This is a genomic window from Roseibium marinum (assembly GCF_002906165.1).
Lineage (GTDB): Bacteria > Pseudomonadota > Alphaproteobacteria > Rhizobiales > Stappiaceae > Roseibium > Roseibium marinum.
On the sequence record NZ_PPCN01000021.1, the window covers coordinates 1 to 57,671 of the forward strand.

General features: G+C 55.2%; 50 protein-coding genes and 5 pseudogenes (1 of these 55 running past the window's edge). 24 read left to right on the plus strand and 31 right to left on the minus strand.

The genetic code is table 11. From position 1 onward, the window contains the following. Positions 1–549 precede the first annotated feature (549 nt). The 3 genes from CLV41_RS26615 to CLV41_RS26625 form a co-directional block, all read right to left on the minus strand. Positions 550–1,416 (minus strand): DUF932 domain-containing protein, encoded by an 867-nt coding sequence (locus CLV41_RS26615; protein ID WP_103225537.1) that lies wholly within the window; start codon positions 1,414–1,416, stop codon positions 550–552. A 283-nt stretch (positions 1,417–1,699) separates the two neighbouring features. Beyond that, entirely contained in the window at positions 1,700–2,353 is a 654-nt protein-coding gene (locus CLV41_RS26620; RefSeq protein ID WP_103225538.1) for an SOS response-associated peptidase, read from the minus strand. A gap of 281 nt (positions 2,354–2,634) precedes the next feature. Next, positions 2,635–4,515: a ParB/RepB/Spo0J family partition protein gene (locus tag CLV41_RS26625; protein ID WP_170107336.1), complete on the minus strand. Its 1,881-nt coding sequence runs from the start codon at positions 4,513–4,515 to the stop codon at positions 2,635–2,637. Between the two features lie 620 nt (positions 4,516–5,135). Here CLV41_RS26625 and CLV41_RS26630 point away from each other — a divergent pair. From CLV41_RS26630 to CLV41_RS26640, 3 genes are all read left to right on the plus strand, one after another. Next, positions 5,136–5,585: a MucR family transcriptional regulator gene (locus CLV41_RS26630; protein WP_103225540.1), complete on the plus strand. Its 450-nt coding sequence runs from the start codon at positions 5,136–5,138 to the stop codon at positions 5,583–5,585. Positions 5,586–5,841: 256 nt separating this feature from the next. Beyond that, positions 5,842–6,297, plus strand: a complete 456-nt coding sequence (locus tag CLV41_RS26635; protein WP_103225541.1) for a nucleotidyltransferase domain-containing protein — start codon at positions 5,842–5,844, stop codon at positions 6,295–6,297. After that, on the plus strand, positions 6,297–6,668 hold the full coding sequence (locus tag CLV41_RS26640; protein ID WP_208987745.1) for a HepT-like ribonuclease domain-containing protein: 372 nt from the start codon (positions 6,297–6,299) through the stop codon (positions 6,666–6,668). Before CLV41_RS26635 ends, CLV41_RS26640 begins: the two co-directional genes overlap by 1 nt. 18 nt (positions 6,669–6,686) lie before the next feature. On the opposite strand, the gene CLV41_RS26645 is transcribed toward CLV41_RS26640, so the two are convergent. Beyond that, the gene (locus CLV41_RS26645; RefSeq protein ID WP_103225542.1) at positions 6,687–7,916 is read right to left on the minus strand and encodes a site-specific integrase; all 1,230 of its coding nucleotides are present in this window, start codon (positions 7,914–7,916) and stop codon (positions 6,687–6,689) included. Positions 7,917–8,090: 174 nt separating this feature from the next. On the opposite strand from CLV41_RS26645, the gene CLV41_RS26650 reads away from it, so the two are divergent. Further along, on the plus strand, positions 8,091–9,251 hold the full coding sequence (locus CLV41_RS26650) for an RHE_PE00001 family protein (RefSeq protein ID WP_208987746.1): 1,161 nt from the start codon (positions 8,091–8,093) through the stop codon (positions 9,249–9,251). A 77-nt stretch (positions 9,252–9,328) separates the two neighbouring features. On the opposite strand, the gene CLV41_RS26655 is transcribed toward CLV41_RS26650, so the two are convergent. Then, positions 9,329–9,571, minus strand: a complete 243-nt coding sequence (locus CLV41_RS26655; RefSeq protein WP_103225544.1) for a WGR domain-containing protein — start codon at positions 9,569–9,571, stop codon at positions 9,329–9,331. Positions 9,572–10,683: 1,112 nt separating this feature from the next. On the opposite strand from CLV41_RS26655, the gene CLV41_RS26665 reads away from it, so the two are divergent. The 9 genes from CLV41_RS26665 (at position 10,684) to CLV41_RS26705 (ending at position 21,831) form a co-directional block, all read left to right on the plus strand. Further along, positions 10,684–11,394, plus strand: a complete 711-nt coding sequence (locus CLV41_RS26665; RefSeq protein WP_103225546.1) for a hypothetical protein — start codon at positions 10,684–10,686, stop codon at positions 11,392–11,394. After that, a complete protein-coding gene (locus CLV41_RS26670) occupies positions 11,381–11,605 on the plus strand; it encodes a hypothetical protein (RefSeq protein WP_146048647.1) in 225 nt (74 codons plus the stop codon). The genes CLV41_RS26665 and CLV41_RS26670 overlap by 14 nt, the downstream gene beginning before the upstream one ends. Positions 11,606–12,021: 416 nt before the next feature. Beyond that, positions 12,022–13,221, plus strand: a complete 1,200-nt coding sequence (locus tag CLV41_RS26675; protein WP_235867274.1) for a radical SAM protein — start codon at positions 12,022–12,024, stop codon at positions 13,219–13,221. Beyond that, positions 13,212–14,249, plus strand: coding sequence for a radical SAM/SPASM domain-containing protein (locus CLV41_RS26680; protein WP_103225549.1), 1,038 nt, complete (start codon positions 13,212–13,214; stop codon positions 14,247–14,249). The genes CLV41_RS26675 and CLV41_RS26680 overlap by 10 nt, the downstream gene beginning before the upstream one ends. Further along, positions 14,249–15,145 (plus strand): phytanoyl-CoA dioxygenase family protein, encoded by an 897-nt coding sequence (locus CLV41_RS26685; protein ID WP_103225550.1) that lies wholly within the window; start codon positions 14,249–14,251, stop codon positions 15,143–15,145. Before CLV41_RS26680 ends, CLV41_RS26685 begins: the two co-directional genes overlap by 1 nt. Before the next feature lie 100 nt (positions 15,146–15,245). Then, positions 15,246–18,563, plus strand: coding sequence for an isoleucine--tRNA ligase (gene ileS / locus CLV41_RS26690; RefSeq protein WP_235867271.1), 3,318 nt, complete (start codon positions 15,246–15,248; stop codon positions 18,561–18,563). Between the two features lie 683 nt (positions 18,564–19,246). Further along, entirely contained in the window at positions 19,247–20,245 is a 999-nt protein-coding gene (locus CLV41_RS26695; RefSeq protein ID WP_103225551.1) for an ABC transporter ATP-binding protein, read from the plus strand. Continuing rightward, positions 20,236–21,030: an ABC transporter permease gene (locus CLV41_RS26700; protein ID WP_103225552.1), complete on the plus strand. Its 795-nt coding sequence runs from the start codon at positions 20,236–20,238 to the stop codon at positions 21,028–21,030. The genes CLV41_RS26695 and CLV41_RS26700 overlap by 10 nt, the downstream gene beginning before the upstream one ends. A gap of 3 nt (positions 21,031–21,033) precedes the next feature. Further along, positions 21,034–21,831 (plus strand): ABC transporter permease, encoded by a 798-nt coding sequence (locus CLV41_RS26705; protein ID WP_103225553.1) that lies wholly within the window; start codon positions 21,034–21,036, stop codon positions 21,829–21,831. Positions 21,832–22,191: 360 nt separating this feature from the next. Here CLV41_RS26705 and CLV41_RS28460 read toward each other — a convergent pair. After that, positions 22,192–22,431 (minus strand): annotated as a pseudogene (locus CLV41_RS28460) (IS110 family transposase); the annotation flags it as partial. 309 nt (positions 22,432–22,740) lie between these two features. Here CLV41_RS28460 and CLV41_RS26715 point away from each other — a divergent pair. Further along, positions 22,741–23,232: a VOC family protein gene (locus tag CLV41_RS26715; RefSeq protein ID WP_103225554.1), complete on the plus strand. Its 492-nt coding sequence runs from the start codon at positions 22,741–22,743 to the stop codon at positions 23,230–23,232. Between the two features lie 66 nt (positions 23,233–23,298). Here the strand turns inward: CLV41_RS26715 and CLV41_RS26720 are convergent, their stop codons facing one another. Together CLV41_RS26720 and CLV41_RS26725 are read right to left on the minus strand one after the other, a co-directional pair. After that, positions 23,299–24,735, minus strand: a complete 1,437-nt coding sequence (locus CLV41_RS26720; RefSeq protein ID WP_103225555.1) for a gluzincin family metallopeptidase — start codon at positions 24,733–24,735, stop codon at positions 23,299–23,301. A 35-nt stretch (positions 24,736–24,770) separates the two neighbouring features. Next, positions 24,771–25,916, minus strand: a complete 1,146-nt coding sequence (locus CLV41_RS26725) for a radical SAM/SPASM domain-containing protein (RefSeq protein ID WP_170107337.1) — start codon at positions 25,914–25,916, stop codon at positions 24,771–24,773. Between the two features lie 81 nt (positions 25,917–25,997). Between CLV41_RS26725 and CLV41_RS27900 the strand changes: the two genes are divergently transcribed. The 8 genes from CLV41_RS27900 (at position 25,998) to CLV41_RS26770 (ending at position 36,287) form a co-directional block, all read left to right on the plus strand. Continuing rightward, positions 25,998–26,708 (plus strand): hypothetical protein, encoded by a 711-nt coding sequence (locus tag CLV41_RS27900; protein WP_103225546.1) that lies wholly within the window; start codon positions 25,998–26,000, stop codon positions 26,706–26,708. Beyond that, entirely contained in the window at positions 26,695–26,919 is a 225-nt protein-coding gene (locus CLV41_RS26735) for a hypothetical protein (RefSeq protein WP_146048647.1), read from the plus strand. The genes CLV41_RS27900 and CLV41_RS26735 overlap by 14 nt, the downstream gene beginning before the upstream one ends. Before the next feature lie 24 nt (positions 26,920–26,943). Next, entirely contained in the window at positions 26,944–28,719 is a 1,776-nt protein-coding gene (locus CLV41_RS27665) for a hypothetical protein (RefSeq protein ID WP_146048648.1), read from the plus strand. Further along, positions 28,716–29,843, plus strand: coding sequence for a glycosyltransferase family 4 protein (locus tag CLV41_RS26745; protein ID WP_146048649.1), 1,128 nt, complete (start codon positions 28,716–28,718; stop codon positions 29,841–29,843). Before CLV41_RS27665 ends, CLV41_RS26745 begins: the two co-directional genes overlap by 4 nt. A gap of 181 nt (positions 29,844–30,024) precedes the next feature. After that, positions 30,025–31,437 (plus strand): hypothetical protein, encoded by a 1,413-nt coding sequence (locus CLV41_RS26750; RefSeq protein ID WP_146048650.1) that lies wholly within the window; start codon positions 30,025–30,027, stop codon positions 31,435–31,437. A gap of 893 nt (positions 31,438–32,330) precedes the next feature. Continuing rightward, a complete protein-coding gene (locus CLV41_RS26755) occupies positions 32,331–33,296 on the plus strand; it encodes an IS481 family transposase (RefSeq protein ID WP_103225561.1) in 966 nt (321 codons plus the stop codon). Positions 33,297–33,528: 232 nt separating this feature from the next. Continuing rightward, positions 33,529–35,064: a nucleotidyltransferase family protein gene (locus CLV41_RS27670; protein WP_146048651.1), complete on the plus strand. Its 1,536-nt coding sequence runs from the start codon at positions 33,529–33,531 to the stop codon at positions 35,062–35,064. Positions 35,065–35,312: 248 nt separating this feature from the next. After that, positions 35,313–36,287: a phosphotransferase gene (locus CLV41_RS26770; protein ID WP_103225564.1), complete on the plus strand. Its 975-nt coding sequence runs from the start codon at positions 35,313–35,315 to the stop codon at positions 36,285–36,287. 43 nt (positions 36,288–36,330) lie between these two features. On the opposite strand, the gene CLV41_RS26775 is transcribed toward CLV41_RS26770, so the two are convergent. After that, positions 36,331–36,714, minus strand: a complete 384-nt coding sequence (locus CLV41_RS26775; RefSeq protein ID WP_103225565.1) for a relaxase/mobilization nuclease domain-containing protein — start codon at positions 36,712–36,714, stop codon at positions 36,331–36,333. Between the two features lie 46 nt (positions 36,715–36,760). On the opposite strand from CLV41_RS26775, the pseudogene CLV41_RS26780 reads away from it, so the two are divergent. Next, positions 36,761–36,877: pseudogene (locus CLV41_RS26780) on the plus strand (transposase); the annotation flags it as partial. A gap of 236 nt (positions 36,878–37,113) precedes the next feature. Here CLV41_RS26780 and CLV41_RS26785 read toward each other — a convergent pair. Continuing rightward, a complete protein-coding gene (locus CLV41_RS26785) occupies positions 37,114–38,130 on the minus strand; it encodes an IS110 family RNA-guided transposase (protein ID WP_103225566.1) in 1,017 nt (338 codons plus the stop codon). A gap of 65 nt (positions 38,131–38,195) precedes the next feature. Here CLV41_RS26785 and CLV41_RS26790 point away from each other — a divergent pair. After that, positions 38,196–39,193 (plus strand): annotated as a pseudogene (locus CLV41_RS26790) (IS3 family transposase); the annotation flags it as partial. 10 nt (positions 39,194–39,203) lie between these two features. Here the strand turns inward: CLV41_RS26790 and CLV41_RS28425 are convergent. From CLV41_RS28425 to CLV41_RS26890, 21 genes and pseudogenes are all read right to left on the minus strand, one after another. After that, positions 39,204–39,425 carry a relaxase/mobilization nuclease domain-containing protein gene (locus CLV41_RS28425; RefSeq protein WP_103225595.1) on the minus strand — a complete coding sequence of 74 codons (222 nt, stop codon included), beginning with the start codon at positions 39,423–39,425 and terminating at the stop codon, positions 39,204–39,206. 28 nt (positions 39,426–39,453) lie between these two features. After that, complete coding sequence (locus CLV41_RS26800) at positions 39,454–39,786, minus strand: hypothetical protein (RefSeq protein WP_146048652.1); 333 nt, start codon at positions 39,784–39,786, stop codon at positions 39,454–39,456. Positions 39,787–40,175: 389 nt separating this feature from the next. Beyond that, positions 40,176–40,559, minus strand: a pseudogene (locus CLV41_RS26805) (IS6 family transposase); the annotation flags it as partial. A gap of 138 nt (positions 40,560–40,697) precedes the next feature. Then, a pseudogene (locus tag CLV41_RS26810) lies at positions 40,698–41,063 on the minus strand (CoA transferase); the annotation flags it as partial. A gap of 162 nt (positions 41,064–41,225) precedes the next feature. After that, positions 41,226–41,726, minus strand: a complete 501-nt coding sequence (locus CLV41_RS26815; protein ID WP_103225568.1) for an RES family NAD+ phosphorylase — start codon at positions 41,724–41,726, stop codon at positions 41,226–41,228. 2 nt (positions 41,727–41,728) lie between these two features. Beyond that, positions 41,729–42,079 (minus strand): antitoxin Xre/MbcA/ParS toxin-binding domain-containing protein, encoded by a 351-nt coding sequence (locus CLV41_RS26820; RefSeq protein WP_103225596.1) that lies wholly within the window; start codon positions 42,077–42,079, stop codon positions 41,729–41,731. 372 nt (positions 42,080–42,451) lie between these two features. After that, a complete protein-coding gene (gene traI, locus CLV41_RS26825) occupies positions 42,452–43,531 on the minus strand; it encodes a TraI/MobA(P) family conjugative relaxase (RefSeq protein ID WP_103225569.1) in 1,080 nt (359 codons plus the stop codon). Further along, complete coding sequence (locus CLV41_RS26830; protein WP_103225570.1) at positions 43,528–43,860, minus strand: hypothetical protein; 333 nt, start codon at positions 43,858–43,860, stop codon at positions 43,528–43,530. The genes traI and CLV41_RS26830 overlap by 4 nt, the downstream gene beginning before the upstream one ends. After that, positions 43,857–45,068: a DUF5710 domain-containing protein gene (locus tag CLV41_RS26835; RefSeq protein ID WP_103225571.1), complete on the minus strand. Its 1,212-nt coding sequence runs from the start codon at positions 45,066–45,068 to the stop codon at positions 43,857–43,859. The genes CLV41_RS26830 and CLV41_RS26835 overlap by 4 nt, the downstream gene beginning before the upstream one ends. A gap of 53 nt (positions 45,069–45,121) precedes the next feature. Then, positions 45,122–45,322 (minus strand): hypothetical protein, encoded by a 201-nt coding sequence (locus CLV41_RS26840; RefSeq protein WP_103225572.1) that lies wholly within the window; start codon positions 45,320–45,322, stop codon positions 45,122–45,124. Beyond that, the gene (locus CLV41_RS26845) at positions 45,319–47,163 is read right to left on the minus strand and encodes a type IV secretory system conjugative DNA transfer family protein (protein ID WP_103225573.1); all 1,845 of its coding nucleotides are present in this window, start codon (positions 47,161–47,163) and stop codon (positions 45,319–45,321) included. Before CLV41_RS26845 ends, CLV41_RS26840 begins: the two co-directional genes overlap by 4 nt. 6 nt (positions 47,164–47,169) lie before the next feature. Further along, complete coding sequence (locus CLV41_RS26850) at positions 47,170–48,126, minus strand: CpaF/VirB11 family protein (RefSeq protein WP_103225574.1); 957 nt, start codon at positions 48,124–48,126, stop codon at positions 47,170–47,172. Between the two features lie 82 nt (positions 48,127–48,208). Next, positions 48,209–50,689 carry a hypothetical protein gene (locus tag CLV41_RS26855; RefSeq protein WP_146048653.1) on the minus strand — a complete coding sequence of 827 codons (2,481 nt, stop codon included), beginning with the start codon at positions 50,687–50,689 and terminating at the stop codon, positions 48,209–48,211. Positions 50,690–50,699: 10 nt separating this feature from the next. After that, complete coding sequence (locus CLV41_RS26860; RefSeq protein WP_103225576.1) at positions 50,700–51,800, minus strand: TrbI/VirB10 family protein; 1,101 nt, start codon at positions 51,798–51,800, stop codon at positions 50,700–50,702. 2 nt (positions 51,801–51,802) lie between these two features. Beyond that, positions 51,803–52,153 carry a hypothetical protein gene (locus CLV41_RS26865; RefSeq protein ID WP_103225577.1) on the minus strand — a complete coding sequence of 117 codons (351 nt, stop codon included), beginning with the start codon at positions 52,151–52,153 and terminating at the stop codon, positions 51,803–51,805. Positions 52,154–52,155: 2 nt separating this feature from the next. Then, complete coding sequence (locus CLV41_RS26870; protein ID WP_103225578.1) at positions 52,156–53,139, minus strand: TrbG/VirB9 family P-type conjugative transfer protein; 984 nt, start codon at positions 53,137–53,139, stop codon at positions 52,156–52,158. Continuing rightward, positions 53,136–53,855 (minus strand): VirB8/TrbF family protein, encoded by a 720-nt coding sequence (locus tag CLV41_RS26875; protein ID WP_103225579.1) that lies wholly within the window; start codon positions 53,853–53,855, stop codon positions 53,136–53,138. Before CLV41_RS26875 ends, CLV41_RS26870 begins: the two co-directional genes overlap by 4 nt. Next, positions 53,855–54,022 (minus strand): hypothetical protein, encoded by a 168-nt coding sequence (locus tag CLV41_RS27905; protein WP_156510675.1) that lies wholly within the window; start codon positions 54,020–54,022, stop codon positions 53,855–53,857. Before CLV41_RS27905 ends, CLV41_RS26875 begins: the two co-directional genes overlap by 1 nt. 44 nt (positions 54,023–54,066) lie before the next feature. Further along, positions 54,067–55,095: a type IV secretion system protein gene (locus CLV41_RS26880; RefSeq protein ID WP_103225580.1), complete on the minus strand. Its 1,029-nt coding sequence runs from the start codon at positions 55,093–55,095 to the stop codon at positions 54,067–54,069. Positions 55,096–55,097: 2 nt separating this feature from the next. Beyond that, positions 55,098–55,919, minus strand: coding sequence for a hypothetical protein (locus CLV41_RS26885; RefSeq protein WP_103225581.1), 822 nt, complete (start codon positions 55,917–55,919; stop codon positions 55,098–55,100). Next, positions 55,901–57,671 carry the 3' portion of a VirB4 family type IV secretion system protein gene (locus CLV41_RS26890; protein ID WP_103225582.1) on the minus strand. It continues 581 nt past the right edge of the window, so the window shows 1,771 of its 2,352 coding nt (coding positions 582–2,352); its start codon lies beyond the right edge, outside the window; the stop codon is at positions 55,901–55,903. Before CLV41_RS26890 ends, CLV41_RS26885 begins: the two co-directional genes overlap by 19 nt.

Below are 57,671 nucleotides of genomic sequence, written 5' to 3' on the forward strand. Positions count from 1 at the left end.
CCTCGGCCCCATCATCGCCAGCATCTCCCAAATCAGTAAGGAGATTGAATCAGCGTTCAGAACTTAAAACAACAGGAGTTTTTCAACGGAATAGGGACGCGAAGCAGACATTGGTCACAAAACGCATAGACGGCTACTCAGGGGCAGAAGCCTACCGTCGAGTTTTGTCTACCTGTGAATGCCACCAGGCAATTTACTCATCTGCAAGCAGCCTCTCTCCCTCCTGCCCGTTTCGGCCTCTCTTGGGCCTGATCCGTGCCCAGGTCCCAGGAGATTTTCTCTGCTATGGAACTTGTCATTTGGACGATCAAAAACTTGCCAATTGGCAAGCTGTTTTTGGGACTCCCCGACCCGCCCCAAAACTTGCCAGTTGGCAAGTTTTGGGGCGGGTCGGGGAGTCCCTTATCAGGAGAAAAGCCCTGCTCTGGGCAACGCCCCTGCTGAGGATCAGCCCGGCCCGACAGGGCTGGACCGGTCCAGCAGCGCCGATCCTGAATTTCGAAGTGTGCAGACTGGCGGCAGGGATTTCTGCCGCCAGTGCTTCACGCGTTAGGCTGCGGCTTTCAAGCCTTTCAGTTCCGCCATCTTTTCAGAAAGCGTCCAAAGGGCCTTGTTCAGTTTCACGTCCTGATCGATCCCGTTGACCGCTCGTGAGCACGTGCGCCGGATGCGTCCGTTCTCGTCCCTGAATGCGGCTCTCAGACCTCCCCGCATGGCGTTTTCCTGAACGACGTTGAAAGTGGTCCAAAGGTCATTCTCCCGATCGCCCGTGCGGCGGGCGTTCAAAAGCTGGTTCGGCTGAATGCGGGTTGTGGTTTCCCCTTCGCTGTCTCCGAAGCGGGCAATGTGCGCAGCCTCCGCAAACACCTGCTTTTCGTCACAGTCGAGGATCAGACCGCTCCAATCGGCTGGCGCGGCAAGGGCCTTTTCCGCTTCCTTCAACACGCGGAACGTGCCGTCAATCACCTTGCGTCGCACGTCTCCGCTGTGGCGAACCTTCACGCTTTCGAGGGTAGAGGTCTGGGCGACAAGGGAATTTAGGCATCGGATGCGGAACAACCCGGCCATGATGTCGAAAGCGGACGTTCCGTCATTTGCGTTCTTGAGCAGGATTTCGCAAACGGTATCACCAACACAAAACTTGGCATCGTGGTCGAGGCGGCGAAGCCGGATCAGGTGCTTGGTGAAGTCCTTCTTGCTGGCATCGCGGGTACGGCCTTGCTTCACACCAACCGGCATGAACCCCTCGTCCATCAGGGCACGCAGGACCTCGATTGTCGGGATCGGCTGGAATCGTTCGGAGCGGCTCTCATGGGCTGAGACTGCAAAGATAGACGGAGCGTTGCGGCGCATTTCGTCTTCGCTGAGGGCGCGGGCGGAATCAAAGCGTGCGGTGCGGGCATATACTGAGTTCATTGGTTTGCTCCTGTTTCCTGAACTTGGCCGGGTTGGCTCGTTTCATTTTCCGCGTTGTCGGAAACGGGGGAGCCGGGTCAAGGACCATGTCAGGGGAGGGGGATCACCCGCGCGCACAAGGCGCAGCCGCGGAGCGTGGGGATACCCCTGTCATGGCCGCGCAGCGGTTCATCCTTGACCTGGCGGGGGCGGAGCCCCTTTTCAGCAAGCACGAGTCCGGCCCTGGCCGGTCAATATTCTGGGCGTAGGGGATCAGCCCGGCCCGTCAGGGCCGGTCCGCGTGTCAGTCGTTGCCATCCTGACGCGAGCCACGCGCAACAATATCGAGCGTGTCATCCGCAAGAGGTCGCTGAAGCTCTTTCGCTTCATCCCAGGGCCCGGACAGCCAGGTTTCAATTTCATCCTGTTCCGTCAAAATAACAGGCATGGCCTTCGGGTGGATCGCACCGACTTCCTTGTTTGGCTCGCACGTCAAAAACGCGAACAGGTCGGCGGTCACTTCGCCTTCCTTCACCTTTCGAACGCTGGTCCAGTTCGTCCAGATACCGGCAAAGACAGCAAGAGGGCGGTCTTCGTTGAAGGCGAACCAGACCGGTTCACGCGCCTTTGAATCAAACTCGGAAAAGGAATTGAACGGGACAACACAACGGTGGTCGATGCTGAGCCAGCGGCGCCAGTGCGGGCTTTTGGTGTTGCGAACGTTCGTCACGCCCTTGTCGGACGATTTGCCTTTCAGTGCAAACGCCGGTGAAGGCATCCCCCAACGTGCCAAAGTCAATTCCCGGTCATCACCGACATTGCGGACGATGGGAGCGGAATAATCCGGATAGATACCCGGCTGCGGTGCCAGATTGCCGATAGTGTCGGCAACTTTCATCGCTCGAGTGAAATCCAGCACAGCTTGCCGCGCCGAGGTGTGGGAGTAGAGGTTGCACATCAGACCACATTTCAACAGACAGCAAAAAATAACAAGGGATCAGCCCGGCCCCGCAGGACCGGTCCGCTCCCGTGACGAGCTGACCCGGTCTAGTGGAGGATATACTTGACCGGACCAGAATTAAGCCCTTCTCAAACTTCAGTCGGTTCCTTTGGCGGGGTCCGCAACCGGCCTCTGTCTGATCGAGAGGCAAGGGGCTCCGTTTTCGATGGTGGGGTTGCCCCGAAGGGGAAAGGCTGCCCTGCGGGAGCTTTCGCAGGGCAGCCCTTCAATGGGCAGCGTTATGCTGCCTCTTGAACGACTTCCTCGGACGCAGGAGCTTTGTCTGTGAACGTCATGATGTTCGGCACCCAACGCGTCCCGGCGACTTTTTCGGCTGCATAGGCTGCGGCTTCCTTTTTCTTCATCTTGAGGACGGGCGCGGCAGCTTCCTCGCCGCAGGCCTGCACAAGACTGTCATGGATGACATCGAGCTTGACGCGGGCAAAGTAGGTTTCGGCGGTCGGCTGGAAGTGATCGGCCATGTCGAGGTCGAGGGCCGCACCGATCCGGTTCCCGTGATCCACGCCCGCGCCGTTGAAGCCGTCGCCATGGCTGATAGAGTTGATTGCCTGGGCTACAAGAAAGGCCTGCAGCCGAAGCAATTCATCCTGCGAAACACCCATGCACCAGTCCCAAAGGTCAGCCGGATCAACCGGCAGAACCGATTTCCAGCTTTCGCGGACGCGTTCAATTGCATCGAGGTCAGCGCACTGGCCCGCGTCCTTGATGTGCGTTTCAAGGCAAGCGCTGTCGAGCGAGACCTCAACCGCCCCGTGGGTCCATGCTGCCCGGTGCTCGTACAGCGTCTTGATCGCCATGGAATGAACGCCAACAACAAGGGCAAGGTTAGGGTTCTGGGCAAGCTCAAGGCGGAGCGCTGCGGTCTTGCGAGCCGTCAACTCGGCGACCAGTGCTTTCGAATGATCCGACGCAGCCTTTTCATCTGACTCTGTGTCAGAGCAGGCTTGTGCTGCCACCTTCACATCCTTCGGATCGATCAAGCCGCGTTCAATGCGCAGATCTCCATGATAGCCAAGCGACAGGATCGCCCCGGCCTGTGCCTTCTGCTCGTCGCTGAACTCCGGTTTCCACGCGGCGCGGAAGTCCTCAAGAGCGTTTTCCGCTGCTTCGAAGGCGAGCCGGTCGTCTTCGTCTCCGGACTGGTCGTAGACATCGCCAGTCGTCTCAACCGCGTTTTCTAGCGTTTCAAGGTGCTTCTGTTCCTCGTCGGACAGATCGCGGGCCATGGGATAGACCCGGCCGTATTTCTGCATTTCCGTGTAGTCGATTTCTGGCTGGTAGCGGCACCACTTCCAGCCTTCGCCAGCAATTTCAAGGGTGAGCGCGTCGATCTTCTCGGCCACGAGTTTATCGATCAACGCCGCGTCCTCGGCATATCCGCCATCTGTATTAAAGAGGTCACAGATCACCGTGCCGCCCGCTTCGCGGACAGCATCAAGGCCGCCAAGGAACTTGATGCGTTTGTCGGACTCAGGGATTTTGCCATCGGTCAACGCCTGACGAATATCGCGGCTGCTGCGATAATACGGCGACAGATTATCCCAAGCCCGTTCCTGAGCTTCATGGTCATCGCTGACGGTGAACGCCTGCAGCTGCGCCAGTTCCATTTCCCCCTTTTCGAACATCTCGAACAGGCGAGGGGAGACGCGGGCGAGCTTGAGGCGCTTCGTCACGACAAGTTCGCTTGCGCCAAAGCGGGTTGCGATTTCGCTGACCGTCTTGCCATCGTCGGCCATCTGTTTGAAAGCGCGGAACTCGTCTGCCGGGGACATGCCTTCGCGCATGATGTTTTCGGCAAGGCTGATTTCGGTTGCGTCAGCCTCGTCGCTGAGAACGCATGTCACCTTGACGGATGCGGGCATTCTTTTGTTGGAAATCAGGTGCTCAATTGCCCGGAACCGCCGCCCGCCTGCGGTCACAAGGTAGGTTCCCTTTTTCTCGCCTTCGCGAACGACAAGGTTCTGCAGAATGCCAACTGAGGCGATGCTTTCAGCAAGCTCAACGATGCCTGCCTGCGCGTAGGTCTTGCGCACGTTCTTCGGATCGAGCGCCAGCTTGGAGAAAGAAATTTCAAGGCGGTTTGTGTCGGTCTTGGTCATTTGGTTTGCTCCTGTTTCCATGAAACTCACCACCGCGGCTCGTTTCATTTTCCGCGTCGTCGGAAACGGGGGAGGGCGGTCAGGGACCGGAAAGGCGGAGGGGTGTCCCCGTGCGCACAAGGCGAGAGCCGCGGAGCATGGGGAGGCCGCTTTTGCGGCCGCGTAGCGGTTCATCCTTGACCGGCCGGGGGCGGAGCCCCTTCAACAAGCCAATGACTGGCGCAGCCAGGCGGATATCTGCAAAGCAGATCCAGCGCGAACGATCGTTCCCCGAATGGGCCGAGACTAAGGCGGTTTTGGCCGATGGGCTCTCTCGCCGAAGGAAGGCTCTTCGAGACTTCTGCCGGCATTAGAAAGTCCCGGCAGAAATCGTCTTTGGCTCGGTGGAGGCCGCTCTGCGGCCGGAAGAGAGCGTGGTCCGGTAGGACGCGGCCTCCTCTGCATCAAGATTTTGAGACCTGAAGCTCACACGACGCACTTGGAAGATAAAATCGAACTATAATCTCTATTTTTGTCACATTGCACAAATAATGAATTGGCTGTAAGGCGCCTCAGCACCTTCCTTCCAGAATAACTATTCTCGCCTTTCCTAAAGAGAAGGCCAGCGCATAGGGAAAATAATGACCAATACACCAGAGAACGACATCGCTCCGGATGCAGCCTTCATTGAACTCACAAGCGATATCGTTTCGGCCTATGTGGCCAACAACACGGTTGCCGCTCCCGATTTGGCGGGTCTGATAGCGTCCGTGCATAATTCGCTGGTCTCGACCGCGCAGAAGGCCCAGGAGCCCGAAGTTGTCGAACTCGTACCCGCGGTGCCGATCAAGAAATCCGTCGGAGACGATTTCATTGTCTGCCTGGAAGACGGCAAGAAATTCAAATCGCTGAAACGGCATCTTCGGACCCACTACGACCTGACGCCAGAAGACTACCGGGCCAAATGGAACCTTCCGGCAGACTATCCGATGGTCGCCCCCAACTATGCTGCAGCTCGCTCTGAACTCGCCAAGAAAATGGGCCTCGGGCAGCAGAGGGCCAAACAGACGCGAAAGACCGCCAAAAAGTAAGCCAGCCCAGTGGGCATTCCAATCGGCTGAAATTGCTGCAAGCAACGCCATACCCCCACAACGATTTCTTTGTGGGATAGCATTTGAACAGCGGCGCAGAAGCGCATCCTTTCCAGCAAGAAACCGGAACAAGGATCCTCGCCCGTCAGCCGGATTGCTGACGGCGATCCGCAAAATGCAGTCACGGATGCTGCTGGCCTTCTCGCACTGATTGGTGTATTGTGTATTTGTGCACAAATCAGCAAGTGATCAAACCATGCCGGACCCAGAAACCGCCTATCTGTCTGCCCGCGTTCCTGCGCCTCTGAAAAACCGCTTCAAATCTCTGGCTGCACGCCGCGGATTGAAAGTGCAGGACCTGCTCAACCAACTTGTGGCCGACTTTGTAGCAGAAGAAGACAGGCAAGCCCCCGTCGCGACCGATGTCGTGCGTCGCCTTCGTCGACACCAGACCGCGATGGCTGAAAAGGGGCTGCAGCATCTTTATCTGTTCGGCTCAGTCGCGCGGGGCGATGCCCGTCCCGATAGCGACATAGATCTGGCCTACGAGTTGCGGCCAGGCGCAAAGCTGTCGCTCTTTGAAATAGGGAGGATAGAAGGTCTGATCCGCGAGGCGCTGGAACGGGACACGAAGATTGACCTGGTCCCCCGAACAAGCCTGCGTGACCATGTTGCGGAAACGGCGTCACTGGATGAGATCCAGGTGTTCTGATGCCGCGAAGTCCGCTTTATCGCCTCCAGGACATGAGAGAGGCCATCAAGGAAATTTACGAGTTTGTCGATGGCATGGATCGCGCGGCGTTTCTTGCAACGCCGACTGATGACCGGAAGACGTTTCGGGCGGTCTCCGCCTCGTTCATCGTGATCGGCGAGTCTGCCAGGGCATTGCCCGAAGACCTCACGTCCCGACGCCCCGAAGTTCCTTGGCGGGCCATTGCCGGATTTCGGGACCGGGTCGTCCACGAGTACTTCCGGATAGATGTGGAGACCGTCTGGGAGACGATCGAGAGCGGCGAGCTTCAGCAACTGCTCGACGTCATCGAAGAAGAAATCCAGATCCTCTGCAGCGAAGTGCCTCACTAGATTGCAAAACCGGTGAACTCACCCCAGCATTCTGGCGGACCGCCTTCGGCTTCGGCCGGCATCATTGTAATAGGACGATGCCTGGGCGAGGGACCGATGCCGGGACTGCTGCATGGCATCCTGAATGGGAATGTCCCGGTTCGCGGCCTCTGTCAGGAAGCCGGACCGCAAGCCGTGGGCACTGAAGTCATCAGCGTTCAGCCCGGCGCGGATACAGCGGGCCTTGACGATCGCATTGACCGACTGGGGCGTCAGGCTTCTGGTCTTGACGTTGCCCCAGCGATCGATGGCCCTGAACACGGGTCCTTCGGAAATTCCCGCCGCCTCCAGCCAGATTTCAACGGCCTCGACGGGCCGGCCGATCAAAAGCACAGCATTGTCGTGGGAAGAATCCTCCGTCTTGGTGCGGCCGAGCCGCAGGCTGGCGGCCGGCAGCAGGTCGCTGCCCGGATCGTTCGGATCCGCGGGCAGGGGATCTTCCCGGGTTATCTGGTTAAAGCGCAAGCCGGACAATTCCGAGCGCCGCCGGCCGCCGGAGGCAAAGCCGACGAGCAGCAGCGCCTTGTCGCGCAAATCGACGAGGCAGGGCGCGGCATAATCCGTGCCATTGCACGTCGCCACAAGGCGTTCCAGAAGATCGGCCGTCAGTGCCCTTCGGCTTTTCCTGGCTTTGGGCCGGTCGGCAACGCGGACGGCAAGCCGCAGGGCCGAGCGCACGTCGGGCGCGGAGAAGTCTCCCAGAACCCCGCGCCAGCGATGCAGCGTCGACCAGGAGGCCAGACGCCGCTGCACCGTTGAGACAGCGTGCGGGGGCCGGAGGCCCGCCGTATTTTTTGGAACTCTGAGGAGCTTTTGGTCTTCCAGGGTGCCGGCAACGTCCTCGGGCATGCCGTGTCCGGGATCTGCTTTCTTCTTCTCCGGGTCCCACAGGTGATGGGCAATGAACTTCAGGATCAGCGGCACCGGGGCAGGCCAGGGGAGGTGCTCACCGGTTGCCGCGACACACCAGCCTTCCAGATAGGAACAATCGGAGGTGAGGGCCCTGAGGGAATTTTCGCCGATACCTTCGCTTGCCAGATGACGCAGGGTGGCAATGTCCTCCTCGCTGAGCAAGGCAGCCAGCTGGTCGGTGCGCTCCGGTCCGGCGAGCGCCGGCAGGATGGCGGAGAGCGCATCAAGGGATTCTGTTTTTTGGGCTGTGCTCGGCTCAAGGGCTTCGGAAATAGCAGGGAGGCGATGGTCGGACATGGGCTGTCAGCTTCTTCGGGCGTGGACCGGAGCCCTATTTCTAGCACTGCGGCGTCGAAACGTCTAATCATCGATAATAGGTTCTTATCATTAGTCATGACATCGCTCCAACACCTGTATATGTAGTGATAGTTTTTTGCTTGTTTATTTTCGTTACGGGACTATCCTCTCCCAATGTCAATGGCTTACGATCTCCGCAGGTCCCTGAAATCACTGGACTGGACCGATCTGGCCGATCCGCTTGATCGCGCCAGCCGCGCGCTGACGCGGGCGGATGAACGGCTGGCGCGCACTTGCGATCTTGCCGACGGCGTGCGCAGCCGCTCGCACCTGTTCGACACTTGTGCGTCCATGGCCCTCGACGGCGACCTGGTGCATCTGGAGGATCTGGTCCTGCATGACGCCGGCACCGACAGGCGCGCCCCGACCCATGAGCTGACCCGGGCCGCCAGGCTCCTGGCCCTGCGCCGGCGGATCGACCGGCACCCCCCTGAAACTGTCCTCAGCCGCAACGGCATTCTGACCCTGATCGGCCGGCAGGCGGACAGTTTTGAGGAGGGGAATGCCCGGGGCAGCCGTGCGGGGGAGGGGAGGGGAGGTTCGCCATCGATCTCGACACATGTGCAAGACGACGCGGACAGGGAAGAAAACCTTCTTGCCGAGATTGACGCCGTTCTGCAACGCTCCCGGCAGCTTGCTGAAGGATCCGTCCCGGTCGCACGGACATCGTCCCATCGGATGGCAACGGCTCAAATGCAATCCGATCCAGGAACACCCGATCGGCGCGACCGCCTGGACGCCTGGCTGGTCGTCTTGAACGCGGCCAGACCACTGAACCTGCCCCCCGTTCTGACGGCCGTCATTTTGTTCGATGCCTGGCAGCGGCTGCAGCCGCTGGACGGCTGGCCGGAGCTCGGCCGTCTGGTGTCGGCCACCTTCCTGAAATCGCAGGTGACGACCTCCCATCTGCCGGCCCTGTCCGTGGGTCTGAGAAAATCGCCCTTCCGCTGGCGCCGCGCGGATCCATTCCGCACACGCATCACCGTCCTCCTGTCCGGGGTCGAGAAAGCGGCCCGGGAAACCATGGACCAGATGGACAAGCTGTCCATCGCCCAGGAGCAACTGGACCGCCATTGCCGGTCCTGCCGAAGCCATTCCAGGCTGCCCGACTTTGCTCACATGTTCCTGTCCCGGCCGCTGGTGACCATTCCAATGGCCCGCCAGGAGCTCGGCGTCACCGCCGCCGCCGTCGACCACATGATCCGCCAGCTCGGCCCGGCGCTGCCGCGCGAGCTCACCGGCCGCGGCAGATACAGGGCCTGGGGGATTCTGTGAAGGCCGTCACAACGCTCACTGCAGAGCCGCGCGAGATCAAGGCAGGCGTTGGGGCCACTTTCGGCCAAATTCTCATGTCAGCCTTCGACATAGCCGCGCTTGCATTTGCTGCGCACCAGTTGCGCCTTGCGGGCGTGTGCGGAAACCAGATCGGGAAAGAGATCCGACCGTGACCGCCCCGAGGTGCCAAGACGCCCCCACCTCCGTTGAACGGCATAATCGCCGAACAGGGTCGGCTCGACCGACAACGCATAGAACCGGGCCATGTTCCGGTGCGGATCGATGCGCGTCAGAAAGACAGGGTGTCGAAGGCTCTGCATGCCGCCAGTGTGCAGGCAAACATTGACGCGCGTCCAATGACTGTTTGGAATCAATCAGCACATGTTCGATTCAATATTGGCGGCCTGATTGAGGGCAGCTCGGCACAAATCCATACCGCATCGAAGCGATGGTTACCGGTCTCAGCAAAGCAGAAGTGCCCGCGCGAGCGCATTCCTATGCTGATGCCGGAGCGGACATGACCCAGTTTCAATCCAAAAAGACAGACCCAGTCCAACCCCGTGGAAAACACGCTGAATTTGAAGGGGCAGCGCTCCTAACGAAATATTGGAACCAAAGAAAGCGGCATCTACAGCTTCCTGAACGGAAAAGACCGCACCCGATATCAGTTGAGCGGCGGGCCATGCAACAAGGCCCTGTCGGACAATGGATCAGCAGGTGCAGAGAATAGCTTAATTTACGCCGAAACCTACCTTGGCACATCTGAGCCAGCGGCGGGCGTCTACATCATCATGCCCGGTAGCAGCGGCATCCAACCCACAAGTGGAATTCAACACCACCACCTTGACTACTTCATCCTGTCGTCTTGGGCCGCCAAAGCGGCGCTAACGGTGAGGCCGTGGACCAGGTCCGATTTTCCAGGGTTCCAAATGTGAGAAATCTGAAATCTGCGGCCGCTGCGAAATCTCACTCATTTTATCTGCTGTGGGACATTCTTTTCGCACGAAACCTATGCCATTTAATCGACTTGCTAGTAGTTTGGCGCAAAGTAAAGCCCATAGTACTTGCAATTTTTCGGCCAACCTGCCGCATTTTCGCACTCGTCGGGTTGGCTGATCTTGGCGGACGGCTGAAGGATGGGGTCTAGGCAAGATTTTTCACTCCTTCATCGTGTTTTTCAGAAATCGACTTGGGTGATCCTACTCGCGTTCAGATCACGCGCCTCACGCAAAACTTGAGTATTATCTCTAGCTTTTTCCGTATAGTTCTGATTGCTCATGATAATTTGAATTTTTCCAAGAATTAACAATACGCATTGTTTGCGAAGATGCGATGCGATCACGATATTCATGTTGACACCTGCGGCAGGTTGCCACAAGCTATTCGAGCATGCAATGGCATCATACAACCGTAGCAGAGGGCGGCTTACAAAATGGCTATTTCCAAAATCGCATTTTTTCTTCACGGCACCGTCAATGGCGAAAGTTTTGACATGAACGGCAAGGGGGTAGGGGATCGCTCGCGCGGCACCTGCGAGCTTCACCTTGAGGCGTCGCCCTCGTTCCCTGTTGGATTTGATCCAGTTTCTTGTCCTTTGATCTGCTCGCATCCCACGAGTACGTTCTTCGCCAAATCGGATGCGACTTGCGTTGACCTCGCCCATATTGCCGCTGGTGCCTTCGACATTTCGCCGGCGCGCGAAGGCGTGTTGCGCGACAGCAGCGGCGAAGAACTGCTTCGCCTGTCAGTAACAAGCACGACGCGTCTGGAAGACGATTGCCTCGTCATTCACAACGAGATGACCGGGGTCTCCCGGTTGCCCCGCTTGAAGCGCAATGTGACCCCGTTGCGCGACTACATCATGCCCGCCGGTCCCGGACGCGCCACCGCGCTCATCCGCTATCAGCTGGAAACGGAAGCAGGTGCTCTGCTCGACGGCGTGACCACCGTTCCTTATGCCTGGGCTGGCATGAACAACCTGCCGGAGCCGCTGGTGAGAAACGTTCACGACATCACCGTAAACTGGGATGGAAGGACAAAGGTCTCCGCGTTCTACAACGTGTCCATCGCCGCCCTAGAGGAGAAATCACTGCCGTTCAGCGACCGGCAGGTTGTCAAGGAAGCAGCAGATGTTGAAGCCTGAAAAAATCGCCAATGACGTGGAGGAGTTCGATGCGTTCGGCGTAGCGAGAGTGACCTCCACGGAGTTGCAAAAGATCCGTGATCATCTGACGCCAGAAATCGCCTACTCGCTCGTCGTGGCATCCCTGAACCGTCAGATCAACCAGCTCGACGCCAAGCAGGGAGAAGCCCCGATCATCGGCGTCAATGTCGAATTACCAATGGGTTGGTAACCTCTCTCACCTTTTCGCTGGGCGGTGATCAACATCACCGCCCAGTCGTTCTTTTATTTATTCGACCAGTCTTATTTGCATCCCGGAGCGAGCATGATGTTGTCGAACCCAGCCTCCAAGAGCGTCGTGCTGGCATTTAGACAGATTCCACAAACAATCGGAGCAGCGAGTGTACCCACAGAAGAAGCGTGCTTTCAGAACCATGTTATCGGAAGGGTAGCTCTGACGTTCCCTATCAGAGATACGTCTTCGGCATATCGCCGACGTGTGTCAGAGCGTCCATTCTGCAATTTTGTATTAAAGAGCGCGGGCAAAGAGGTCGTCGACCACTTGTTCATCGGGGAAGTTACAGGATGACCTGGCATACGGAAGTTCTAAACGACAGGATGGCCGGCTACATCGGACTCGAACGCGAGATGCCCTATACGCTCGCACTACTTCTTCATCCTCAGCACCGCCGAGAGGAGGTTCGGAACCGCGCAAAAAACTATCTCGCCGCTCGACGTGCCGAATGCACTCGCTCGCCCAACGTCGCGCATGCCCCCTACCACATCGTAATAGATCCTTCTGATGTTTGTAATTTGCGCTGTCCACTTTGTGTCCATGTGACCGACCCTAAGGGTAGGCAGCGAACCAGAATGTCCATGGATCAGGCGTCGAGGCTGCTCAATAAGCTCGGACCACTGGCATTGCGACTTGATCTTTTCAATTGGGGCGAACCGCTGCTCAACCCGGATTTCGCGGAGATCGTAGCCGAAGCTTCGGATTTGGGACTCTATACACGGACGTCGAGCCATTTCAGTTTCGATCCTCCGCTCGACTGGGATCGTATTGTTGCATCTGGTCTGCGGTATATCGTAGCGTCTGTCGACGGTTCTAGCGAGAAGGCGTATCGTGCTTATCGCAAAGGTGGCAGTCTCAGTGCTGTTCATAAAAACCTGCGTGCGCTCCGCGACGCAAAGCAAAGGGCCAAATCTGTTTGGCCCGTGCTTGAATGGCAGTTTCTTGCTTTCCGTCACAACGTTCAGGAACTAGATGACGTCAGAAAGAATGCGCTTGAACTCGGAGCTGATCTCATACGCTGTGGAGGCGCACGCGCTGAGATGGGGTCCAAAACGATGATCGCGTCGGCCGACGGCGTGGCTCGATCGCAGGATTTTTTGTTGGATTCCTCACACCCGCTCAGCGAATATGATGTGTCGGGGGCCAAGCGACGAGTGGAAGAGCTTTCGCATTGCCGCTGGCTATGGGGCAAGCTTGCCATCCATGCTGATGGGCGCCTTGCGCCATGTTGGAACGGATGGCGCAAGACCCACGACATGGGGGATACGAATGAAGCCGAACCGCTTGCGCTCTGGAATTCCAAGAATTTTCGCCGGGCGCGCCAATTAGCAGAGACGGGAGGAGATCCCAGTTGTAGCACGTTGTGTGGACCGTGTGCACATCACCGGAGTTTTGTTCCGCCACCAGACCGAGATGACGAGCCTATTGGAGACATGTCCATGCTCGCCAACGCGGCGCAAACAATTCTGCAGGAAACCGGACATTTGGTCGGCGAGCATCTTAGGCAAGAACTTGCCGCCATTCTAAACGATCCGGAGGTCACATGTCCCTGATGCTTCGAAGTCTCCAGGCAAACTTCGCCTATAGGTTCGGCTTTACCCGGCTGCCCTATGCCCCGCTGCTTATCAGCCTGGAACCTACAAACTATTGTAATCTTCGTTGTCCGATGTGTCCGGTGGGGCATAGAGCCCACGATCCTTCCATCGCGCGCGGTTTCATGCCGCGGGCGGTGTTTGATACGCTTTTGCCTGAGCTTGCCCGCATACGTCCAGTCATTGCCTTTCACATGGGCGGCGAAAGTCTGATGCATCCAGATTTTTTTCAAATGGGGCAGGAACTGCGCACAGCGGGCCTGAGGGTTCGACTCGACAGTAACGCGATGCTAATTTCGAGAGACGTCGCCCGGCGCCTGATCGAACACCCACCAGTCGACGAGATTTATCTCGATTTGGATGGAGACGATGCGGGGTCCTATGAGCGTATTCGAAAGAGAGCTAATTTCGATCGTGTGGTTGGTAATATCAGGCACCTGCTGTCTTTCCGGGCGGAACGAAAGCAGTCATTGCCGCGCATTATTGTAAAAGGTATCCGATATTATCGGCTAGGGGCAAAACCGGGATTTCCGGATAGCTACAAGGCACTCTTTGCTGATGCGCCACCCGACGAATATCGTTTTGCTTGGGCGGATTACTGGCCCGGCAGCCACCGGGAAGATCTGTCTTCTGCCAGTGCCGAGGATGGCGCTCTCTATCAGGTGCCTCCGGCCAATTCCGATCCCAAAGCTTGTGAATTGCTGTGGTCGCGGTTGGCGATCGGGTGGGACGGGCAAGCGCTCTTATGCTGTCTCGATCTCAACCGTACTGCGTTGATCGCCGATGTTGTGAAGTCCGGCATCATGGGGGCATGGAATTCGCCGGCGATGATGGACGCACGACGGGCTCATATATCCGGACGTCAAACGGAAATGAGTCTTTGCGCGAACTGTCAACAGATTCGGCGCGAGTCACCGAGCTTGCTCCGAAGATTTAAACTGTTGAACACCGGGCGGAACGCTTCGCAAGGTGGAGAAAGGCAGAGCTGATGAGCTACGGCACGACGAATTCGGACTTTTTAGGTACGACGGCTCCAGAGGGAGATTGGGATGAGGATGGCTACCTTATTCTTCGCAATGCAATCCCGCCCGATCAGCTGCAACGCTGGACCGAAGCAACCGACACGCTGCACCGCACTTTTCTCGAAGGGGCAATTCCGAACCTTTCCCAAGACAAGGAGACCGCGACGACTTTCCCGCCGCATTGGGAATGGATCGATAGAACGTGGGATCGCAGGACAATAGCTTTCCGTCGTTGGAGGATTGTGGAGGACGATCCGGTTTTTCTTGAGATGCTCGACCATCCAGCGTGGTTTCCCATTGTGCTCAAGCTTTTCGGCAACTTCGTTCAGATCTCTCTGACGCATGTCATTGTCTATCCACCGAAGGCACATGACGAACCTTATATTCATGTCGACGGCGGGGATTCACTCGGCAACATCCGCACAGATCCCAGCAGCCTGCCACTTTACGTGAAAGTGATGATCTTTCTAAACGATCTGTCGCGGGAAAACGAAGGTAATTTCTCTGTCGTGCCGGGCTCGCACCGCGTGCCGTACGAAAAAGAGGAAGCAAAGCGGATATTGCAGGAGGGCCGAGCAAAACAGCTGAAATTTCGGGCAGGAGACTGCATCCTGTTTCCGCACTCGCTGTGGCACGGACCTGCGCCAAACCGGTCGAAACGGTCGCGCAAGACGCTTTTCGTCGGCTATTCGCCGACGTTTATGCGTCCTTACGATTATCAGAGCATCGATGTGAAAACGCTGGCCGTAGCCACACCCAGGCAACGGCGTCTTCTGGGCGACCTTGGAGGTTGGGATTGGCGGGCGGGCTGCCACTACTACAGTGGACCGGATCAGGAAGAGATTATGTCCCGCGAAACGTGAGCCGCATAGTTGCAATAATTCATGCGGTCCTGTAATCCGCTTTCATACTGGACCGACGTTTCTTGCTAAGCTTTCGATTCTCTGACATGGCACACGTTTCGTGCGAACAAGCGGCGAAGTGATTGCAGTTGCTTTTAGTGCAGAGTGTCTAGATAAACAAGAGCTGGCGGGGGAAGTTGGTTTTTCTCAGTCGCCTCTGCTTTTGCAGAAGACCACCATCGCCGCTTGGCCCAATACAGTAGATCAGATGAGTTCACAAACCGAACGCACACACAAAGTCGCAGTTTATCCAGCCGTCGACCAGTCGCCGAATGTGTCGAAGATGGAGGAAGACGTCCTCGCTTACTGGCAGGAGCACAACATCTTCAGAGAGACTGTGGAGCGACGTTCGCGTAGGATTGACGGCAAGAACAATGAATATGTCTTCTATGACGGACCACCGTTTGCCAACGGCCTGCCACACTATGGTCATCTCGCCACGGGCTTCGTTAAAGATCTGATCCCTCGCTACCGGACTATGCGAGGCCAGCGAGTCGAACGCCGCTTCGGTTGGGACTGCCATGGTCTGCCGGCAGAACTCACCAGCGAGAAAGAATTGGGCATTTCAGGGCGACAGGAAATCCTTGAATACGGCGTGGAGGAGTTTAATGCGCACTGTCGCAAGTCGGTGCTGCGCTTCACGCAAGAATGGGAGTTTTACGTCACCCGGCAGGGGCGCTGGGTTGATTTTGACAACTCTTACAAGACCATGGACCTTACATTCATGGAGACGGTTCTCTGGGTTTTCAAGGAACTATACAAACAGGGGCTCGTCTATCGGGGTTACCGCGTTGTCCCGTATTCCTGGGCTGTTCAGACTCCGCTCTCAAACTTCGAGACACGTCTCGATAATTCATACCGCGAGAGGCAGGATCCGGCGCTGACTGTGAAGTTTGTCTTGGAAGCGGAGGCAGGCGAGACTGCTCCGATGACGTTGCTCGCTTGGACGACCACTCCATGGACTCTGCCATCCAACCTCGCATTGGCGGTAAATAAGGACCTAACCTATGCGATTATGGAAAAGAATGGGGAAAGGATCGTGCTCGCCGAAGCGGCGCTTGGTACTTACGCCAAGGAACTGACCGAATTCAAACGTGTCGGTTCTGTTGCAGGGAGCAAACTGGTGGGGCGTCGATATACGCCGATCTTTTCCCATTTCTTAGGAACGGCGAATGCTTTTCAGGTCTTGGCAGGCGATTTCGTAACTACTGAACAGGGGACCGGCATTGTCCATATCGCGCCGGGCTTCGGCGAGGACGACCTAGAGCTCGGACAGGCCAATGGCATTGCCATGGTAATTCCGGTGGACGAGCAGGGTAATTTTACCGCAGAAGTACCAGAGTATCACGGTCAGAACGTATTTGACGCCAACAAGGAGATCATTCGCGACCTGAAAACACGCGACGTTGTTTTCCGGCACGAGACTTATCTTCACAGCTATCCGCATTGTTGGCGCACCGATACACCTCTGATCTATAAAGCGATCGATGCCTGGTACGTGAAGGTCTCCGCTTTTCGTGACCGAATGGTGGCGAACAACGAGCAGATCGATTGGGTGCCAGAGCATGTCCGCGACGGCATCTTTGGGACCTGGCTTAAAAACGCTCGCGACTGGAATATCTCGCGCAATCGGTTCTGGGGGTGCCCAATTCCGATTTGGGAAAGTGACGACCCTAACTATCCGCGTATCGACGTTTACGGATCTCTCGACGAGATTGAGCGGGATTTTGGGCGCCGTCCGGATGATCTGCACCGCCCATTTATCGACGAATTCGTGCGTCCGAACCCGGATGATCCGACAGGCAAGTCAATGATGCGCCGAACTTCAGAGGTGCTGGACGTGTGGTTTGATTCTGGGTCGATGCCATTCGCGCAGCTTCATTATCCGTTCGAGAACAAACAGCGCTTTGAAGAAAACTTCCCAGCCGATTTCATTGTCGAGTACATCGCGCAAACACGCGGCTGGTTTTACACACTGATTGTCCTGTCCACCGCATTGATGGATGTGGCCCCCTTCAAGACCTGCGTATGTCATGGCGTCGTTCTTGACGAAAACAAGCAGAAACTGTCGAAGCGATTGAAGAACTACCCCGACCCGATTGATGTCCTAAACGATTACGGCGCGGATGCACTTAGGGTCTACATGTTGTCCTCGCCGCTACTGGTTGGTGGCGACCTTGCTATCGATATCGATGGGCGCGGGATCCGCGAGGCGTTACGTGCGACCATTCTGCCGCTGTGGAACTCCTACTACTTCTTCACGCTGTATGCCAACACCGACGGTTACAAAGCCAAGCTTTCCACGGCCTCTGAGGACATACACGACCGGTATATCCTCGCAAAGACGCGTGAGTTCGTCGAAGGCATTGAAGCCGCTCTGGAACAGGTGCAGATCCCAGATGCTTATGCACTGGTGCCTGGCTTTATTGACGTGCTCAACAACTGGTATATTCGCCGCAATCGAGTGCGCTTCTGGTCGTCAGGCGTCGACCTCGACAAACAGGCAGCCTTCAATACGCTCTACACAGTACTCGTTACTGCCAGCACGGCGCTTGCCCCAATGATGCCTTTCCTAGTCGAGACAATCGTTCGGAACCTAACGGGCGATCGTTCAGTGCATCTGCGTGACTGGCCCGAAGTCTCATCCTTCCCGGTCGAGGATGAATTGAAACAAGAAATGGGTCTTGTGCGAGAAATCTGTTCTGCCGGCATGATGATCCGCTCCCGCAATCAGATGCGTGTGCGCCAACCGCTTCGCCAGCTTACGATCGCACATCCAGCGAGTGAGACTATCGAACGCTACAGAGATACGATCGCCGACGAACTGAACGTGAAGAAAGTGGTATTTGAACTGAGTACGGAAGGAGTGGGTTCAGCGATACTACGAGTCGATCCAAAGATTGGCCGCCGCATCGGCGGTCAGGTACAGCAAGTGCTAAAAGCGGCGAAGGTCGGGGAATGGCATCGGGAGGACGATGGCACAATCAACATCGCAGGCGTCAAACTCGAGAAGGATGATTATACATTCTCAATTTCTTCGCCAGATAGTCACGATGCCGCGCTGATTGACAACGGCGTTGGGGCCGTCATGTTTGATCTTTCGCTCGATCAAACGCTGAGGGATGAGGCAGTGGCTCGCGATTTCATGCGTTTTGTGCAGGAGGCTCGGAAAAAAGCGGAACTGGACGTGAGCGATAGAATCGCAGTTCAGGCCGAGGTTCCCAACCAACTTGTCAATGCGCTCTTGGCTCACAAGGAACATATCCTGAAAGAGACATTATGTGATCAGTTCGAAATGGTTCCTTCTCGGACGCTTGAAAGTGCGGAGGTCTTCAAGATTAACGATCAGACGCTACGAATCTCCTTGAGCGTCGTCTGAACCTTCATTCGAATGTTACGACTTGAGATTTAAAAGATGGGGGCGGAACGGGCCTGATGATGTAGACGCCCGCCGCTGGGGCCCAAGGGACGACCACCAAAAATTACAAACTGTAAATCCGCCTGACTACCGGGACACCAGACTGAGGAATACTAAAGGTCCCATTCTGGAGAAATTTGAGGTGCCATTGAGATACTTTCGGTTCACGATGGAAGGTGGCGATTCGAGCCCCAAGTAGTGGAAAGTCAGTGAAGCAGCGCACTTTGCGCTGGGTCTCTATTTGTCAGAAATTGGGTGAATTTAATGTTCTTTATCTTTCGCAGATGCAACTTTAATTAGCAGTACAGAACTTGTCCATTACCAATAATTGTGCTAATTAATCTGTTAGGCATCGGCTTCGGAGCATTTGTCATGATGCCCGCAAAATGCCGATCAGGCGATTTTATCTTACGGACTACCGCCTGCTCTCCTTCGCTCGACAACAAAGGTAATCAAATCTACTGGAAACGGTCGAATTGCGATGACTATCGTTACGGTGACAGTCCTGTGTTTTCAAGTTTCGAAAATTTTTCGTAAATACTTTTCTCATTGGTTTAGTTTCTTCGTTAGCGTCAAGAATTGAATTGGGTCGGTGCCTTGGTGCCCAGCGTTTCTTGAAATTGCTTAGGTATTGGAGAGCATTGATGGAGTTCGCTATTGAGGTCTGCAATGTTACGAAGACCTACAAGATTGCCAACAACCGCGATGGGAATACCGGCTGGTTTCATTCTCTCGTCAAGCCTGAACGAAAGGAACTGACTGCGGTTTCCGACTTGTCATTTCAGGTGAGCACTGGCGATTCAGTTGGCTACCTTGGGCCGAATGGGGCAGGGAAGTCGACTATGATCAAGATGATGACAGGAATACTGGTGCCAACGAGCGGTACGATAGAGCTGCGCGGGCGACAACCCCACTTGCATAGAAAAGAAAACGCTCAACATATCGGCGTTGTATTCGGTCAAAGAAGCCAGTTATGGTGGGAGTTGCCAGTTGTAGATTCCTTTGAACTGCATAAAATTATGTATTCTTTATCGAATTATTGTTATGAGAGAAATAAAAATTACCTTCTGCAGGTTTTGGAAATCAAAAACTTCTGGAACCAGTCGGTACGTCAACTCAGTCTGGGCCAAAGAATGCGTGCGGAACTGGCGCTTGCTCTAATCCATGAACCGAAAATCTTATTTCTGGACGAACCAACTATCGGTTTGGATATAGAAGCAAAAGAAGCAGTACGGAAAATATTACGCCAAATACAGTCCGAACGTGAACTCACGATTATTCTGACTTCACATGATTTGCAAGATATAAGAGAAATTTGCTCCAAAGTAATTATTGTAAATGGAGGGGAACTAATCTTCGAAGGAACGCTCGATACGCTTCGCGCCCAGATGGGCCCTGAGCGTAGACTTGTTATCACTTTTGCAAAGCCCACAGGAGAATTGAGAATAGCTGGAACAGCACTTATATCGAACGATAAGTTTGAAAAGCATTATTTGATTCAAGACAGAGCAACCTCTTCTGGAAATATTCTTGCTCAATTGAAAGATATCGACAATATTGTTGATTTTTCGGTTAGAGAACTGACGATAGAAGAAATAGTAAAGTCTGTTTATCGCAATGGAAGTATTGTTAAATGTTCTTGAACATTGTAACGTTGTCTTTCAAGGTTAATATTGCTTACCGCTTTGACTTCATCACTGGAATAATTTCGGAGATTGTGCGAGCAGTGGCTCGGATAGCTATTTGGGCCGCAGTCTATGAAACGAATATTCTCATCTCTTCGGCGGCTCCCAGTTTTTCGCAAATGACAACCCATCTGATCATCAGCGGCACGCTCGTAACCCGCTGGGAATTCCAGGGACTGATAAGGAGTATTGATCAATCCGTAAAAAGCGGAGATTTATCAATAAACCTACTTCATCCAATTGATTATCCAATCTATCTTTTTGCAAGAGAAGTTGGAAACTACATTTATTCCGTCGCGATTGTTGCTTTACCTGCGGTTCTCATTTTGTCGTTTTGGTTTGATTTTGACTGGCCAGACAAATTTTCTTATGGACTGCTGTTTGTTGCGTTCTGGTTTGTTGGATTTACAATATTTTTTCTTATCGCATGCCTGTTCGGATTGCTTACAATCTGGCTTATGACTGCGTTTGCTATCGAATGGTTACTCGAGGCACTTATGCCAATACTTGCTGGAATTCTAGTCCCGCTCTGGCTTTTGCCGGAACCGCTTGCTACCCTGGCGAGAATATTACCGTTTGCTTGGATCGGGTACTATCCTTCTCAGATTTATCTCGGACGCATCGAATTGGGTGTCGCATGGATCCTTCTCGTTGGAGGAGTGCTGTGGGTTGGTCTTCTCGTATGCTGGATTTCGTTCCTTTGGCATAGGGCGACGAAACAATTCACGGTTCACGGAGGATGAACGGTGTCGAGCAAAATTCGACTGGCGTGGAAACTTGCAAGTTTGGGCTTCAGAGTTCAGCTTCAATTCAAAGGCTCGTTTTTGCTGAACCGCATTGCGCAGGTCATTGCCTATGGGAGTTCATTCGGTGCCATTTTTATTCTTACCTATCGGATTGGCGGTATGGCAGGCTGGGTTTGGCGAGAACTGCTGTTTCTAATGAGTTTTCAGCTATTGTCATATTCGTTAGGTGCAGCGTTCTGTTTCGTCCAATTCCGCGAACTTGAATCCAATGTCCGGAAGGGCACATTTGATCTTCTTCTGGTAAAGCCGGCACCTGCATGGCTTTACATCATTTTTGCCAAATTTAATTTTGACTACATTGGCCATGTCTGCCTAGCATTGACGCTCATGGCATGGTCGTCAATTCATTTGGTGGATTGGAATTTCATCACGGTCTTGTATCTGTTTGCGGCAATTCTCAATTCCGCAGCGTTGACTGCGTCCATGCTATTAATGATAGGAGCTCTTAGTCTATTTGGTATTCGCGTTTATTACTTGTATGTAATCTTCTTCAGCGTCCTAGAGTTCACGCGCTATCCTATCGTCATTTTTCCACTTCTGCTTCAAGTAACCGTTGTCGTTCTCGTCCCACTGGCCTTTATGAGCTATATTCCTGTGGCATACCTCCTAGACCATCCAATCCCGATTGTCGGTCCCATGGGCGGCGTGTTTGTAATTTTTGTCGGCCCACTTTCTATCTGCGCTGCGACGTTTGTATGGCACAGAGGGCTTGTGAATTACCAAGGAGCGGGCGGTTAAGTCTCGCGCACGGGAAGCCCACTACGAACTTAAGGTCCATCGTCGCAATTGCAATCGCAATCATCGTGATTAAATCCGTCCACACGACGCGGGTCCACCGTTGTTACATGACATACCCAGTCTCCGCGTGACCTCCCCCTCAATCAAGCGGTAATGTTCGGTTAAATCGCGTGGAACGCCGCAAAAGGGTAACCGCTGTGCTACCTCCACATTGTTTTGTCTCCCTCGATCTGTGATTGGCTGATCATGTTGGATCGAGAGTCAAGTTCTCACGGACGGGCGTGATACGGGTAGTCAGCGTCGTTGGCCGGACTATGTGAAGGCACGGATCGTTGCGTCCAGGTGTGAAGGTGAACGAAGTCATGCAGCAGCAGCCTCCACCGGATTCTGACAATCTTGTCCTTTTGTCAACATGGCCCAGATCGTTCGTGCCATCTTGTTTGCCAATGCAATGGCCACCAGCATCCTCGCCTTCCTGGCCAACATTCGCGACAGCCATGATTTCTCCGATATCGTCTTTCGCCCCAGCCAATTCAGATGAGACATCGCGCCCACGATTAGGAGCCGCTTGAAGCCCGAGATCCGAAGCAGTCTTTCCTGAGGTCGCGAAAAAGAGACCAGAATCGGTGTGTCGTGGGTTGGCCGATCGCATAGGTTGTGGCATCATGTCCCTGTCATATGCGGGCTTAGTGCACCGCTGAAGTAGATCTTAAAAGTTTTCGCGATTGATCATAGAATTTGAAGTTTCTGGATTTTTCCAGGAACGCCGCCGAATAAGCGATCGCGCCCGATATTGTGGCTTCGATTTGGATCAAACTCGCAGTAAAGCGGAGCGAAGATGGCAGTAAACGTAGCTTCTAGTCGACGAGTCCAATGGCCTTTTCGACTTTGTTAGAAAGGAGGATAAATATGATCCCTAAGATGACGCATATTGCGATGAGGATTTCCGACTCTGAGTTGCGCGACGCAGAGCATTTTTACTGTGATCTTTTTCGTATGGATGTAGCGTTCCGGGAAACCATGACGCCTGATGGCTGGGCGACCCTTCCTAAAGAGGATGGTTGGCAATTCGCGGACAGGCACAATTTACGGATCGGTCTTGTGATGGTCTATCGTGGAGGTTTCGCTATCGATCTTGAAGCGCGGCCTGTTCCAGTACCCGGCGGGCGGTACTCCCATACCGGCATCGAGGTTACTTCGGAAGAACTGGAGCATATGCGAGAGATTGTCTCGCACTACGACTGCGAAATCAGCCATTCTTCGAGTTCGATACTGGTGTTTGACGATCCTTATGGAATGCGGTGGGAGTTCATGACCCTGTCCTACGACAAGCCGCAGCTATTGAGTGCAGGAGCGCGCGAAGGACGTTGGGCGGAGGCGCTTGTTCAGGTTCAGGCTTAGAGTTCTATTTACCGCCGCGTGCCTACAAAAAGAAGAGCCGAGGGAGCCCACTGTCTCGGCATGTTTTCAGTGATCGCGGAGTGAAAAGAGACTGACGAGCGGCCGATAATAAGACATAGCCCACCCATTTCGTCCGCCGGCGTCATCGTGGGGAACTATTCTGGAAACGGCGGTATCGAAATCGATACCGCCACTTGCCCAGAAGTGTGCGAGTTCGTACCAGGCTTTAGGTGCACGCCACCAGCCGCTCGGGAACGTTAGGTCCAATCGGCTTTGAAGCTGCGCCGCCGTCATCCAGCCCAAGAGATAGCTACACGACATCAATTCGTCTTCTATGGCAGTGCGGGCGATTGTCGGAGCAATCAACACGCCGGTGTGCTCTAGAAGCAGAGAAGCTGCCCGCGAACCGAAATCCGACCGTATGTCACATTCTGCTAGAGACAAAAGAGCCAGACAAGCGTGTTTGCGAACAAGGTAACACTCGAGAAATCGGTTATATCTGGCGATGTCCTGCGCTGCTTTGTTACTGGTGCCTATTAGTTCATCCAGGAAACTGGACTTCTGTCCGAGAAATGCGCATAAAAATGCAGAGATCTCTTGCACCGCATCAAACCATAAGAGCTTGCTCTCCCAAGTGACGTCGCTAGAAATCCCGGCAAATGCTAATCCGTGGCCAATTTCGTGAAGAATCTCGCTGAGGTCTCTGGTACTTCCACCAGGTCGGCTGCTGACAATCACGTGAGCAGGTGGATCGACCGGTGCTGTAAAAGGTCGCGGTGTTTTGCCCGATCGCTGCAGAGTGTCTAATTTGATTTGGGATACCTGGCAGCCGCCGACATAAGCCTGACTGAAAAGGTAGCAGATGGCGGCGGACAGGTCCGCGTATTCGTTGGGTGAGGGGCCTGCCCTGAACATTAGGAAAGTGAGGTCAGCGTCTTGTGTAGGCTCTCCGCCCGCTCCCCACCAATAGTCGCGTTCCTCAAAATAGAATGCCTGCGTGCCGTTTAGGATCGCTTGTGCGCAATGCCGCAACCATGGGGAAGATACGCCGATCAAACTAGCGACGACTGCGGCGTAACCCTTTCCTAGGCGCAGGGTCTCGCAGAGCGTATCCATGCATAGACGCCGCTGAAAGAAGGCCGGTGCTCGGCAGCTAGCATCAGAGACAATTCTTTGATGAAGTAACTGGCGTTCAACGGCGCTCGTTTCGGTCCTGAGCGCATTGCAGATATCAGCCTTTTCGCGTGAGGCAAGACTGCCTTCGTTGTTGACGTCGGCTCCAAGACGTTCGGTTTCTCTCCTGAGGCGTCCGGCGAACCGGAAGAGAAGGCGCAAACTCGCTGCGGGCTGGAAACCACCGTTCAGGCGGACCAGTTCTTCGGAGAACGCTGCGTCGTCAAGCAGATCCGAATATGTTTCGTCGATCTCTTCAATGTTGACTGCTGGATGCCCGAGATATGCATTTGCCTGCGCTGAACGTAGTTCGCGAACGTAGGCATGCAATTGGGCATCGCCTTTTCCGGCCGAAAATTCACCTCTCAGGGGCATATGACCGAGGAATCCCCAATTGGTTGACGCAGATAGCGGCAGCTGCGACACAAGGCATTCTCGACGCGATCGGAAATAAATTCCGTTCGCAGTGCCTGTATGGCCTCGTTATTCCAGATATCTTCCAGACTGCTTTCCCTTACGTTGCCCAGCACGATCTCCTTGTCATAATCAAAACAGCAAACGAGCACGTCACCGTCCCATGTCACATTCAGACTTTCAAAGGGTTCGGTGCAGGAAATGGGCAAAGGTGTCAGAGCCTGGTCGGCCCTGTCGACAATATGTGACCAAGCATTCACGGCTTTGGAACTACCGTTCCATGTCACGAAAGGTTTTCGGTAAACCGCGTCAACACCTGAAACTTGAAGCCAGTAGTTCTCTCGCTCCGCGAGCTTGTCCGCATCAAAGCCGGGAATGTCGATGATGTTAATCACAATTCGGGAAGTGCCGCGCGATGTACGGTGCCTGTGGAGGAACCGATGCATCCATTCAACTGACTGTTCATAAGCCCCATGAACTCCACGGGCGCGTGCAAAGGTGTCGTCGTCATACCCATCGATCGCAAACTGAAGTAATCCGATTTCCGCTGCAAGTAGGCGGCTGACAATTCGTTCGCGCAAGACGGAAGGGTTGAGCGAAAGCGAGGTGAACAGGCCGAGTTCATTGGCCCTGGCGCCGAACTTGTCTAGGCTTCGATGAAGCAGACTTTCGCCGAAATGGTGAAGATACAGGATTCCTCCCGGAGCGTTGTCTTTGTTTAGGCGTGCTAGTTCCTCGATCACGCTAAAAAATACGTCATCTTCCATGAAACCTAGGGAGCGCGTCATATCATGCGTTCGCGGACAGATCTCACATCGCATCGGGCAGTGATTGGTCAACTCGAGATTAGTGATTGAAAACGGTGAGGTTATCTGAGGGCGTAACTGGACCGGGCGGCGTCGTTTCGCCCTGATGGCGTTCGCCAGAGCGAACTTGATGGCATTGTCACGCGGGTTCAGATCACGCGCCTCACGCAAAACTTGAGTATTATCTCTAGCTTTTTCCGTATAGTTCTGATTGCTCATGATAATTTGAATTTTTCCAAGAATTAACAATACGCATTGTTTGCGAAGATGCGATGCGATCACGATATTCATGTTGACACCTGCGGCAGGTTGCCACAAGCTATTCGAGCATGCAATGGCATCATACAACCGTAGCAGAGGGCGGCTTACAAAATGGCTATTTCCAAAATCGCATTTTTTCTTCACGGCACCGTCAATGGCGAAAGTTTTGACATGAACGGCAAGGGGGTAGGGGATCGCTCGCGCGGCACCTGCGAGCTTCACCTTGAGGCGTCGCCCTCGTTCCCTGTTGGATTTGATCCAGTTTCTTGTCCTTTGATCTGCTCGCATCCCACGAGTACGTTCTTCGCCAAATCGGATGCGACTTGCGTTGACCTCGCCCATATTGCCGCTGGTGCCTTCGACATTTCGCCGGCGCGCGAAGGCGTGTTGCGCGACAGCAGCGGCGAAGAACTGCTTCGCCTGTCAGTAACAAGCACGACGCGTCTGGAAGACGATTGCCTCGTCATTCACAACGAGATGACCGGGGTCTCCCGGTTGCCCCGCTTGAAGCGCAATGTGACCCCGTTGCGCGACTACATCATGCCCGCCGGTCCCGGACGCGCCACCGCGCTCATCCGCTATCAGCTGGAAACGGAAGCAGGTGCTCTGCTCGACGGCGTGACCACCGTTCCTTATGCCTGGGCTGGCATGAACAACCTGCCGGAGCCGCTGGTGAGAAACGTTCACGACATCACCGTAAACTGGGATGGAAGGACAAAGGTCTCCGCGTTCTACAACGTGTCCATCGCCGCCCTAGAGGAGAAATCACTGCCGTTCAGCGACCGGCAGGTTGTCAAGGAAGCAGCAGATGTTGAAGCCTGAAAAAATCGCCAATGACGTGGAGGAGTTCGATGCGTTCGGCGTAGCGAGAGTGACCTCCACGGAGTTGCAAAAGATCCGTGATCATCTGACGCCAGAAATCGCCTACTCGCTCGTCGTGGCATCCCTGAACCGTCAGATCAACCAGCTCGACGCCAAGCAGGGAGAAGCCCCGATCATCGGCGTCAATGTCGAATTACCAATGGGTTGGTAACCTCTCTCACCTTTTCGCTGGGCGGTGATCAACATCACCGCCCAGTCGTTCTTTTATTTATTCGACCAGTCTTATTTGCATCCCGGAGCGAGCATGATGTTGTCGAACCCAGCCTCCAAGAGCGTCGTGCTGGCATTTAGACAGATTCCACAAACAATCGGAGCAGCGAACTTATTGGCCGAGCAATGCGACCGGCAACTTCTTGTCGCTGACTTCGACGAAACTTCCCTGGAGGCTGCATTTCGGAAAGCTCCAACCGATGGCTCAGTGTGCATCGTCGCAGGTCCAGTATCGGCTACAAAGTCATGGGAGGGGTCAAATGACGGTATTTCGCTACAACAAATGGGAATGCTCCTGCGCTCATGCCGATGCGCGTCGGAAAATCGGCCAGGTACCGCATTCGGTATTGTCACAGCACCGGACTCTGACCGTTTTCACTCGCACGTGCACAAGGGAAAGTCCGTGCTTGAAGCTTTGCGCACCGAGGCGGTTCTTGCCATTCCAAGAACAGGGCCGACATGGTCGGCAGACGATCGGCCGCAAATTCCAGTCGAACTGGGTGGCCCTGTTTCGACCCTGCCAACAAGTGCACTGTTGTGCTATCTCGACGACGTTAAGAGCCGGCGGTTCTCCACCATTATTGTTGAAGGCCACGGTCGCAGTTATTGTGTAAACGAAGGCCAGTTTTGCGGGGGTGGAGAAGGAGGCGTCGCTGATGGCGAATCCAAGTTCACTTGTCTTGACCGGCTCGACTGTGCAAGCTCACGGCATCTCCGGCTTCCCGTCGATACGTTTTCTGCGGGTCTAATGATCCTAGATGCCTGCGAGGCTGGAAGCTTTGTCAGCCCCGCGGTGCGGATGGGATTTCCGCCAATCAGTGTCGGTGCCCTTCGGCAAATCGAAGCGGTCATCGCCACCGATGTTGCAGTCGTGCGTCGCAACGATGATGTGAAACGCATTGTCGAATGTGCCAGGCGATGTCGAACATTGGGTGACCTAGTCGTTGCAATCAATCGACTGCGCACGCGCGGAAACCCGCGCATGCCATATCATCTTCTGGGTGATCCGGAGTGGCCGTGTCCAGCCTACCTCTCCAATACGTATGCCTCGGTGCAGACAGAGGTAGATCAACGGGAGATGTCGCTGAGCCTATCTGCGCCGCTGAAAGAAGCGCTTAACGCCATCCATCAACAAGCGCTTGCCGGTGGTTCAGTCTCTCAGCTGTTGAATTGTATGTCTAGAGCCCTTGCGGACGTTATCACTCGCGCGGAAACGGTAGCTTGGCCGCATGGACTTTGGTCCGTCGCCTCAGTCGCGACAGACGTAGTCCGCACGCCTTGTCCAAGTTGCGGCATCCCTGAACAGTTTGTGCGGTCCTACAAGAGCTTCGATGGCAATCGCGTGTTTGTTGACTGCGGCCACTGCAGGCTACTGTTTGATTATCCGGCTAAATCTACCACCACCTTGTCCATTTCAAGTGCTTGCTCCAATACTTTCCCCGTCGGCGAGAGTGCAGAATTCGTTGTGACGATTTGTGCTGGCTCCGAAGGATGCGTCGGAGTTGTCGCGATCAGCAGCGGTGCGGAAACTGGTGGGCCGAGCATACATCCAAAGATCCATGAGGTGGCACTGGGGCTCGGTCAGAGTAAATCCCTGTCGATCACGTGTATACTGGACGATCCTCACCAAACCGCACAGATATACTATCTGAAAGTCATGGCCATTTTGAATGGACAAATTCACCTAACTGGCGCGCCAGTAGTCGTCAGTCACGGATCCCAGCAGAGGAGTGAGGCGTGACTGGTAGGCCTCCTGTCGACCGCTGGCACTATTTTGGAATGTTGCGTTCGGCGGCCTCCTGGTCTCACGTCGCCCGCGAGATCATCAAGGCTCTTGATCGAGTCGGTTGTACGGTTTCAGTAACAGAGATGGTTACGGACCGTTACGATGGCGGTTTTGAGCTGACCGGATTGCCCGCAAGCACGAAAGAAGCGGCTAGTCCCGCGATCGGACTAAGTTTTGAAGATCCGCGACTACTGCGAAACATTCGTCACCGACCGATGGTCTCTATGATCGTCACTGAGGCTAACTACATTCCTGAACCTTGGGTAGAGCCACTGCAGCGGATCGAAAAGGTCGTCGTGCCGTCTCGCTTCGTATGGACGGCCTGTCGGCGTGCCGGCATTGCCGGAGAAAAATTGTCAATCGTTCCGCATGGCTTCGACCCTGCTGTTTTCAGACCAAGGAACTTCCACTACAAATCTGGACCAGTCCGGGCCCTTTATATTGGTTCGACCGCATATCGAAAGGGGTTGGACATCCTGCTCAACGCCGTGGAACGCTTGGGAGATTTGAAAGACAGGCTGACTTTGACGCTGAAATTGACGGACTATCCGGACGTAGCAACACGTTCCTACGTCAACAACACTTGGCGAATTCAGGTGGCCCGCTTAGCCGAATGCGGCTTTTCGATCGACGTCATCGAGGATTGGTTGTCGCCGAAGGAGTTGAACAGGATAATGGCTGGCTCCGATATATTGTGTCAGCCTCACCGCGGGGAAGGCTTTTGCCTCCCGTTGCTTGAGGCGGCAGCAACAGGGATGGCCATTCTCACAACAGACTGGGGTGGTGCATTGGACTACTTGAATGCGCACAGCGCCGTTTTGATACCAGCAACTGAGGAATACTCGGCGCGCCAACAATTGCCCGAACCGGACATGTGGTCGGAGGACGCACGACTGTTTGGTCCCACAGTCGAAAATGTCGCCTTAGCCTTGGCCGAACTCGTGGAGTCGCAAGATACTCGCAGAAGGCTTGGACGTTCCGCTCAGCAGACCACAAAGCACCTAACCTGGATTAACGCGGCCAAACGGCTGCAGGAGGTGTCCCTAGATCTTACGAGCGCGCAGGTGTCAGCCGAATGATCGAGCTAGCGAAACAGCCGATCGGAATTGCATTTCGCCACCTTTTGACGAATGCCCGAAATGACATACGACAGCAATTCCCGCACCGCTTACCGCCTATTAGGTCGGCGATTTGGGGACCAATCTGACCTCTCCGTTTTAGTCATTGCCCTTCCCCAGAGCCTTATCCAAGGATGAACCAATGGACGCTGCGACAATTGAGAATCATGATCGAGTCATCTCCCGCAAAGTCTCACTTCCCTGGACGCTGGTGCACAATCATCCCGAATGGTTGCCTCATAGCGCTGATGGTCGTTGCCTTGAAACCGAGCTATGTGCCGCAGCGCCTTCGAGAGACATTCAGTTTTGCTTTCGCACCTCACGAGATGTAATCGATGTCCGGGGCCGGTTCAGGGATGTGTTAGTCGGCAGAAACCGATATATCATGAAGCAAACCGTGCCATATTTTGCAGAACAAGAAGTTCATATTGCAACCTATATTCGCTCGCTTCCGGTTTATAGAACGGTGGCGGAGCAAACAGGCGTCACTTTCTGCTCCTACTTCCTGTTGAGCACCTCGCCTTACCGAAGTTGGGTTGTTTCAGAGGCGCGAGGCGTATCGTTGAGCGATGCCCTTGTTCTCAACTCGGATCCAACGCGCTCTGTCGACGCCGACGAGACGCTCCGAACATGCCTGCTCGCAAGCAAAAGGTGCGGAGTTTTCCTTGCCGGTCTTTTACCGCGCAATATTCTGCTACTCGACGATAAAACCATCGAAATAATCGATTTTGAAGAATGCAGCTTTGTTTCAACTGAGCCAATTTATCTTGATAGACTGAAATATACGAGGATAATCGAACAGTGGAAATCTTGCGGGGCGAAGGATCCAGAAAGTATTTTCAACGATCACCGTGTTTTCCCTCGAAGCCCCTCCAAAGATATATTATCTTTTGAGGACCTGATTACGTTTCAAACTATCGCACATTTTCTAGGGCGACAATACGATGAAGAAGATTTCGACGAAATTGCAACGTATTGGTACCTAATTCAACCAATTTGTCTTGCGCAGAGTACTTATTTAGAAGGTCAGGACTATCTACAACCTGGTGAAATTTTACGATTCGTCCGCTCATTATGCGATACTGAAACCTACGTCCTTTTCTGTATGAGCTTCGCCGCGATTCGCGTTTTTCTTCCAGAGAAAGTATTCTCCGAAATTCTCGAGTTTCAAACACGGATGGTTGCAGTCGTTCTCGAGTATGGTGGGGCGAACTCCGGTCAAATAAATAAGGTCGAATTAGCTAAGAACAATACGCGGTTACTAGTTTTCTTCAATACTATTCTATTTAGCATTGTTCATGAAAACATGACATTACCTATTGATCGGGAAAGATTTCAAGCTGCATTTGACCGGATCCAGTTTTCAGGCATCCCAATGCTGGACGATACGTTTGCGAAAATGCGCACAGCACTGGAGAAAGAATGCGGGATGATTTTCCGCTCGGACGATATGCGCTTCAATTCAGTTCGAGGCATTCTTGAGAACGTCGGGGCAACGGTTAAATACCCAGATGCAACGGCGGTAATAGACCGCCTGTTTCGTTTTAATGAATGAATTAAGACGTCCAAATGGACTATTCAGCCCATGCCGGCCCGCAATTTCCTTTCAAGCCTCCCACGACAACCCCATGGGTCAAAATTCGCATGTGCGGATTAACTCAATTTGCTCTCGACTGTAAAAACACGTGCGGGCATTCTTGTGCGGGTTGTTCATTCCATCGATCCTGAAACTGATTGTGTTTGGTCACCAACCAGTCTCAGACCTTCAATGCGAATGAACAACCTTCTTGGAACTCACACCTAGCGCAACAAGGATGAGGAATGCAGCCTTCGACTGGCACTCTCCACGCGCGCGTTGTAAAGACATGCTGTTGGCGCGCGGCTCACAATATGACCAAAACGCGATTGGTGTCGCCCTGCACTGCAGTGCCATCGCAGGAAGATGCCCGCAAAGGGTTTGGATAAAAGCATCAGGAGCGCACTTTCCGGTTCCCAATTGAACACCTGTCAATGATACCTCAAATTTCCCCGCAGAATCGGCAAAGTCTCAGACAGTCGCCAGATGAAGTCGAAGGCAGGCCGATGAGTGGCCGAACGTAACGGAGACGGACTTGGCACATCGTATCAAACTCAACGACCTAATCGAAGCGTCGACGGCGATTCAGGCAAAGCCAATTCGCACCGCCACCCTATCGGTCCGAGATACCGGTAGTTAGCGATGTCCAGTTGACACAATCCCCTTATGAGGGTTTAATATACTTGTGCAATTTTAAGGTGTGTCTGTTGAGCCGATCGCAAGTGTTTGATGCTGCTGAGAGGCACCTCCGTCGCCAGTTTGAAGTAACGTGAAGTGTCACTAATCTGCAAAATGAATCGTTCGAGTTGTTCTAGGTGTTTGATCCCTGTTTTTGATGGTGCAGTCTTTTCTCCCCAATGGTAGGATGCACTATGGGACAAGTTTTACACGGCAGCGCCACAACGACAGAGGCGATCCGTCGAGCAATACAAAATAGTCAAGAGAGCCTGAGGGCGCTTTCAAAGCGATACGGCATCAATCAAAAGACTGTCGCAAAGTGGAAGCGTCGAACTTCCACGGCCGACTTGCGAACCGGACCGAAAGAGCCTCGTTCGACGGTTCTGTCCGTCGAGGACGAAGCGATCATTGTGGCTTTCCGTCGCCACACGCTCTTGCCACTGGACGATTGCCTTTACGCCCTTCAGCCGACGCTCCCGCATCTGACCCGTTCTTCACTACATCGCTGCCTGCAACGTCATGGTATCAGCCGCTTGCCCGAAGTCGGAGGCGACAAGCCAGCAAAGAAAAAGTTCAAGCGCTACCCGATTGGCTATTTCCATATCGACTTCGCCGAAGTCCGCACAGCCGAAGGCAAACTTTACCTTTACGTTGCGATTGACCGCACGTCCAAATTCGCCTTCGTGCAGGTCGTTCGCAAGACAGGTCGAACATCGGCTTCAGCCTTCCTCGTGGCTCTCATTGAGGCCGTGCCCTACAAGATCCATACCGTTCTCACAGACAATGGAATCCAGTTTACCTTTCCACCACGTTATGCCGATGGCCCGACAGCACGATACATGACCCACATGTTTGACATGAGATGCAGGGAAAACGGCATCGAGCATCGTCTGACGAAGGTGAAACACCCCTGGACAAACGGCCAAGTCGAAAGGATGAACCGGACAATCAAGGAGGCAACGGTCAAACGCTTCCACTACGATGATCATAGCCAGTTCGAAGCCCATCTTCAGGACTTCATCAACGCCTACAATTTCGGGCGCCGACTGAAAACTCTGCGCGGGCTAACGCCCTATGAATACATTTGCCAGAGATGGACTTCAGAGTCTGAACGTTTCACACTTAACCCGACCCATCAAATGCCGGGACTAAACACCTAATCCAGACTGACCGTCGAAGAATTTCTATCGACCTCATCCACGGAGGAGCTTCGAAACCGGGTGTTTTGCCAGCATCGGTTTGACCAGATCGGTCTTTCTGCAGTCGCAATCAAGACATTTAACACATTTTAGTGAACGTCAAGTCGGAGCTGCCGAACAGAGGTTAACCCACAGGGTCGGTAGAATTAGGACGCCAGCATTCTATTTTCCGACGATGGAGATAAAGGAAAGGATGGAAATTTTGCAAGAAAAGGAAAAAATTGCAGTAGAAACTCTGAAATTTCTGACACTTAGGTCAGACCGGTTGAGTCTGTTCGATGGTTACGAACCGGAGGAAATACTGAATTTTGTACATAAGCACAGAATTGGAGGTAGGATTTTAAAAAGAATTTCCGAAACTCGCACTGGTCCAAGAAAAAACATAATCGTTTCTATCGAAAATTATCAACGGCGTGTCTTGAGAGAATTCCAAAGAAAACAAGTAATTTTAAACGAATTTATTAGTAACTTCTGCTTCGATATGGATGTTCTGGCTTACAAATATAACACGTCGTTCTTCTTTCTTGGAGACGAGAGATTGTTGCGGCCGTTTGGTGATTTCGATCTAGCAGTAACCAAACCAACGCTACTAAAATCAAGACTGCAGGAAAGAGACCTTCAAGTAAAAAGAAACAGGTATCCGCCACACGAGTTTCTCAATGCACACTATAAAGAAGAAGCATTTGATCTGCACCGGTATATACCTCTTTGGGAACGAGTGGATGACTTTGCACCGCCCGCATCGTTTTGTCCGGGAGTCCTCAAACTTGGCGCACGTGTAGTCGAGCGCGGCGTTCCACCCGTTCAATGTATTACTACTGGTCATACGTTAACTTTGAGCAATTGTTCATTTTCTATCCCATCTGCTACTTTTTGCGTACTATTTATAATTGCTACTTCTTACAAAGATTTCGTAACGCATAACGTTTCGCATTTATACAATCAGCCAGAATTACGTATGTCAGACATTTGCGAATGTCTTGATTTGATTACACACGAGCGCTTTGATGCTAATCATTTTATGTGGCTGGTGAGCGAATTTAGAATGCAGGAAGCTGTTACTTGGTTCAGCGAAGTCATTTTTGAACTAGCACAAATTGATGTATTACAAGACATGGGCTTTACTCCTGAAATAACATTTCAAGTCTCTTCCCGTCCCGTTTCATTTCAAAGGCTGGTAGCCGGAGGCTTCTGGCTTCCATTCGATGGCAATCCCGCACTGGATATCTCATCGCGACGAGGAACGCATGAGGTGGCCGCAGCCGTCGGCGCAAAGGAAATAAGCATCCGCGATGGGGAATGTCTCGAGCTTAATATTGGCGACAACAAAACAAGAGAGACAGTTGGCGTAGCGGTCGTAGGCGCGACAGTGCTTGATCAACACGTTATACACATCGTCCGATCTGGAGATTGCCTCACGATTGATATTCCGGGTGGTGCGGAGATTCAAGAACACTTCAGAGTATACTTGGAGTGCAATGGTGAAATGTTTGAATGGGAGAATCAGGATGAACTTGCGACCATCCAATACCTTTGGGGCACCCAAAAAGCCACCTCTTCACTCAAAGCGTTTTCAATGATTGCGGAGACGGTGCTTCGCTGTGAAATCGACTTCAATACGCTCCTCGAGAAGAGAGTTGCGCATATCGTTGTGAGCGCTGCGGCACCGTTATTGCCCTGGGAAGCCGAACGGGGCTGGTTAGCCTGCATAACCCTGCGGTTTTGCTAAGTAGTGACACATTCGGACTGGTGGGATTGATAGCGCCATCAATATTTTAGAACTCCAGTGCAAGTTCCCGACATATCCAGGTATTTTCAAGTTCGCGTTGAAGGCGCGAGCGCCACTTCCGGCAAACAGAGAGTATTCGTTTGTCCTACTGGTTACAGGTTTAGAGATGTTTTCTAACGGGACGATCGGGCAGGACTCAAGATTTGCAAAACCGAGGTTCTGTTCAGCTCTCCCAAAAGGAAAACCATGTGAATTTGGCTGATGAAATTCAAGATCGAGTTATTCAGATCCTCAGAGAACAAGCGATTGTCAAACATGTGTCGCACATATTTCGATCTGATCGCACCGGGAGCGTTGTTTTGTGCGACAACTACCATGTTGTGAAGATAATCCGCTTGGGTCTATCCAGCGACTGCAAGTTAAAGGAGCGTGCCAGATTTGATATCGAACTCAAATACAGGGAAATGGTCATGCCTGATCCCACACACATTTCGGTGTTCGGAACCGTTGAAGATGTAACGTATTCCGTTCTGCCTTTCGTTCCAGGAAACGTTATTTCCGGTCTAAATGATGGACAGCAGAAAGCTCACATATCAGAAATATCTACTAAAATTGTTGAGCAACTAAGAATTGTCAGATCAATAGAAAACACATCAACATATCACGCTGTGAAGGAAACAGTAGAGGCAACTGAAATCGCAAATCTGGTAAGTAGATTTTTCGAGTTGGTATCATACTGCAGAGAAATCAAGGGATTTGAGGAGGTCTGCAATCTAGCAGAAACTTTTATCACTTCGAAAATGGGAGAGATACTTTTCGGTTCAAATATTAAGATCGTCCATGGCGATATGCATTTTGGTAATATTCTGATCCACAACGGCAATCCCTATCTGATAGATTTTGGGAAGTCCGGTTTGAGCTTCGGCAAAAAAGATTTGTACGACTTAGAGATAGCTTGTCTTTACCCTCACGAGTTTGGATACGATGGAACGTATTACATCCTACATGAAGGTATACGGGCAGCTTCGTCGGATTGGGTTAGTGGTGAGGACTTTATTGACAGGCTATTCTACTTAATGTTCGTTTACTGGAATGACTACTGGTATCAGAATAACGTCAAAAGGACTTCACATGGAGTAAGCAAGGAAACACTTGCAAGCGTAACACGTAGATTATTGACGGGGGAATTCAATAAGAGTGACCGCTTGTATCTGATGACCTGAACCCCATGATTTCTCGGCATTTTGTTATCGAGGAACCGTGAGCTCAGCCGCAATCTGGATCGTTTCGGTGTTCCTTCAGGTATCCGGAGAAGGATTGCTCCCAGGAGTTGGCTTCCTTGTCCCTGACCTTGCCGTTGTCGCGCTCGTTGTCCTGGCCACGACCCTTGACGACCTGCAGACCGTGTTTCATTTCCAGCATGGCCGCGGTCGATTGCAGGAACTGGAAGTCACGATAGGGGGTGTGCATCCGGAAAGTTTCCGGGTGGACCAGATTGAACTGGATGTGCATGTGGAAGTTGTCGGTGTTGGTATGAGTGCCGACAACACGCTGATGGTCTTCCAGGCCGAGAGCCTTGGCGAATTCCGTCTCGATATCCTTCAGGACGTTGATGTCTGGTTTCTCGCCCTTGACCTGCTCCCCTGAAATTTCCGCGTTTTGAGGTTAGTCTGTTCTCAATTGAAGGAAACAGACGATGAAGCGATCCAGGTTCTCTGAAGAACAGATTATTGGCATTTTGAAAGAACATCAGGCTGGCCTGTCGGCAGCTGAACTTTGCCGTAAATACGGCGTCAGCGACGCGACGTTTTACATCTATGGACGGCTCTCCCTTTGCAAGCGTTTCGAGGTGATGATCGAGCATGACGGGTGCTGACATCTATCCGGCGTCGCCGGTCGATGGTGGCGCGCCCAAATGGGTAATCCGCGAAGCATGGCCCTCAACAAATGGTCGGCCTCATGGGCCTTTATAAAAGCCAGGGTCTCCATGCGCCGGGTCCGTCCGGTCGGTTCATTTCCTCTTAGGCCTGCACCTTGAACCGTCTCGCTTCAGGCTGCGGGGCGGTATTCCTCGTTCTTGGCCAACAACGCCCAGATGATGCGTGCATTCTTGTTGGCAACGGCAACGATGGCACGGTTCGTCCCACGACGTTCCCGAAGCTCATTCACCCACCGGCTGAACCGATCGGTCTTGCCGACTGCGGTTCGTACGACGGCACGGGCACCATGGACCAGCAAGGTTCTCAGATGCTGATCGCCGCGTTTGCTTATTCCCATCAGGATCTTTCGGTCTCCACTTGAATGCTGACGCGGGACCAGCCCTAGCCAAGCCGCCATGTGGCGTCCGTTGTCGAAGTCGTGCCCATCCCCCACAGCGGCAATGACCGCCGTGGCGGTTTTGGGCCCCACTCCCCGGATCCTTCCCACACGCTGACAGGTCTCGCTCGAGCGGAAGACCTGGTCAATGCGCCGGTCAAAGTCCTGCACCCGCTTGTCGATCTCCATCATCAGTTCCAGCAGGGAGGATAGGGTCTCGCGGCAAAGCTCCGTCAGATCGTTGTACCGATCTTTGATGATCTCGGGGATCATCCGCCTTGCGCGCGTGATCGATTGGCCAAAAGCAATGCCCCGATCCAAGAGGATCCCCCGCATCTGGCTGACCAGCGCGGTCCGGTGGTTGACCATCCTACGTCGCGCCCGGTGCAAGGACTGAATGTCCTGCTGAGCGACGCTTTTCTTTGGAACGAAGCGCATGCGGGGTTGCGTGACTGCAATGGCGATGGCCTCGGCATCATTGCGATCGTTCTTCTGCCGCCGACAAAAGGGTTTGACGTGCTGAGGGGCGATGATCCGAACGTCATGCCCGAGGCCTTCGAATTGCCGCTGCCAGAAAAAGGCTCCGGTGCAAGCTTCGATGCCGATCACACAGGCTGGGATCTCCCCCACCGCCCGCAGCAGTGTCTCCCGGCGCACGCGTCGGCGGAACACTATCTCTCCGTTTGCGTCGAGCCCGCAAAGCTCGAATACATTCTTGGCCAGATCGATCCCGATGGTCTTGATGGTCATGCTATCCTCCTGTGTCTCCGATGCACTGATCTTGTCCCGGGGGCGGGAGAGCCGTCCATCCCATCAAGTGGCGCTCGAAGTATGGCGGCATGGAAGTCTCTGAGGCAAAGCGGCTGAAGTCCCTTGAAGAAGAAAACGCGAAACTGAAGAAGCTGCTCGCGGAATCGATGATGGATGTGTCGACGCTCCGCGAGATGCTCGGAAAAAACTTCTGACGCCTGGCTCAAGGAGAAGTGCCGTGAGCTGGGCAATTGAAACCAGAGGATATTCGCAACGACAAGCCTGCGGACTGGTCGGCATCGACCCGCGTGTGTACCGCTATCGGTCGACGAGATCCGATGATGCTGACCTGCGCCAGAGGCTGAAGGAACTGGCTTCGGAACGCAGGCGGTTTGGTTATCGCCGGCTGCACATACTGCTGAAGCGCGAAGGCATCGAGGCCAACTGGAAGAAGGTCTACCGGATCTACCGGGAAGAGCGTCTGACGGTCCGCAAGCGTGGCGACCGGAAACGAGCCCTGGGAACACGTGCCCCGATGACGGTGCCACAGGCAGCCGATCAGCGTTGGTCCCTCGACTTCGTCTCCGATGCCCTGATTGACGGCCGCCGGTTCCGTATCTTGTGTGTCATTGATGACTTCAGTCGGGAATGTCTGGCAACCGTGGTCGACAACTCGATCTCCGGAGCCCGCGTGGCGCGGGAACTGGACGGGATCGCAGAACGTCGTGGCCGCTATCCCTTGATGGTGGTCAGTGACAACGGCACCGAACTCACGTCAAACGCCATGCTCAAATGGCAGCAAGACCGCTGCGTAGAATGGCACTACATCGCGCCGGGCAAGCCGATGCAGAACGGCTTCGTTGAAAGCTTCAATGGGCGCTTGAGAGACGAATGCCTTAACGAGCACTTGTTCCGTAGCTATCGCCACGCCCGGGACATCATTGAAAACTGGAGGATCGACTACAACCTGAACCGACCGCATACGAGCCTTGATGGGCTCACCCCACACGAATTTGCAACCCTGTCCGCAAAAGACCACACCATGAACAGAGCTAACTTATAAATGCGGACAATCAGGGGAGCAGGTCACCCTCGGCGAAGGAGACAACGAGGTGGTAGTTTGGATCCGACTTGCTGCGCTGGTTCATGCCTTGCGTCGCGCGGAACTCCGCGATCGCCGTGTCCAGGTCCTCGAGTTTTGTGCCGGCCTTGCAGTTGGAGAGCCAGAAATCCTCCAGCTTTTCGCCCTTCTCCTTGGCGGCAAAGATGTATTTGGCGAGGGCCTTGGCCCCCAGGACCGTTTCAGCGCAGTTTTTTTGGCAATCATGGTTTCAGCCTGACGATCTGAGCCTTGATCTGCTCCTGGGTCTGGCGAACCTCTCGCAGCAGCCATTGCATCTGGCGGACAAGGTGACCGTCAGATGCTTCGTTGAGGCCCTTCAGAAGCAGGTTGCCAAGCCGGGCCTGGTCTGCGTTGATGGCCAACAGGTTCAAAACCGTTTGGTCTATCGATCTGTCCGGGAACTTGCCGGTTTCAAGAATCCGCTCAGCGACCTTGGAAACGGACAGGTTTGTCCGTTTCGCATGGGCCGTGATCCGGTTGTGAATATCCGAGTTCACGTAAGTAATGAGCTGGACGCGCCTCGGCCGTTTCACCGTGCGCCCTCCGATAAATGGAATCCGAGCTCCTGACACTGAACCTCGATCACGGCGCAATCCGGTTCAGTGACACGGTCGGCATACAAACGGGGGACAAGATGCAACAGCATTGGGATATCCCTTTGTTTTTTGAGGTGGAAAGAGCGACGCGAGCTGCCGGGTACGGCAGGTGAGCGATGGTCACCGCGACCTCTCCAGCTCACGCCCAAGCCCCTTGTCCTTGCCGCGAGCGTGTTCCCGCTGCATGAGCGCAAACGAATCTCTGAGGGCCGTCAGCAGACCTTTTTCACCGCGGAGCTGCTTCAAGTCGTTCCAGTCGGTCGCGCCGCGGTCTTTCTCTGAAGCAGTGAACGAGGGTGCAAGCACCTTGCCGCCAACGGCTTCGGTTGCAAATGTTTGGTCACATAGTGCACCGGATCCGAAGCAAGCAGGCCGCCGTCAACCGCGTCCCCGATGGTCGGAGGGAAAGTGCCGGCACCATCTGTGCCGATTTTGCCCGGCGACAGCAACGGGGCATCCTTCAACATTTTTCGAAAGAACCGCTTGGCTGCATTCAGATTGCGCTTCGCCGTGAGCAGAAAACCGACCGGATTTCCATGCTTATCGATGGCGCGATACAGATAGCGCCATTGGCCCTTGATGCGCACATAGGTTTCATCGATGCGGATCGATCCGCAATGCGGTTTGCGGAACCGGCGTAGCCGCTTTTCGATCAGCGGCGCATACGCCAAAACCCACCTGTTGATGGTGCTGTGATCGACTGCCATGCCTTCCCGGACCTTCGACGAAATCTCCGCCCGTCGGTCGAAACCATCCTTTTCGGTGAGTTCCAGAAACTCCGGCAGGTCGAGCGCCCTGGCCAGATCGGGGGGCGTGGACATGGAGATCATTACGTGGCCGTCGGACGTGGCGTAGATGATCCGGGGGTTGACCTTGCGCATTTCCGTCTCGGAGAGGCCGAGCTTGTCAAGTGTCCCTGGCCGGAAGTTTTCCATCAGGACGTCCGTGCCTGCGATCAGGTGTTTTGCGACCGCAATGCCTTCCGGGGACTTCAGATCGATTGCGATGGAACGCTTGTTGCGGCCGGTCGTGATGTGATTGACGGAAGTGTCGTCGACATAGCGGTTCGCGACGGCCCAATTGCGCTGAAAGGCGCCGGTGAGCGGTTCAACAGCGATGACATCGGCACCGAGGTCCCCCAGATGCTGGGCGGCCGCGGGTCCAGATAGGAAATGATTGAAGCTCAGCACACGAATGCCGTCGAGAGCGCCCATAAAAAGTCTCCAGATTATCGGAGACAAAGGCTAGGCCAGTTGCCGACGGGTTGGAATATAGCCGTCTATGATATTGCAGCCCTAGAAAATTCGATTTCTGAATAGAAGAGATTTCCCGTCTCGATCGTCCAATATCGAAAATTCAGCTTGGGCTTCCGCCGCTCAGGACAACCGATTTTCGTCATCGACCAGTTCCAGCCGCGAAGGGGCATTCATGCCCCATCTCCAAAGCACCAGGTTCATGTCACCCGGGCCAGATCCCTTGACGAAACTTCGCACACGCAGCCCGTTGTAGCCATTTGCAATCAGCTCACGCGCGAACCGCTGCGTCCGCGCCTCGCCCGTCGTCCTCATCTGATCGCGCCAGGTCGGATCGGCCAGAGCAAGCTCATCAAAACCCGCCGTGCGGAGTGCAGTCGTGTCGCTGGTATCGAAGACCATCTCGATTTCGGCGCGATAGCAAACGAGCGTCGACGGCTGCAGATCACCAACCTGATTGGCCTCCCGCAAAGCAGTCAGTACCGATGTTGATGCATAAAGCGCGGGCACACCCTTGGGATTGAACCGGCCGCCATAGAGTCCGGCGCCGCGCCCTGACAGCGGTTCACGCGCATAGACCGGATTGAGCGCTCGATAGAGTTTTCCGGAATAGGTGTACGTCACGGTCAGGCGTGAACCCCGGCGTCGACGGCATCAATGAAGTCAAGCACCTCTTCGGACCGTCCATCTCGCACCAGTTGCATGGCTGTCTGCCCGGAAAATCCAGGCAGCGGCTCGGAGCGAAACCAGGCATAGGCCATCAGGGCGGAACCGAAGCGCGGTTCGACCTTGTTGACGATCTCCACCATTTCGCGCAGGCGACGCTGTGTCTTGTCGGAACACACCCGATCCTTGCGTTGCACCGCATCCTTGCCAAGACCAACTGTGCGCGCGATTTCCTCGCTTGTCGTACGAAAGGCCCTGGCAATCTTGTTCGGCGCGAACAGTCCATGATCCGAATAGGCTGTGAGATCCATGACATAGCTCCACATATATGCCGTTATTATCGACGTAATATAGCGTCACTTTGAGAGGCATTCAAGAGAGGTTCAGTACTCCCAGGTGAGAAGTGCATCACCGACTGCTGACCAGAGAGGCCCGAATAAAACCCGGCATCGCCTGGAAGGCGCCTGATTGGACTGCCAGCAATGCCGATTGCAGACGCAGGGCTTGCGAAATCAGGCAGGCTCAAATTTAAGGAACAGGAGCTCGACGGGTCATTGCGCTACGATGACTTCGGGCCGACAGGTAGTGGCCAGAGTGAGGGGCTTGGCAAGACCGATCGAGCTCCCGCCAAGCGAGCTCCCACCGATGGTGCGTAGTGCGGCCGCTACGAGAAACCACTGCGCTCACCGAGAGATATCTTTCGATCTCCGAGGTCTGATCTGCCGGGTTTTGATCTTCTGCGGATCCTGACCGGAAATGATTTGCAGGTAGGATTTCTGCAGCTCGAGCGCTTCGCGCGCCTCCGCGTCGACGCCGGCCTGTTGTTCCAGAAACCGGCGCCAGGACAGGCGCTTTCCGTTCTGCCCGCCTGTCATGCGTTTCCAGGCCGGATGACGCTCAAGGCGCGGGTCGAGCGGACGGCGGCGGTATTTTTGCTCAGGCTTCCGGTTGCCGCGGTTCTTGCCGGGTTCGAATGGGCCGTATTTTTCTTCCAGCTTTTTCCGGGAGAGTTCACGGTCGACGTTGCTGGCTTTTTCCATCGTGCCGGTCCTCTTGTCCCGGAAGACAAAACCATTGCCGCGTTTGCGGAGCTCTACATCATAGAGCGCGAACCCTTCATGCAGCTCCTCCCAGGAGCTGGACCGTCGGTGGATCTGCAGCATGGCGTCACGGTGCTCCTTGAGGTATCCGGAGAACGATTGCTCCCAGGAATTGGCCTCCTTGTCCCGGGCCTTCTGGTTGTCGCGTTCATTGTGCATACTGTCTTTATCTGGGCCCCGTCCCTGAACCACCTCCAGACCGTGTTTCTTTTCCAGCTCGGCCGCGGTCTTCTGCAAGATCTGGAAATCGCGAAACGGTGTGTGCATTCGGAAGGTTTCCGGATGCACAAGATTGAACTGAATATGCATGTGGAAGTTTTCGGTGTTGATGTGGGTGCCAACCACGCGCTGATGGTCTTCCAGGCCGAGGGCCTTGGCGAACTCCTGTTCGATGTCCTTCAGAACATCGATGTCGGGTTTTTCACCTTCGGCAAATGACACCACCAGGTGGTAGTTCGGATCTGACTTGCTGCGAGAATTCAAGCCTTGCGTCGCGCGGATCTCCGCGACGGCCGTGTCCAGATCATCGATTCCGTCGCCGGCCTTGCAGTTGGACAGCCAAAACTGATCGAGCTTTTCGCCCTTCTCCTTGGCCGCGGCAATATACTTCGCCAGCGCTTTTGCGCCCGAGGAACGCTTCAGTGCGGTTTTCTTGGCGATCATGGTCTGAGCCTTGCAACCTTCGCTTTGATCTGGCCCTGCGTGCTGCGGACATCCTTCAAAAGCGTCTGCATCTGGCGGACAAGATGACCGTCAGATGCTTCGTTGATGCCCTTCAGGAGCAGGTTGCCAAGCCGTGCCTGATCGGCGTTGATCTCCAGGAGATGCAAGATCGCCTGATCCAAGGACTTATCCGGCAGCTTCCCGGTTTCCAGAACACGTTCGACCACGCGCGAAGCGGAAAGCTTCGTGCGTTTAGCGTGATCGGTGATGCGCTTGTGCAGCTCCGGCTTGACATAAGCCTTCAAGAGCATCCGCTTCGGGGCTGTCACCGTGACCTCGCCAGCTCGCGCCCGAGCCCCTTTTCCTTGCCTAAACCGCGCGCCTGTTCCCGCTGCATCTGCGCAAAGGAGTCCCTGAGGGCCGTGAGCAGACCTTTTTCACCGCGAAGTTGCTTCAGGTCGTTCCAGTCGGTTGCCCCGCGGTCCTTCTCTGAACTGGTGAAAGCGGGAGCAAGCACCTTGCCGCCCACGGACTCGGCGGCGCGCTGCGCGCATTTCAAACCCTTGTTCGGCAGCGGCGGGATTTTTTGCGGGAGATGATGATCGTCGTCGGCTGCGATCAGAAGATTTGCTTTCGGGAATTTCTCGCGAACAGCCTTCGCGGTGGCAACAAGGTTGTCACCGTCAAAGGCGATAGCGGTCGGCAGGTTTGTCGCCTTATGAACATCCGCGCCGGTGGCGTAGCCCTCGCCGATAACGATGGTCAGTTTGTCGCCTTTGTCTCGGCCGTTTTCCAGATCCTTGCCCGGGTCAATCGTGTGAAAAAGCCCGTCTTTTCGGCCATTTTTCAGGTAGATTTTTTCATCGCCGACAAACTGCAGCGACCAGATCCGGCCGGAGTCATCGCGCAGCGGGATCACCATCCGGCCATCGTCGGCCACTTTCACGCCATAGCCGCGAACAGTCTTCCGGGCGAGGTACGGGCAATTATCAGGGGAGGCCCAGGACTTCAGGTTGGTCCAGATTCCAAAGGCCCGTTTGGCAGTCGTTTCCTGTTCCTTGGCCCGCTCACGCTCGCGGTCCTCCCGGTTCTGAGCCGCTTCGGCGACAAGGCGTTGCCTTTCTTCTCGCGTCAGCCCGTCTCCTTTGGAGATCCACTGCAAGGGAACATCGTCGCCCTTGAAGTTCTTGAACTGGCCGTTTGGAACACCGTCGAGGAAGCCGCGATAGCTAGCATTGGTCTCCTTGCCATCGCCGGCGAGCGCAATGCGGTGCCACTTGCCATCCATCTCCGGCAGGCCCTGCAGCTCGGCACCGTTGTCACGCAGGAAGTTAGCGAAGGCTGTGCGCGGATCCTCGCGGGGTTGCTCCTGCTGGTTTTCCGGCAGGAACCGCCTCAGTGCGTCGGGAACGTCGGTGCCTTTGACAAACCAGGCCTTGGCCTTCTTGTCCCAAAGAGCACCGGCTTCATCTGCGAGCGTGCGCAGCTCGTAGGGAACGACCAGGTAGGTTTTTTGAATGGGTTGTTTGTCAGCCATGGCGGAAAACTCCTTGAACGAAAGCGGGGTAGAAACGTGAGCTGCTGTGGCGGTCAGTCGAGAAAAACGCCGTCGACCTCGGCCGGTCCTGCGTAGGTGCTGGTATCCTTGGGCCAGAGTTCAACGCCATCGGTGTTGATGACCGTGATGTTGCGCAGCGGGGAATCGTTGGTGAGGTAACCGCCGGTAATTTCGATATCGCCATAGAGGCGCTGAACAGCTTCAAGCCGGGCGATTGCGGTGCTGATCTTCATGAGGAAGCCCTTGTGTTAGACGACGGAAGAGAAGGAATTGAAGTGGGGGAGGCGAGCGGGATTTTGGCCCTGGCCTGTAGGTCTTCGTTCTGGAAATAGAGGACCTGGCGGCCATAGATGGCCGGACGTCCGGCAACAAAAATCAGCATGTCACCGGCACGGGTGACCTTGCCGCTGCTACTCACCTGGATCCCCGGCAACGACATGCACTCATCGGGGGTCAGAAGCGGCCGGGCCACCTCCATCAAGGTTTCGGAATAATTCGTCCCGATTTTCCCGGTGGTGTGGCTGGCGGAGGTCTTTTTCTGAACCAAGGTGGTCTTGCCGGCCATGTCCGACAGAACCCGTGCCGTTTCCATCGTGTTCGGCGCGTAGGCAATCCGGACATGACAGTTGGAGACAATCGACTGATCCCGGCCATAGGCCTTCTGCAGCTGAGTGAGGTCCTGGACGATGACAAAGGCTTTCAGGCCATACCCCGCCATGAAGGCAATGGCCTTCTCGAAAATCTCCAGCTTGCCGACAGACGTAAACTCGTCGAGCATCAACAGCATGCGGTGCTTGTAATGCTTGACGGAGCGGCCATCCTCGAAGGCCATGTGAGAGGTGAGGCGGGTCAGGAACTGGTTGAGCAGGATCCGCACCAACGGCCGCAACCGGGCAATGTCGGACGGCGGGATGACGATATAAAGGGTTGCCGGCTTGTCGCCGTTCATCAGGTCGGTGATGCGGAAATCGGATTGCGATATGTTGCGGGCCACAATCGGGTCGCTGTAAAGCGCAAGCTGAGACGTGCCGGTGGAGTGGACGCCGGAGCGCTCGTTGCTGGACCGTTTGCGCATACGGGCAGCGCCAAGACGCACTTCGTCATTGACGACTTCGCGGCCGTGCTCATAACGCTCCATATCCTTCAAGAGCCGGTCGAAACTGTCGTCTTCCTCTCCTTTGAAAACGGCTTTCGCCGCGGCGGCGACGGTCGTTTCGCTAATTGATTTCAGATCCTCATCGTCTCCAATCGACATGAAGGCGCGCACGTCCGCCAGCGTCGCGGTGCGCTTTTCCTGTCGCTTGATCCGGTAGAGAACATGCAGGATCGCGGTGCACAGCCAGCCGTAGCCTTCCTGCATCCAGAAGTCTTTCAGGCCCGTGCCGTCCGGATCGATGATCATGATGGCGATGTTCTGGCAGTCGGCGATTTCGTGATCGGTGCCGATGCGAACTTCCGCGAGCGGATTGTATTTGACGGAACCGCGATCCGCGGCCGGGTCGAAGCGATAGATCCGCTGCCCCTGTGCTGCCCGCCAGCCAGCGGTCAAGGCATAGTTCTCACCCTTGATATCGAGCACAAGCGCGGACTCTTCCCAGGAAAGCAGGGTGGGCAGAACAAGGCCGACACCTTTACCGGAACGGGTAGGGGCAAAAGCCAGAACGTGCTCCGGGCCATCATGGCGCAGCATTTTCGTGCCAAAGCGTGTCGGCCAACCGCCGACGACAACACCCTTGTCGGACAAGAGGCCGGACTCTTTCACGTCCCGGGCTTCGGCCCAACGAGCCGTGCCGTGAATGTCCTTCTGTTTCCGGCCGCCAAAGATCGTCTTTGATCTGGCGCCGGAGGAGGCAATCGCGCCGATCAGCATCAGCACGAGGAAACCGGCGAGACCGGCATAGGCCGGATGAAGGATTTCGGTCGGAAATCCGCGGGCCTGCCGCCAGAAATCCAGAAGCCATTGCCACCAAGCGGGCTGAAGGGGATTAAAACCAAGCGTGTAGTACCAGCCGGTCAGCGTCACGCCGACCAGAGCACTAAATGCCAGAACGGCAAAAAAGCGCATCAGATGCATGGCAGATCACGCGGCTTCAACGCACACGGGATGGCTATCCCGAAGCACATAGCGATCGTTCTTCATCTCGTAGATATCGGAGATAAAACGCTGGCCTCTCGGATCGCGTTTGATGTGCACCACCAGATCGACAAGACGGCGCATAAACCCTTCCGCATCCGGCAAGGTCTGACCGGCAGCATTGATGTTCTCCTGGAACCTGGCGGGAACAAGTTCGGCACTTTCCGCATGCACCGTGCACATCCAGCCCCGGGCGCCGGTATTGAGAACATTGAGGGCTGCAAAGGCGTTTTGGGTCGAGATTTCCCCGAAGAGAATATTGTCAGGTGAGATGCGCATCTTGTGATCGTAGAGCTGCTGCCAGGTTCTCAGCCCCGCGCCCTGCGCCGTATCGCGGGCTGCCAGCAGCGAAACGCCGTTAAAAAACCGGCCAACTTCGAGCTCGGGCGTATCCTCCGCGCTGACCACGCGCCTGTCATCGGGAAGACAGGAAAGCAGATTGTTCAAGAGCGTTGTCTTGCCGGTGTTGGTCGAGCCGGAAATCGCGATGTTGTGCTGCTGATCGAGAGCCGATTTCAGGTAGTCGATCATGTCGGCGGTAAGGCCCATGTCCTCAAGGGTGATCCGGTGCGGATGTTTGCAACGGATGGCGAGCGACAGGCCGGACACAACGGAATTGCCGATCAGACACTCAAAACGATGGCCGCCCGGCAGGATCGTGGAAAGCTGCGGTTTGGCTGTGGGGTCAAATTCCAACCCCTTCATGTTCGCCAGCGCCCGGCAGATGGTTTTGACCCGATGAAGGGTCAAAGCCGGCTCTTCGACTTCCACGATGCGGTTTTCCAGATCGCGGCGTTCCACGATCAGCTTGCATGGTGACTTGGTCCGGATTTCGACAACCTGTGAGGCAGCGTAATGCCGGGACAAGGGTTCGAGAATTTTTTCAAGAAGGACATTGGACATGATGCCACAAAACCTCAAAACGATACGCAAGGGGGAATGGCTGGGGCCCGGGGGTTGGGCCCTTGCCGGGACAATACGGGCGTTAGCTGCCGGTAACGGTGGTGCTCCAGCTGACCGTCTTCCAGGACGAGTAGGTTACGTTGCCGGTCGGATAGGTGACCTTGGTCCGCTCGTCGTTCTGGTGGTAGTAAATGACCTTGTTGGACGGGTGGTTACAGCCGGCCGCCGGGCCGCTCTGGCCAACCAGAGAGTAGGGACCTTTTCCGGAGTAGGTTTTCCCTCCGCTGCCGCAGCCGTTGCTAACGGCGAACGTCTTTCCCGAGCCGTCCCTGACGGTGGCCGAGTAGCCCTTCACCGCAAGGTTGATCTTCATGTTGTTCAGCTTGCGGGTCTGGACCGTCCGGGTGCATTTGTCCCCGTTGTTGATGGTCGTTCCGTTCCCGGACGGCTTTGAATAGCTCGATCCGTCCGGACGGGTGTAGATCTTGCTGCGCCTGGTCGGCACCATCTCAGTGCAACCGTTATAGTACTTCGCCGAGTAGTCCGGATTGTCCTGGTTCCTTACGAAGGAATAGGCGATTTCGGACGTGCCCGGCTGAAGGTAGGACGTTGCGATCGCGAAGGTCTTGCCGTTCACATTGATCGAAACGTCCACGAGCTGCTGCGCGCGAAGTTCGGAGTCAATGTATTTCCAGCCGTTCGGACTGACCGAATGCGTGAACGTTTGATCGTTCTTTTGGCAGGCGGTCACATAGGTTCTTTCCCGGCCCGCAACGTCATAATAGTAGCGCTCCAGACCATAAGAGACGCCGGCGGCAAGATCGTGATCGAACGATGCGGGATCGTCGCAGCCGTTCACGGTCGAATAGATGCCAATCATGTTGGCTTCGTCCGGCTGGCAGCCTGCGATGATTTCCGCCCCGCCATTGACGTTGATCTCCGTGCGGTACTGCCGCACGGCCTGGCCGTTCGCCAGATCGACAATCGGAGAACAAACATCGATGCCGTTTTTATCGAACACCCGCTCGTGCGTGTAGACGGTATCCGTGGTGATACAAGGAGACGCCTGGAAGAGCTGTCCCTCGTGCTCATAAGTCCACATCGCCATTTCAGTTGAAACGCCGGCACCAAAATCATGCTGCATGGAACAGCCATTCGGCTCGGCTCTCATCTGGATCGGCTCGATGGTTTGCGAAGGCGCGCATTCGCGCACGCTGAGTTCAACCCCGTCATCGTTGGTGTAGAGAAGCGACGTGTTGACGATGGCCCGGCCATTGTCGAGGTCGAAATCGAACGTGCAGTTCTGCTTTTCAACGATCTCGAACGACTTGTCAGCGTCAGGCAGACACTCGCTCACTTTGTGGCGCGACGCCTTGCCGTCAACATAAAAGAGCGAATATTGAGCCTGTGCGACACCGGATTTCAGGTCGATAAAGTCTCCGCAAACGCCGTATTCGCGTTCCATCTGGAAGACCTTTTCTGAAGGCTCGCACTCACTGACAATCACCTTCTTGCCACCGCGGCCGCGATAGCTGAACTGTGAGAGCATGGTGACTTCTTCCGCGGAAAAATCCAGATCCGGGGAACACGCATCGAAGTCCTCATTGATCCCATAGAACATCGACGCATCGGGCTGGCAGGCCGCCAGGTCAAAACGCGCACCGCGATCGTCGTTGTAAAACGAGGCATATTGCGGGGTCGCCACAAGGCTGTCCCGATCAACGATGTCTTCGCACGCCTCATAGTTTTTCTGGATCGGAAAGACCACGCCATTGGGAGCGCAGGCATCCGTCTCGGTGACAACACCGTCTTCCAGCGTCTGGGACAACGATGTCTGGCGCACGACCCCGGACACAAGGTCAATCTCCGGCTCGCAGCCGTCCGTCGTCACGTTGTAAGTGACGTTCGGCTCGCGCTCTTCTTCCTCTTCCTGTTCCAGGCGCTCGGGGGTTTCATAACCTCCAGCAACCGGGTTTTCACCTTCTCCGCCGCCGGCCTCGTCAACGCTTGTATCGTCCTCGACAGTGTTTTCCTTGTCTTCAAGCTCCTCTTCCGGCTCCCGGGCTTCTTCGGTGCCGGACAGGCGGGCAACCGCCTGAACGAACTCGGCTTCATCGCCATCGACAGATATAGCTGTGGTCGGCAGGAGCCGGTTGCTTTCAACACCGAACTGGCTGGTGAACTTGTCGGCCTCCAGATCGACAAACTCCGTGTCTTTCTTGAGCCTTGTGACAACCACCTGGGCGATTTCCTCGCCATTGACGCTGACTTTGCGGGTGAAGCCTTCGGCGGTGATGCCGCTGATATCGACCGCCTCTGCCGTATTCGGCTGCGCATTGAACTGCAGTTGGACCGGCACGGCGCTGTCGGCGGACAACTCTGTTTCCAGAGCAGGCGACACGGTAAAGAGGTTTTCCTTGATCAGGACTTCCCCTTCTGCGGTTCCCGATGTCTTGACCGAGACGGGGCTAACCGCCGGCACTGTCTGTGCTTGGGTTAGAGCGGTGGATGACGCCAGGACGAGCGCCATAAGGCCGCAAGACACTATTTGAGTGTATCGCATTCCAATCTCCTTAATTTTGGGGAGGGTCGGCGAGGTACCAGTCAAACTTCGGGCGCACCTGTACGCGGGTGCCCTGGGCTATCCGGATGACTGGCTTGAGATCCACTGTGTCCTCCAGGAGGGCTGCAGTGATGGTTCCAACGTTCTCGCTGGCACCGGACAGGCCATTGGCGACAACATTGGAATTCGAACTGTCTATTTGTTGGGAACCGGACACGGCAGCCTCGACGGCGGTGCCGATGCCGGTGGTCAGGATGGCGGAGCCATATTTCTCCCAGAAGCGGGAGTTCACTTCACCGGAGAGGCCCGCGTATCCCTGTGCGTCGCCGATATGGGCTTTGAGCTGATAGATCTCGGCGCGGCTTTCGCCGAGCAGGATCCGGCTGCAGGAGAACCCGACACGGGTTTGACCAACCTTGTCGACCGAAGCGTATTCGCAGATCATCCGCGACCCCTTCGGCACGAGCTTGGTCCGGCCGTGATAGCCGTAGACGTCCCGGCTGACCTGAACGACAACGGAACCGTTGTCGGCAAGCTGGCTGTTGATGCCGCTTTCCAGAATGCCCGTGATGTAGCGGTCAGCCGTCAGAATACGCGTGTTGTCGACTGCGCCGGTCGAATAGCGCGGCGGCGCCGAATAGCGGTCGTTCTGCGGATCGATGCCCTCAGGCGGTGGGAACCCGGGCAGGTTCGCATTCATCGGGGCAGGGCGGTTACCGGCGTCGGAAAAGTCCCCGGTGATGTCGGCGCCTGCAAGCTCCGACTGCTGAGCTGCCCGCGCTCTGAGAGCCGTTTGCAGCATCAGCTCGTATTCGGTCGGCTGACGCGGCACAGCCTTAGGAGGTGTGATGTACTTGGTGACCGTCTGTGTCCGGACGATTTCCTTGGTCTCGACAACAGGCTTTTCGACTTCCCGAATGACCTCTTTTTCGATGATCACCGGTGGCATGGTGACCACCTTCGCCTGAACTGGCGGTTTTGGCGGCGCGGGCTTTTCGTAAGAGAAGACTGCCGGATCACTGGCGGGCAAACCGCGAGGATGAACAGGCTCCGGCCCACAGGCGCCGCCGAAGGTCAGGCCGAGCGCCAACAGGATCTCGCACACGGCCATGCTCAATTCTCCCCGTACTGGATGGAGACGTGACCGGGCTTCAGCGTGATCTGCGGGTTTGAGCCGTCAACAATGAAGGTGGCATCCCGGAAGTGGACCCGCACTCGGTCATCAACAACGTCGATCACGAATTCGGAGGAACTGGTCGGCTCGGGAGGCAGAGTTACGGCAGGAGAAAGAGCCTTCGACGCCGCGACGTCTTTGACAACGACTACGGGCTTTTTGACTTCCCGAATGACTTCCTTCTCGATGGTCACCGGACGCATGGTGACCACCTTGACGTCCCGGTCGCCTTCGCTGGAACAGCTGCCGGTGGCCAGACCAAGGGCCAGGAGAAATTCACAGACGGCCATGCTCACTTGCCTCCTTTGTACTGGATGCACATGAAGGACTGGCCGGACTTGAGCGTAATCAGGCGATGCGTGCTTTCGACAATGAAGGTGGTGCCCTGGACGCGGGTGTTGACCAGCTCGTCAATGCCGTCGACCACCACATAGGCGGTCGGCAATTCCAGATCGTTCCACTTGGTCCCGAACTGGATGTAGGTGAAGTGATCGTCCCGGAAGACCTGCTCCGGACGCAGCTTCTTGTCGCCCCAGAGCTTGTATTGGTTCCAGCCACGCAAGGCGGCCGGATCGAATTTTTCTGTCTTTAGGAAATCCGTGGATCCGTGGGTGGCAACGGCGGCGTTCCCATTCGGCAAGGGGTTTTCCCTGGCATCGAACTCCACAAAGGACATGCCGGCGCTCTGCGGGCCAATGATCCGGAAAGAGACATCCGGAACGGACTTGGAATTGATGCCTTCTGCGCGAAGGTAGAAGGAGTACACATCGCCGTCTTCGGTGTAGACCAGCATCGAGCTATCGACACCGGCCCCGGTCGGCTTTACGGCAAGCGTGTTGTCCGACCGCTTCTTGACCTCGAAGCGGGAGGCATCACCCAGATCGGCCGACTTGATCTTGACGCCCTTCGGCAACTGAATGGCGCTGACCATGTATTGCCGCAGGCGGACCTTGTAGACGCAGTCGCCGCAATAGTTCTGGACGTGGATCCCCTGCTTCTTACCGGGGCGCGACCAAGCCTCCTGGATCTGACCGCCGATGCTGTCGGGGCGGGCGAGGGGACCGAAGTTTCCGGCCGCCTGGGCTTGGGCCTGCGGCACGGAACCGACAGGAAGCGTTGCGTTGACAACCGAGTTGGCCGCAGCAACCCGCTGCGTCGAGGTTGTGGGCGTGGCCGCGCTGCCGGGCGTTGCCGGGCCTTGTCCGAGAGGCGTTTGCGCGTGGGCGATGCCCGACATGGTGACGGCGAGGAAAAGAACAGAAAACCGGAAAATCATTTGGAAGCTTGCTCCTTGATGGACATACCGAGGACGCGGATGCCAAGCGGGTTCTCGAAACGCTCGGCGGCAGTCACGTCATGGGGGCGGGGGGTCATTTCCAGGAAGGCGCGAAGATGCCGGCGCTTGGGCTGTTCGCGGCCGATCCTGTCTGTCTGAAGAAACTCGACGACATAAAGATAGACGCCGTCATAGGCATCGACCTGATAGGCGCCCTTGATCGTGATCGAGCGGTTGAGGCCGTCTTTGATCGCTTCTTCGATGACCGTTTTGTTGGTCTTCACATAGTCATTGAAGAAGTCCGGATCGGAGTACGTGCGGACTTCCCTGAAGCGGGTGTTCTGGGTGGTGTCGTCAATGGTCAGGATCTGGTGCACATAGCGCCGGGCCAGCTTTTCAAGCATCAGCTCAAAGCCATCGACCTCCATCGAAATCGGCTCAACCCGGTAGATCCGGTCATCGCTTGGATCGGCACGCAGAAGCGCGATTTCGGTTTCCTTGAGCGGTACCAGCGACACAAGGGCCTGGATGCTTGCCACCACACAGATTGCCAGCGCGACATTCGTTCCAACCGACAGGCGCAACAGCCAGGCCATGCGCCGGTGAGCGGTTTTGTAGGCAAACGGATCGGCCTGCAGGATGTTGGCGTGCTTCGGCTCCGGCTTGACCTCTGGAACCGTCGCCACATTGGACTTGGATAGAGACATGAAAGCCATCAGGCGGCCTCCACCCACTCGAAGGAACCGGGTTCGAATTCGATTTCCGCGCAGGCGCAAGGGGACTTGCGCATCTTGTCGATGCCGTCCGGTTCAATCGGCATTTCCACTTGGGCACAGCCAGAGACGAGGAATCCGAGGCACAGGGCGAGTCTGAGGTGTTTCATGAGGGATGAACCGTTTATCTGGGAGGGAGAGGTGAGGGCGGTGCTTAGGAGCTGCCGGAATCGATGATGCCGCCAGGCCGCAAAAATCGTTTGGAACGCATTCCCGAAAACGCTTTACCGGCCATATCCGCAGCGTGAGGGGCCGCCCAACGAGCGCCTGCCGTTGCCATAGATGCGCCTGAGGCCGCGCCGCGCATGGCCCCGGCCGACATGATCCCGGCCGACACGGTTCCCAGCACCGAACTGGACACCTGACCGGCGATATTCACCGCTTCGGAAACCAGTGCAGCCCCAAGCCAGCCCATGATCATGGCGAGAAGAAATTTGCCGCTGGTCAGGTCGATGTAAGTCTCTGGGTCCACCTCCGCGTCAGCGGTGACGCCAAGACCTTTGACACTGGCGATGACCAGCGAAAAAACCATTGTCACGCAGAGCATGGTGACGATGGCGCCGATGATTGTCCGCACGCCGGCACCAATCAGATTGCGACCGAACGGGAACGCAGCCATGCCAATGAGAAATGGCGAGACGCCCAGGATGAGTGTGAGGCGGAAAAGGGAGACCGATGTGTGCGCGAGAAACAGAACCAGCAGAATGACGTAGGGCAGGAGAAGCGCCACGCCGTAAAACGTATTTACGATTTGCGTGCCCCAGCTTCCCGATCCCATGATTGTGGTGGCAATGTTGAAGACACCGCCGATGCCGGTCTCAACGGCCAGCAGCAGTGCATCGAGCCCACTGAGACCGGCACCACCGCCATCCATCATGGTGCTGGAAAGCCCGCCCATGACATTGACGCACGCGTCGAACACATCACTGATCAAGCCACCATCGACACCCTTGTAGACCCCAAATCCGAGCACCATGAAGATGGCTTGTTTGAGCGCGCCCGCGAAGTCGAGCGTCCCCAGAAAGACCTGCATGCCAGCCCAGAGGATCCATCCGCCAACAAGGCTCAAGATGATCGCCTGAAACGGACCATGGACCGCATTAACGAGGGATCCGAGGGTGCTATCGGCATGGGCCTGATACGCAGAGAAAATCTCGCAGATATTGCAGGAGGAAGCTGCCATGGCTATTCGGCTCCCTCTTCATTGTATTTGCGCTCTTCGGCGATCTCGCTCATCACGGGAACCCCGTTGTTGAGGGCGTCGGATGCCTGGATCTTCAGCATCTGAGCGAGGATCTGATTGGTTTGTGCCGTGGCAACGAGCTGCGCGACTTCAAGCTCGATCAAGACCTGCAGGCGCGCATTGACCGTCTGCGCACCTTCACCAGCGCTCTTGTATTCCTGGGCAGTCTCAAGGGTTTTGACGGCCGTCTCATGAGCCTCGTCGGACTGCGCCAGCCCTTTGACGGTAGCATCCGTAATCGTCGCAATCCGGTTCTCATGAACCGATTTTTGAACATTGGCCTTTTCTTCCCATGTTCCCTCAGTGAGCGATTGCGGAGTGGCGACCAGGCCGGACTTGTAGGCATTACCCCGCTCGCAGATCGAGCCGAAGTCCACCTCGTCAAACTTGATGGACGGCATGAGCTGCTTGTAGTCGGGAATGAGACAAGCCATATCCCCGGAAACACTGGACGCCAGCGACTGGAAGTTCAGGGACGGAATGGAGAGATTGCCGAGCTCGCCTATGGACGACAGGGTTTCGTCGGCAATGCCCTTTACATCCTGCACCACCTTCAACTGGTCGGTAACGACAGACAGGCTTTCCTTGGCCGTATCCAGCTGGCTTTTCAAAGTGCCCAGCTGTTCCTTCATGTTGGCGAGTTGCTTCTGCATCTCGCCAATGCCCTTGACGTCAATGACGGCCATGGCCGCGTGCGCCGGCTCAACGATGGAAGAGGCCAGCAGAAGCCCGGCCAGAGCGGAAATCAGAGTTTTGCGAGCCATTGGTCACCCCATTGCTGCTTGGTTTTTTCCAGTTCCTTGACCGCGGAAGGCCCTGACCGGTAGAAGCGCAACGCTTCGCCCAGGCCCGACAGGTCCACGTCCAAAATCGTGCTTTCGTTGAAATTCGCGGCCTCGAAGCGCTTCACCACGAGCACCTGACGCCCGCCCTTCATGTCGCCTTCGCCTTTGATGAAGGCTATTTGCTCATTCGACAGATTGAAGGGCTGAAGGTTCTCTGGCCTGGCTTGAGAGTTCGGCAGGAAGAACAGCGTCTGCGCGTTCTCGATCATGGCCGATGCGCCGTCGAACTCCAGCAGCGCACCTGGCTCCTGAAAGGCCAGACCGACAAGCCCGTTGAGCTTGCGGTATTCCTGATACATTTCCCGGACGACAGAGCGAAAACCGTTGTTGCGTAAAAGGTTCGCTGCCTCATCGATGAAGATGGAAAAACCACCGTCGCCGTGTTTCGCGGCTGCGGAAATCGCAGCGGAGATATGCGCGACCACTGGCGGACCCAGAACCGGGTCCATCAGGGCTTCGTTCATGTTGATGCCAACAAGAAACGACTTTTGCAGAAACCCGGTAATCTGATCGCGCGGGGCGTTGAAGACGTGGGAGAACTGGCCTTCGGCTCCGTCCTCGCCGTTTACCCACTTGGCAAAGGCGCGGCGGATTTCTGATTGTGCCGGGAAGGCCGCACCATAAATGTTATCCAGCGTGCGCAAACCCGGTTCCAGCTCGGCGGCCATGTCGAGCGCGGCATGAAGATAGTCGTCCATATCCTCATCGAACGCTTCGCCAAGCATGGCTTGCAGGATCAACCGCACCCGGTGCCGGGCGGACTTGTCGTCCAGATCGATATCGAGAGGATTGAGAGCTAAGTCCTGATAGCCCTGATAGATCCCGCCGAACGCCTCAATCATGAAGCGCGCGCCGTCCTTGGAATCGAAGACGTAGTTGCGCACGCCCTGGAACTTCGCGAGACCGCCAAGCAAATGAAGGATCAAGGTGGACTTGCCGCCACCGGTCGGAGCAAACATCAGATAGTTGCCGGGCGATTGCGGTTTGTCGGACACATGGAACTGGAAGGCGTAGTTCTGGCCCGTGGGGGTTTTGAAGAGACGCACCGGCCGGTCGCCGAACGGGCTTGACCACAGACCGATTGGCGAAAACTGGAACGGCCACAGGGCCGCTACATTGCTCTCGGTGATCTTGAGCGGCCGCAGCAGCTTGTCCCGGCCGGGCATGCGGTTGAACCAGGCGATAGCCGCACCGACTGTCTCGCAGCAATAACGGATCCGCGCATTATCGAGGATCGACGTAACCTGATCGATGAGGGAGGCAAGCTCGGGCTCATTGCGGGCCCGCACGGTGATCTGGAATTGCGTCTCCTGAATCTGCCGGGAATTGTTGAGCAGATCTTCGTTGACCGCTTCCAGCTCCGCCAGGACAGCTCCGGTGCCAAAATAGTTGTGCTTTTGCTCGGTAATCTGACGGGTAAAAAGCGCAATCTGCTTCGTGTTATCGAGTGGCTTGATGACCTGACAGACTTCCAGCTCTCCGCTGAGTGCCAGAAGACGGGAAACCAACATGCCAGAGACCGTTTCCGGCCAACCACGCACGGCAATCACGCGATTGAACGTCTTGTGCGGTGTGAACGTATCAATCGCACCATCTGTCGAAACGTGAATGTCGGAGGCAGGAAGGTTGGCGCTGATCCCGGCGCTGAGACGCGCGATCTCAGGCTTCAGC

Bases quoted from the DNA above. Each gene is read 5' to 3' on its own strand.
- CLV41_RS26785 (WP_103225566.1), bottom strand. From the start codon at position 38,130: ATGACCATCAAGACCATCGGGATCGATCTGGCCAAGAATGTATTCGAG.
- CLV41_RS26820 (WP_103225596.1), bottom strand. From the start codon at position 42,079: ATGGATCTCACAGCCTATTCGGATCATGGACTGTTCGCGCCGAACAAG.
- CLV41_RS26855 (WP_146048653.1), bottom strand. From the start codon at position 50,689: ATGCGATACACTCAAATAGTGTCTTGCGGCCTTATGGCGCTCGTCCTG.
- CLV41_RS26880 (WP_103225580.1), bottom strand. From the start codon at position 55,095: ATGGCAGCTTCCTCCTGCAATATCTGCGAGATTTTCTCTGCGTATCAG.
- CLV41_RS26885 (WP_103225581.1), bottom strand. From the start codon at position 55,919: ATGGCTCGCAAAACTCTGATTTCCGCTCTGGCCGGGCTTCTGCTGGCC.
- CLV41_RS26640 (WP_208987745.1), top strand. From the start codon at position 6,297: ATGCCGCGAAGTCCGCTTTATCGCCTCCAGGACATGAGAGAGGCCATC.
- CLV41_RS26675 (WP_235867274.1), top strand. From the start codon at position 12,022: ATGCCCTATACGCTCGCACTACTTCTTCATCCTCAGCACCGCCGAGAG.
- traI (WP_103225569.1), bottom strand. From the start codon at position 43,531: ATGATCGCCAAGAAAACCGCACTGAAGCGTTCCTCGGGCGCAAAAGCG.
- CLV41_RS26840 (WP_103225572.1), bottom strand. From the start codon at position 45,322: ATGAAGATCAGCACCGCAATCGCCCGGCTTGAAGCTGTTCAGCGCCTC.
- CLV41_RS26725 (WP_170107337.1), bottom strand. From the start codon at position 25,916: ATGAATATCGTGATCGCATCGCATCTTCGCAAACAATGCGTATTGTTA.
- CLV41_RS26670 (WP_146048647.1), top strand. From the start codon at position 11,381: ATGTTGAAGCCTGAAAAAATCGCCAATGACGTGGAGGAGTTCGATGCG.
- CLV41_RS26645 (WP_103225542.1), bottom strand. From the start codon at position 7,916: ATGTCCGACCATCGCCTCCCTGCTATTTCCGAAGCCCTTGAGCCGAGC.
- CLV41_RS26750 (WP_146048650.1), top strand. From the start codon at position 30,025: ATGGACGCTGCGACAATTGAGAATCATGATCGAGTCATCTCCCGCAAA.
- CLV41_RS26630 (WP_103225540.1), top strand. From the start codon at position 5,136: ATGACCAATACACCAGAGAACGACATCGCTCCGGATGCAGCCTTCATT.
- CLV41_RS26620 (WP_103225538.1), bottom strand. From the start codon at position 2,353: ATGTGCAACCTCTACTCCCACACCTCGGCGCGGCAAGCTGTGCTGGAT.
- CLV41_RS26845 (WP_103225573.1), bottom strand. From the start codon at position 47,163: ATGCATCTGATGCGCTTTTTTGCCGTTCTGGCATTTAGTGCTCTGGTC.
- CLV41_RS26695 (WP_103225551.1), top strand. From the start codon at position 19,247: ATGGAGTTCGCTATTGAGGTCTGCAATGTTACGAAGACCTACAAGATT.
- CLV41_RS27905 (WP_156510675.1), bottom strand. From the start codon at position 54,022: ATGAAACACCTCAGACTCGCCCTGTGCCTCGGATTCCTCGTCTCTGGC.
- CLV41_RS26850 (WP_103225574.1), bottom strand. From the start codon at position 48,126: ATGTCCAATGTCCTTCTTGAAAAAATTCTCGAACCCTTGTCCCGGCAT.
- CLV41_RS26860 (WP_103225576.1), bottom strand. From the start codon at position 51,800: ATGGCCGTGTGCGAGATCCTGTTGGCGCTCGGCCTGACCTTCGGCGGC.
- CLV41_RS26865 (WP_103225577.1), bottom strand. From the start codon at position 52,153: ATGGCCGTCTGTGAATTTCTCCTGGCCCTTGGTCTGGCCACCGGCAGC.
- CLV41_RS27900 (WP_103225546.1), top strand. From the start codon at position 25,998: ATGGCTATTTCCAAAATCGCATTTTTTCTTCACGGCACCGTCAATGGC.
- CLV41_RS26680 (WP_103225549.1), top strand. From the start codon at position 13,212: ATGTCCCTGATGCTTCGAAGTCTCCAGGCAAACTTCGCCTATAGGTTC.
- CLV41_RS26735 (WP_146048647.1), top strand. From the start codon at position 26,695: ATGTTGAAGCCTGAAAAAATCGCCAATGACGTGGAGGAGTTCGATGCG.
- CLV41_RS26700 (WP_103225552.1), top strand. From the start codon at position 20,236: ATGTTCTTGAACATTGTAACGTTGTCTTTCAAGGTTAATATTGCTTAC.
- CLV41_RS26870 (WP_103225578.1), bottom strand. From the start codon at position 53,139: ATGATTTTCCGGTTTTCTGTTCTTTTCCTCGCCGTCACCATGTCGGGC.
- CLV41_RS26875 (WP_103225579.1), bottom strand. From the start codon at position 53,855: ATGGCTTTCATGTCTCTATCCAAGTCCAATGTGGCGACGGTTCCAGAG.
- CLV41_RS26685 (WP_103225550.1), top strand. From the start codon at position 14,249: ATGAGCTACGGCACGACGAATTCGGACTTTTTAGGTACGACGGCTCCA.
- CLV41_RS26655 (WP_103225544.1), bottom strand. From the start codon at position 9,571: ATGCAGAGCCTTCGACACCCTGTCTTTCTGACGCGCATCGATCCGCAC.
- CLV41_RS26715 (WP_103225554.1), top strand. From the start codon at position 22,741: ATGATCCCTAAGATGACGCATATTGCGATGAGGATTTCCGACTCTGAG.
- CLV41_RS27670 (WP_146048651.1), top strand. From the start codon at position 33,529: ATGGAAATTTTGCAAGAAAAGGAAAAAATTGCAGTAGAAACTCTGAAA.
- CLV41_RS26650 (WP_208987746.1), top strand. From the start codon at position 8,091: ATGTCAATGGCTTACGATCTCCGCAGGTCCCTGAAATCACTGGACTGG.
- CLV41_RS26635 (WP_103225541.1), top strand. From the start codon at position 5,842: ATGCCGGACCCAGAAACCGCCTATCTGTCTGCCCGCGTTCCTGCGCCT.
- CLV41_RS26665 (WP_103225546.1), top strand. From the start codon at position 10,684: ATGGCTATTTCCAAAATCGCATTTTTTCTTCACGGCACCGTCAATGGC.
- CLV41_RS26835 (WP_103225571.1), bottom strand. From the start codon at position 45,068: ATGGCTGACAAACAACCCATTCAAAAAACCTACCTGGTCGTTCCCTAC.
- CLV41_RS26625 (WP_170107336.1), bottom strand. From the start codon at position 4,515: ATGACCAAGACCGACACAAACCGCCTTGAAATTTCTTTCTCCAAGCTG.
- CLV41_RS26755 (WP_103225561.1), top strand. From the start codon at position 32,331: ATGGGACAAGTTTTACACGGCAGCGCCACAACGACAGAGGCGATCCGT.
- CLV41_RS26615 (WP_103225537.1), bottom strand. From the start codon at position 1,416: ATGAACTCAGTATATGCCCGCACCGCACGCTTTGATTCCGCCCGCGCC.